Source organism: Bacillus sp. RHFS10 (assembly GCF_016757475.1).
GTDB lineage: Bacteria > Bacillota > Bacilli > Bacillales > Bacillaceae > Bacillus > Bacillus subtilis_G.
In genome coordinates this window covers 1,264,539-1,322,209 of record NZ_JAESPO010000001.1, presented here as the reverse complement: position 1 = coordinate 1,322,209, position 57,671 = coordinate 1,264,539, and the positions used below count along the sequence as shown (strand labels likewise).

57 protein-coding genes, 1 riboswitch and 1 other annotated feature (2 of these 59 cut by a window edge) are annotated in these 57,671 nt (G+C 45.6%); of the genes, 55 read left to right on the top strand and 2 right to left on the bottom strand.

The features are described 5' to 3' along the window. From JMN17_RS06310 to sirC, 29 genes are all read left to right on the top strand, one after another. Positions 1 to 1,256, top strand: partial view of an acetylornithine deacetylase gene (locus JMN17_RS06310; protein ID WP_087992131.1) — the 3' portion only. 25 nt of this gene lie to the left of the window's left edge; 1,256 of the gene's 1,281 nt are visible here — the last part of the coding sequence; the start codon falls outside the window, past its left edge; it ends in the stop codon at positions 1,254 to 1,256. Between the two features lie 82 nt (positions 1,257 to 1,338). Further along, a complete protein-coding gene (locus tag JMN17_RS06305; protein WP_003232153.1) occupies positions 1,339 to 1,584 on the top strand; it encodes a YlmC/YmxH family sporulation protein in 246 nt (81 codons plus the stop codon). 162 nt (positions 1,585 to 1,746) lie between these two features. Then, entirely contained in the window at positions 1,747 to 2,583 is an 837-nt protein-coding gene (gene pgeF, locus JMN17_RS06300; protein ID WP_087992130.1) for a peptidoglycan editing factor PgeF, read from the top strand. A gap of 6 nt (positions 2,584 to 2,589) precedes the next feature. Then, positions 2,590 to 3,282, top strand: coding sequence for a YggS family pyridoxal phosphate-dependent enzyme (locus JMN17_RS06295; protein WP_087992129.1), 693 nt, complete (start codon positions 2,590 to 2,592; stop codon positions 3,280 to 3,282). Then, on the top strand, positions 3,279 to 3,737 hold the full coding sequence (gene sepF / locus JMN17_RS06290; protein ID WP_141113407.1) for a cell division protein SepF: 459 nt from the start codon (positions 3,279 to 3,281) through the stop codon (positions 3,735 to 3,737). The genes JMN17_RS06295 and sepF overlap by 4 nt, the downstream gene beginning before the upstream one ends. 6 nt (positions 3,738 to 3,743) lie before the next feature. After that, positions 3,744 to 4,016 carry a YggT family protein gene (locus JMN17_RS06285; protein WP_087992128.1) on the top strand — a complete coding sequence of 91 codons (273 nt, stop codon included), beginning with the start codon at positions 3,744 to 3,746 and terminating at the stop codon, positions 4,014 to 4,016. Between the two features lie 61 nt (positions 4,017 to 4,077). After that, positions 4,078 to 4,851 (top strand): YlmH family RNA-binding protein, encoded by a 774-nt coding sequence (locus JMN17_RS06280; RefSeq protein ID WP_087992127.1) that lies wholly within the window; start codon positions 4,078 to 4,080, stop codon positions 4,849 to 4,851. 93 nt (positions 4,852 to 4,944) lie between these two features. Beyond that, on the top strand, positions 4,945 to 5,439 hold the full coding sequence (divIVA, locus tag JMN17_RS06275) for a septum site-determining protein DivIVA (protein ID WP_003221468.1): 495 nt from the start codon (positions 4,945 to 4,947) through the stop codon (positions 5,437 to 5,439). A gap of 62 nt (positions 5,440 to 5,501) precedes the next feature. Next, positions 5,502 to 5,734: a binding site (T-box leader), on the top strand. A gap of 52 nt (positions 5,735 to 5,786) precedes the next feature. After that, entirely contained in the window at positions 5,787 to 8,552 is a 2,766-nt protein-coding gene (ileS, locus tag JMN17_RS06270) for an isoleucine--tRNA ligase (protein ID WP_202327699.1), read from the top strand. Positions 8,553 to 8,695: 143 nt separating this feature from the next. Continuing rightward, complete coding sequence (gene ylyA / locus JMN17_RS06265; RefSeq protein WP_087992125.1) at positions 8,696 to 9,070, top strand: sporulation-related RNA polymerase-binding protein YlyA; 375 nt, start codon at positions 8,696 to 8,698, stop codon at positions 9,068 to 9,070. Between the two features lie 102 nt (positions 9,071 to 9,172). Next, positions 9,173 to 9,637, top strand: coding sequence for a signal peptidase II (gene lspA / locus JMN17_RS06260; RefSeq protein WP_087992124.1), 465 nt, complete (start codon positions 9,173 to 9,175; stop codon positions 9,635 to 9,637). A gap of 1 nt (position 9,638) precedes the next feature. Further along, complete coding sequence (locus JMN17_RS06255; RefSeq protein WP_087992123.1) at positions 9,639 to 10,550, top strand: RluA family pseudouridine synthase; 912 nt, start codon at positions 9,639 to 9,641, stop codon at positions 10,548 to 10,550. A 180-nt stretch (positions 10,551 to 10,730) separates the two neighbouring features. Continuing rightward, entirely contained in the window at positions 10,731 to 11,276 is a 546-nt protein-coding gene (gene pyrR, locus JMN17_RS06250; RefSeq protein WP_087992122.1) for a bifunctional pyrimidine operon transcriptional regulator/uracil phosphoribosyltransferase, read from the top strand. Between the two features lie 179 nt (positions 11,277 to 11,455). Next, a complete protein-coding gene (gene pyrP / locus JMN17_RS06245) occupies positions 11,456 to 12,763 on the top strand; it encodes a uracil permease PyrP (RefSeq protein ID WP_202327698.1) in 1,308 nt (435 codons plus the stop codon). A gap of 145 nt (positions 12,764 to 12,908) precedes the next feature. Next, complete coding sequence (locus JMN17_RS06240) at positions 12,909 to 13,823, top strand: aspartate carbamoyltransferase catalytic subunit (RefSeq protein WP_087992120.1); 915 nt, start codon at positions 12,909 to 12,911, stop codon at positions 13,821 to 13,823. Next, a complete protein-coding gene (locus tag JMN17_RS06235) occupies positions 13,807 to 15,093 on the top strand; it encodes a dihydroorotase (protein ID WP_202327697.1) in 1,287 nt (428 codons plus the stop codon). Before JMN17_RS06240 ends, JMN17_RS06235 begins: the two co-directional genes overlap by 17 nt. Then, positions 15,090 to 16,184, top strand: coding sequence for a carbamoyl phosphate synthase small subunit (locus JMN17_RS06230; protein WP_087992118.1), 1,095 nt, complete (start codon positions 15,090 to 15,092; stop codon positions 16,182 to 16,184). Before JMN17_RS06235 ends, JMN17_RS06230 begins: the two co-directional genes overlap by 4 nt. Further along, entirely contained in the window at positions 16,169 to 19,384 is a 3,216-nt protein-coding gene (gene carB, locus JMN17_RS06225; RefSeq protein ID WP_202327696.1) for a carbamoyl-phosphate synthase (glutamine-hydrolyzing) large subunit, read from the top strand. Before JMN17_RS06230 ends, carB begins: the two co-directional genes overlap by 16 nt. Continuing rightward, positions 19,381 to 20,151, top strand: coding sequence for a dihydroorotate oxidase B electron transfer subunit (gene pyrK, locus JMN17_RS06220; protein ID WP_087992116.1), 771 nt, complete (start codon positions 19,381 to 19,383; stop codon positions 20,149 to 20,151). The genes carB and pyrK overlap by 4 nt, the downstream gene beginning before the upstream one ends. Continuing rightward, positions 20,151 to 21,086 (top strand): dihydroorotate dehydrogenase, encoded by a 936-nt coding sequence (locus tag JMN17_RS06215; protein ID WP_087992115.1) that lies wholly within the window; start codon positions 20,151 to 20,153, stop codon positions 21,084 to 21,086. Before pyrK ends, JMN17_RS06215 begins: the two co-directional genes overlap by 1 nt. Further along, positions 21,055 to 21,774, top strand: coding sequence for an orotidine-5'-phosphate decarboxylase (gene pyrF, locus JMN17_RS06210; RefSeq protein WP_202327695.1), 720 nt, complete (start codon positions 21,055 to 21,057; stop codon positions 21,772 to 21,774). The genes JMN17_RS06215 and pyrF overlap by 32 nt, the downstream gene beginning before the upstream one ends. Continuing rightward, positions 21,771 to 22,403 (top strand): orotate phosphoribosyltransferase, encoded by a 633-nt coding sequence (gene pyrE / locus JMN17_RS06205; protein ID WP_284690394.1) that lies wholly within the window; start codon positions 21,771 to 21,773, stop codon positions 22,401 to 22,403. The genes pyrF and pyrE overlap by 4 nt, the downstream gene beginning before the upstream one ends. A 144-nt stretch (positions 22,404 to 22,547) precedes the next feature. Further along, positions 22,548 to 22,653: riboswitch (SAM riboswitch) on the top strand. Positions 22,654 to 22,807: 154 nt separating this feature from the next. Continuing rightward, complete coding sequence (locus tag JMN17_RS06200; protein WP_148961866.1) at positions 22,808 to 23,509, top strand: phosphoadenylyl-sulfate reductase; 702 nt, start codon at positions 22,808 to 22,810, stop codon at positions 23,507 to 23,509. Between the two features lie 11 nt (positions 23,510 to 23,520). Beyond that, on the top strand, positions 23,521 to 24,585 hold the full coding sequence (gene cysP / locus JMN17_RS06195; RefSeq protein WP_087992111.1) for a sulfate permease: 1,065 nt from the start codon (positions 23,521 to 23,523) through the stop codon (positions 24,583 to 24,585). A 48-nt stretch (positions 24,586 to 24,633) separates the two neighbouring features. Then, positions 24,634 to 25,782, top strand: a complete 1,149-nt coding sequence (sat, locus tag JMN17_RS06190) for a sulfate adenylyltransferase (protein WP_087992110.1) — start codon at positions 24,634 to 24,636, stop codon at positions 25,780 to 25,782. A 12-nt stretch (positions 25,783 to 25,794) separates the two neighbouring features. Further along, positions 25,795 to 26,382 (top strand): adenylyl-sulfate kinase, encoded by a 588-nt coding sequence (cysC, locus tag JMN17_RS06185; protein ID WP_202327694.1) that lies wholly within the window; start codon positions 25,795 to 25,797, stop codon positions 26,380 to 26,382. A gap of 102 nt (positions 26,383 to 26,484) precedes the next feature. Beyond that, complete coding sequence (cobA, locus tag JMN17_RS06180; RefSeq protein ID WP_087992108.1) at positions 26,485 to 27,258, top strand: uroporphyrinogen-III C-methyltransferase; 774 nt, start codon at positions 26,485 to 26,487, stop codon at positions 27,256 to 27,258. 2 nt (positions 27,259 to 27,260) lie between these two features. After that, on the top strand, positions 27,261 to 28,046 hold the full coding sequence (gene sirB, locus JMN17_RS06175) for a sirohydrochlorin chelatase (protein ID WP_087992107.1): 786 nt from the start codon (positions 27,261 to 27,263) through the stop codon (positions 28,044 to 28,046). Beyond that, positions 28,027 to 28,515, top strand: coding sequence for a precorrin-2 dehydrogenase (sirC, locus tag JMN17_RS06170; RefSeq protein WP_202327693.1), 489 nt, complete (start codon positions 28,027 to 28,029; stop codon positions 28,513 to 28,515). The genes sirB and sirC overlap by 20 nt, the downstream gene beginning before the upstream one ends. A gap of 244 nt (positions 28,516 to 28,759) precedes the next feature. Here sirC and rqcH read toward each other — a convergent pair whose 3' ends face one another. After that, on the bottom strand, positions 28,760 to 30,472 hold the full coding sequence (rqcH, locus tag JMN17_RS06165; RefSeq protein WP_202327692.1) for a tRNA modification protein RqcH: 1,713 nt from the start codon (positions 30,470 to 30,472) through the stop codon (positions 28,760 to 28,762). Between the two features lie 119 nt (positions 30,473 to 30,591). Between rqcH and JMN17_RS06160 the strand changes: the two genes are divergently transcribed. The 17 genes from JMN17_RS06160 (at position 30,592) to spoVM (ending at position 48,153) form a co-directional block, all read left to right on the top strand. Beyond that, positions 30,592 to 33,264 carry a calcium-translocating P-type ATPase, SERCA-type gene (locus JMN17_RS06160; protein ID WP_202327691.1) on the top strand — a complete coding sequence of 891 codons (2,673 nt, stop codon included), beginning with the start codon at positions 30,592 to 30,594 and terminating at the stop codon, positions 33,262 to 33,264. An 81-nt stretch (positions 33,265 to 33,345) separates the two neighbouring features. Continuing rightward, a complete protein-coding gene (locus JMN17_RS06155) occupies positions 33,346 to 34,221 on the top strand; it encodes a YicC/YloC family endoribonuclease (protein WP_202327690.1) in 876 nt (291 codons plus the stop codon). Between the two features lie 76 nt (positions 34,222 to 34,297). Further along, on the top strand, positions 34,298 to 34,567 hold the full coding sequence (remA, locus tag JMN17_RS06150) for an extracellular matrix/biofilm regulator RemA (protein ID WP_003154355.1): 270 nt from the start codon (positions 34,298 to 34,300) through the stop codon (positions 34,565 to 34,567). Between the two features lie 7 nt (positions 34,568 to 34,574). Then, positions 34,575 to 35,189, top strand: a complete 615-nt coding sequence (gene gmk / locus JMN17_RS06145; RefSeq protein WP_010327898.1) for a guanylate kinase — start codon at positions 34,575 to 34,577, stop codon at positions 35,187 to 35,189. 3 nt (positions 35,190 to 35,192) lie between these two features. Continuing rightward, positions 35,193 to 35,396 carry a DNA-directed RNA polymerase subunit omega gene (rpoZ, locus tag JMN17_RS06140; RefSeq protein WP_087992101.1) on the top strand — a complete coding sequence of 68 codons (204 nt, stop codon included), beginning with the start codon at positions 35,193 to 35,195 and terminating at the stop codon, positions 35,394 to 35,396. A gap of 81 nt (positions 35,397 to 35,477) precedes the next feature. Next, positions 35,478 to 36,698: a bifunctional phosphopantothenoylcysteine decarboxylase/phosphopantothenate--cysteine ligase CoaBC gene (gene coaBC / locus JMN17_RS06135; RefSeq protein ID WP_087992100.1), complete on the top strand. Its 1,221-nt coding sequence runs from the start codon at positions 35,478 to 35,480 to the stop codon at positions 36,696 to 36,698. Next, positions 36,695 to 39,112, top strand: a complete 2,418-nt coding sequence (priA, locus tag JMN17_RS06130) for a primosomal protein N' (RefSeq protein WP_087992099.1) — start codon at positions 36,695 to 36,697, stop codon at positions 39,110 to 39,112. Before coaBC ends, priA begins: the two co-directional genes overlap by 4 nt. Before the next feature lie 26 nt (positions 39,113 to 39,138). Next, complete coding sequence (gene def, locus JMN17_RS06125) at positions 39,139 to 39,621, top strand: peptide deformylase (protein ID WP_087992098.1); 483 nt, start codon at positions 39,139 to 39,141, stop codon at positions 39,619 to 39,621. 4 nt (positions 39,622 to 39,625) lie between these two features. Then, on the top strand, positions 39,626 to 40,579 hold the full coding sequence (gene fmt, locus JMN17_RS06120; RefSeq protein ID WP_087992097.1) for a methionyl-tRNA formyltransferase: 954 nt from the start codon (positions 39,626 to 39,628) through the stop codon (positions 40,577 to 40,579). Then, positions 40,566 to 41,909: a 16S rRNA (cytosine(967)-C(5))-methyltransferase RsmB gene (gene rsmB, locus JMN17_RS06115; protein ID WP_087992096.1), complete on the top strand. Its 1,344-nt coding sequence runs from the start codon at positions 40,566 to 40,568 to the stop codon at positions 41,907 to 41,909. The genes fmt and rsmB overlap by 14 nt, the downstream gene beginning before the upstream one ends. 2 nt (positions 41,910 to 41,911) lie before the next feature. After that, a complete protein-coding gene (gene rlmN / locus JMN17_RS06110; protein WP_087992095.1) occupies positions 41,912 to 43,003 on the top strand; it encodes a 23S rRNA (adenine(2503)-C(2))-methyltransferase RlmN in 1,092 nt (363 codons plus the stop codon). 6 nt (positions 43,004 to 43,009) lie between these two features. Next, on the top strand, positions 43,010 to 43,774 hold the full coding sequence (prpC, locus tag JMN17_RS06105) for a protein-serine/threonine phosphatase PrpC (RefSeq protein WP_087992094.1): 765 nt from the start codon (positions 43,010 to 43,012) through the stop codon (positions 43,772 to 43,774). After that, entirely contained in the window at positions 43,768 to 45,714 is a 1,947-nt protein-coding gene (gene prkC, locus JMN17_RS06100; RefSeq protein WP_087992093.1) for a serine/threonine protein kinase PrkC, read from the top strand. The genes prpC and prkC overlap by 7 nt, the downstream gene beginning before the upstream one ends. Positions 45,715 to 45,728: 14 nt before the next feature. Beyond that, positions 45,729 to 46,625 carry a ribosome small subunit-dependent GTPase A gene (gene rsgA, locus JMN17_RS06095; RefSeq protein ID WP_087992092.1) on the top strand — a complete coding sequence of 299 codons (897 nt, stop codon included), beginning with the start codon at positions 45,729 to 45,731 and terminating at the stop codon, positions 46,623 to 46,625. A 4-nt stretch (positions 46,626 to 46,629) separates the two neighbouring features. Beyond that, the gene (gene rpe, locus JMN17_RS06090) at positions 46,630 to 47,283 is read left to right on the top strand and encodes a ribulose-phosphate 3-epimerase (protein WP_202327689.1); all 654 of its coding nucleotides are present in this window, start codon (positions 46,630 to 46,632) and stop codon (positions 47,281 to 47,283) included. A gap of 68 nt (positions 47,284 to 47,351) precedes the next feature. Then, positions 47,352 to 48,002, top strand: a complete 651-nt coding sequence (locus tag JMN17_RS06085; RefSeq protein WP_087992090.1) for a thiamine diphosphokinase — start codon at positions 47,352 to 47,354, stop codon at positions 48,000 to 48,002. Between the two features lie 70 nt (positions 48,003 to 48,072). Continuing rightward, the gene (spoVM, locus tag JMN17_RS06080) at positions 48,073 to 48,153 is read left to right on the top strand and encodes a stage V sporulation protein SpoVM (protein WP_003221545.1); all 81 of its coding nucleotides are present in this window, start codon (positions 48,073 to 48,075) and stop codon (positions 48,151 to 48,153) included. 72 nt (positions 48,154 to 48,225) lie between these two features. On the opposite strand, the gene rpmB is transcribed toward spoVM, so the two are convergent. Next, entirely contained in the window at positions 48,226 to 48,414 is a 189-nt protein-coding gene (rpmB, locus tag JMN17_RS06075) for a 50S ribosomal protein L28 (RefSeq protein ID WP_003221548.1), read from the bottom strand. 279 nt (positions 48,415 to 48,693) lie between these two features. Between rpmB and JMN17_RS06070 the strand changes: the two genes are divergently transcribed. The 9 genes from JMN17_RS06070 to fabG form a co-directional block, all read left to right on the top strand. After that, positions 48,694 to 49,056: an Asp23/Gls24 family envelope stress response protein gene (locus JMN17_RS06070; protein ID WP_087992089.1), complete on the top strand. Its 363-nt coding sequence runs from the start codon at positions 48,694 to 48,696 to the stop codon at positions 49,054 to 49,056. Between the two features lie 15 nt (positions 49,057 to 49,071). Then, entirely contained in the window at positions 49,072 to 50,733 is a 1,662-nt protein-coding gene (locus JMN17_RS06065) for a DAK2 domain-containing protein (protein ID WP_087992088.1), read from the top strand. 138 nt (positions 50,734 to 50,871) lie between these two features. After that, entirely contained in the window at positions 50,872 to 51,534 is a 663-nt protein-coding gene (sdaAB, locus tag JMN17_RS06060) for an L-serine ammonia-lyase, iron-sulfur-dependent subunit beta (RefSeq protein WP_087992087.1), read from the top strand. 23 nt (positions 51,535 to 51,557) lie between these two features. Then, positions 51,558 to 52,460: an L-serine ammonia-lyase, iron-sulfur-dependent, subunit alpha gene (sdaAA, locus tag JMN17_RS06055; protein ID WP_202327688.1), complete on the top strand. Its 903-nt coding sequence runs from the start codon at positions 51,558 to 51,560 to the stop codon at positions 52,458 to 52,460. Continuing rightward, on the top strand, positions 52,438 to 54,486 hold the full coding sequence (gene recG / locus JMN17_RS06050; RefSeq protein ID WP_087992085.1) for an ATP-dependent DNA helicase RecG: 2,049 nt from the start codon (positions 52,438 to 52,440) through the stop codon (positions 54,484 to 54,486). Before sdaAA ends, recG begins: the two co-directional genes overlap by 23 nt. Positions 54,487 to 54,594: 108 nt before the next feature. Further along, positions 54,595 to 55,161, top strand: a complete 567-nt coding sequence (gene fapR / locus JMN17_RS06045; RefSeq protein ID WP_087992084.1) for a transcription factor FapR — start codon at positions 54,595 to 54,597, stop codon at positions 55,159 to 55,161. 13 nt (positions 55,162 to 55,174) lie between these two features. Beyond that, entirely contained in the window at positions 55,175 to 56,176 is a 1,002-nt protein-coding gene (plsX, locus tag JMN17_RS06040; protein ID WP_087992083.1) for a phosphate acyltransferase PlsX, read from the top strand. Between the two features lie 18 nt (positions 56,177 to 56,194). Beyond that, positions 56,195 to 57,148, top strand: coding sequence for an ACP S-malonyltransferase (fabD, locus tag JMN17_RS06035; protein WP_202327687.1), 954 nt, complete (start codon positions 56,195 to 56,197; stop codon positions 57,146 to 57,148). Further along, a protein-coding gene (fabG, locus tag JMN17_RS06030; protein WP_087992081.1) for a 3-oxoacyl-[acyl-carrier-protein] reductase crosses the window boundary here: on the top strand, positions 57,141 to 57,671 show its 5' portion. It continues 210 nt past the right edge of the window; the window shows 531 of its 741 coding nt (coding positions 1-531); its start codon is at positions 57,141 to 57,143; its stop codon lies beyond the right edge, outside the window. The genes fabD and fabG overlap by 8 nt, the downstream gene beginning before the upstream one ends.

Here is a 57,671-nt window from a genome sequence, read left to right as displayed (position 1 = left end):
TCAAAAAGGCGGAAGATCAAAAGGGGGACCTGATTGAGCTTGCAAAAACGCTGATTTCTTATCAGACACCTGCTCCGCCTGCAAGGAATACAGACGGCGTCCAGTCATGGATTGCAGGGTTTTTACATGACATGGGATTCTCGATCGATAAATGGGACGTGTACCCGGGAGATCCTAATGTAGTGGGTCTTCTTAGAGGAATGGATTCAGCCGGTTATCATAGCCTGATCATCAATGGCCATGTAGATGTTGCAGAGGTAAAAGAGAATGAGGATTGGGAGCATAATCCGTTTCACCCAATTGAAAAAAACGGTTTCTTAATCGGACGAGGCGCTTCAGATATGAAAGGCGGGTTGGCGTGTGTGCTGTTTGCGGTCAAATTGATTCGTGAAGCCGGCATTGAACTTCCCGGTGATTTGATTTTGCAATCGGTGATTGGGGAGGAAGTCGGAGAAGCCGGCACGCTTGAATGCTGCAAGAGGGGCTATCATGCTGATTTTGCAGTTGTCGCGGATACGAGCGATATGCATATTCAAGGCCAAGGAGGTGTCATTACAGGCTGGATCGAAATCAAAAGCAGTCAAACGTTTCATGATGGGACGAGGCGGAATATGATTCACGCAGGAGGAGGCACATTCGGGGCAAGCGCAATTGAAAAAATGGCAAAAATCATTGCGGGACTCGGTGAACTTGAGCGCCACTGGTCCATTATGAAAAGTTACCATGGCTTTAAACCCGGCACAAATACCATTAATCCGGCTGTTATTGAAGGCGGCAGACATGCGGCTTTTATAGCGGACGAGTGCCGGCTGTGGATTACGGTCCATTTTTACCCGAATGAAACCCATGACCAAGTGGCAGCTGAAATAGAAGATTACATCAACCGGTTGAGCGACAGTGATATTTGGCTTAGGGAAAACCGTCCTGTTTTTAAGTGGGGAGGCTCATCTATGATTGAAGACAGAGGAGAAATTTTTCCGGCACTGGAAGTTGACCCCAGCCACCCAGGCGTCTTAGCGCTTACAGCGTCTCATGAGGAAGTGAAACGGGAGCATCCGGTTATTGACGTTTCTCAATCCGTTACAGACGGGGGATGGCTGTTTAATGCCGGGATTCCAAGCGTGATCTACGGTCCTGGCGATCTGCACAATGCACACTCTGTGAACGAGGAGGTATCGATTGAGCAGCTGGTGGATTACACAAAAATCATGCTCGATTTTATCATTAGATGGTGCAGCGGTAAAAAAGAACAGTAACCATGAAAATTTTTTCTTGCTGACAAGGTTCAGCCCGCCCATTCATATACTTGAAAAAAGGACGGAAAAAGGACGTGATGGAATGATCAGCATCTCAGAATTTCAGGTGAAGGATGTTGTCAATGTCTCAAACGGGAAAAAGCTGGGGAGCATTGGCGATATCGATATCAATGTGACTACTGGTAAAATTCAGGCGATCATATTAGGGGGGAATGGGAAGGTTCTCGGATTTTTTGGAAAAGAAGAGGAATTAGTCATTCCATGGCGAAATATAGTAAAAATCGGGGAAGATGTGATCTTGGTCCGATTAAGTGAACCGCATGCATAAACCTGCTTGTCTGTTGCTGATTGGAAAATGCCGGAAGTCTCGTTTCTTCCGGCACATTTCATTTAGAAATATGCAAATCGGCGCTCAACGAATGCAGAAAGATGTGGTAAAATAAGTGGGAAATTCCGCTTTTTTAAATGTTTGTCGAAAGGTTGGATCATCATGAATACATATCACCCATTCAGTCTTACCACACCCTCGACACTCATGATACAAGACTGGACACAAACGAATCAAAACAACAGAGAAGTCATTGCCGGATTTACTACGAAAAACGGCGGTGTCAGCCAAAAGCCTTTTGAATCGTTAAATACAGGATTGCACGTTCATGACAAAGATGCAGATGTAGTTAAAAATCGCGAATATATTGCCGATATGTTTAATATTGATTTGCAGTCTTGGGTATTTGCTGATCAGACACACGATAATCGCGTTCAAAAAGTGACGCAGAGAGATAGGGGAAAAGGCGCCCGTGAGTATCACACGGCTCTGAAAGCAACGGACGGGCTCTACACAAAGGACAAGAATGTGTTTTTGGCATTATGCTTTGCTGATTGTGTGCCTCTTTTCTTCTATGATCCGGTTAAATCGCTTGTCGGGGTCGCCCATGCCGGGTGGAAAGGCACTGTCAAACAGATTGGGAGAGAAATGGTGAAGCGATGGACCGAGCAGGAAGGGTCAAATTTATCGGATATCTATGCTGTTATTGGACCGTCTATCAGCGGAGCATGCTATACGGTAGACGACCGTGTCATGGATGCTGTCCGGGCATTGCCGGTTTCGGCAGGACGTGCCGTTAATCAGACGGAAAAGGCACAATATCAGCTTGATCTGAAAGAGCTGAACCGCCTTATACTGATCGACAGCGGTTTGGCAACTGAACAGATCTCTGTCAGCGGTTTATGCACGGAAAGTGAGCCGTCTCTTTTCTATTCTCACCGCCGTGATCAGGGGAAAACTGGACGGATGATGTCCTTTATCGGAATGAAGGAGGCATAAAAGATCTTGCGTGTTGTTGATCATTTACGACATATAAACGAACGAATAAACGAAGCATGTAACAGATCGGGCCGCAGCTCCGATAAAGTTACGGTTATTGCAGTCACAAAATATGTATCGCCTGAAAGAGCACAGGAGGCAGTGGATGCGGGCATCACCTGCCTCGGAGAGAATCGGGATGCGGAACTGCTCCGCAAACAGGAAATCATAAAAGGGAATCCGGAATGGCATTTTATCGGCAGTCTGCAATCAAGAAAAGCAAAAGCCGTTGTCAATGCGGTTTCCTATATCCATTCCTTAGACCGGCTCTCATTAGCGAAAGAAATTGAAAAACGGGCTGAAGGTACTGTCAAGTGCTTTGTGCAGGTCAATACCTCTCTTGAGCCTTCTAAACACGGCATGAAAAAAGAAGAAGTCATACCATTCATACAGGAGCTTTCCGGTTTCGAACATATCGTTGTGGCCGGACTGATGACAATGGCTCCGCTGACTGATGAGCAAGATCAGGTCAGAAGCTGTTTCCGATCGCTGAGAGAACTCCGTCATCAGGTTCAGGAGCTGAAACAGCCGAACGCTCCGTGTACAGAACTGTCGATGGGCATGTCAAATGATTTTGAAATTGCAATTGAAGAAGGGGCTACTTATATTAGAATCGGCTCATCGTTAGTCGGAAATGAAACAGGGGGTGTACAGCAATGAGTATGAAAAATAAACTGAAAAACTTTTTCTCAATGGAAGATGAAGAATACGAATATGAATATATTGAGACAGAGCGGGAATCTGACGAAGAGCAGCAGGAGCAAAAAGAAAAGCCGGCTTACGCTGCTCATAAACCTGCGGGCAAACAGAATGTAGTGAGCTTGCAAAGTGTTCAGAAATCCTCTAAAGTGGTGTTGAGTGAGCCGCGCGTTTATGCGGAGGCACAGGAAATAGCCGACCATTTGAAGAACCGGCGGGCAGTGGTCGTCAATCTTCAGCGGATCCAGCATGACCAGGCTAAGCGGATTGTTGACTTTTTAAGCGGAACCGTTTATGCCATCGGCGGCGACATTCAAAGAATCGGCTCGGATATTTTCCTCTGCACGCCTGACAACGTAGATGTATCAGGCACAATTTCTGAGCTCATATCTGAAGACGAACATCAGAGGTGGTAAAGCCAGATGATCCTTTATCAAGTTTTTTCGGTTTTAAGCTTATTAATCACAATATACTCATTTGCCCTGATCATATATATTTTTATGTCATGGGTGCCGAGTACGAGGGAAACAGCTGTCGGGCGTTTTTTAGCTTCGATTTGTGAACCATATCTCGAGCCATTCAGAAAAATCATCCCACCAATCGGAATGCTGGATATTTCTCCGATCGTGGCTATTCTTGTGCTTCGGTTTGCGACAACTGGCTTGTGGGGGCTTTATCGCATGATTGCGTTTTAAAGTGACAGTTTGATAGGGGGCTTGGCAGCAGCCAAGCCTCTTTACATAGAAGGGAAAGACGATGAGCGATATATATCAGCACTTCAGAAAAGACGAGCGGGCCTTTATTGATCAGGCGCTCGAATGGAAAAGCATTGTCCAGGAACAGTACAGGATGAAGCTGACCGACTTTTTAGACCCCCGAGAGCAGGTCATCCTCTCTGCTGTTACGGGACAGGCAGACGTCGGGCTTGCTTTTTCCGGCGGCTATGGCAGAGCTGAGCGAAAACGGGCGATTCTGTATCCAGAGTACATCACGCCGGAAGAATCGGATTTTGAACTGCAGGCGTTTAACGTCCGTTATGCTGAAAAATTTGTCTCAGTAGATCACCGTTCTCTGCTTGGTGCATTAATGGGCATAGGCTTAAAGCGGCAAAAGTTTGGTGACATCGTGTTTTCTGAGACATCAGTGCAATTGATTGTCTCAGCCGATACCGCAGATTTTGTGGCTGCACAGCTGACCCAAGCAGGCAAAGCGGCGGTCAGCTTAGAGAAAATTGACTTGTCAGACCTTAACATTCCCGCAGTTGATGTCGAAATAAGAGATGACACGGTTTCTTCTTTAAGGCTTGATGCCGTCTGCGCCTCTATGAGCAGGCAATCCCGCCAGAAATCACAGACGCTTGTGAAAAACGGCCTCGTGAAAGTGAACTGGAAGGTAGTTGAAGATCCTTCATACATGGTGGCAGAAGGGGACATGCTGTCTATCAGAGGCTTTGGCCGGTGCAGCTTGACAAAAATCGAAGGAAAAACCAAAAAAGACAAATGGAGAGTTACGTTTGAACGACAAAAATAGTCGGTTTTTCAGTTTTTTTCTCCATCTGTGCGAAATTTGTTTTATAATGTGAACTAGATAACCGTACTGAAATGTAAAAATGGAGGTGGCATCATGCCATTAACGCCAAATGATATTCACAACAAGACGTTTACAAAAAGTTTTCGCGGATATGATGAAGATGAAGTAAATGAATTCCTAGCGCAAGTCAGAAAAGATTACGAAATTGTTCTCCGTAAGAAAACTGAGCTTGAAGCGAAAGTCAATGAACTTGATGAAAGAATCGGACACTTTGCCAATATTGAAGAAACGCTGAATAAATCGATTTTAGTTGCTCAAGAAGCGGCTGAAGACGTAAAACGCAATTCTCAAAAAGAAGCAAAGCTGATCGTTCGGGAAGCGGAGAAAAATGCTGATCGCATTATCAACGAATCTTTATCAAAATCAAGAAAAATTGCAATGGAAATTGAAGAGCTGAAAAAGCAGTCTAAAGTTTTCAGAACACGTTTCCAAATGCTGATTGAAGCCCAGCTCGATCTTTTGAAAAATGACGATTGGGATCATCTGCTTGAGTATGAAGTCGACGCAGTATTTGAGGAAAAGGAATAAATTTTCTGATCATCTTGACATTTTCTTAGCTTGTCGAATATAATACGTTCATAAATTCAGATGAAAAGACGGTTGAAAGGGACAGTCATGTTTCCTTCAGGCCTTCATAGCGACCCGGAGATGGTGAGAGTCCGGGATGGCCGGAATCATGTAGATCAGCCCTTAAGTTTCCTTTCTGAACTCACAGTAGGTTAGGACGTTCATCACGTTACGATGCTCGAGAGGAAAAAGCGTATGCTGATGCTGGCTTTTTCTAAAAGGGTGGTACCGCGAGATAAGCTTTCTCGTCCCTTATGGGATGAGAAGGCTTTTTTTATTTTCTGAAAAAATGCAGTGGAGGAATGAAAATGGATTTTAAAGATACGCTCTTAATGCCGAAAACAGATTTCCCGATGCGAGGAAATTTGCCAAACCGTGAGCCTGACATTCAAAAGGAATGGGAAGAAGAGGATATTTACCATCTTGTGCAGGAACGGACGAAAGACCGCCCGAAATTTGTTTTACATGACGGACCTCCGTATGCAAATGGAGACATCCATATGGGGCATGCGCTTAACAAAATTTTGAAGGACTTCATTGTCCGCTATAAATCAATGAGCGGCTTCAACGCGCCGTATGTACCTGGCTGGGATACACACGGGTTGCCGATTGAAACGGCTCTCACAAAAAACAAAAAAGTCAACCGCAAAGAAATGTCAGTAGCGGAATTCCGCAAACTGTGTGAAGAGTACGCTTGGAAGCAAATCGAGGGACAGCGTGAGCAGTTCAAACGCCTTGGTGTCCGCGGTGACTGGGAAAACCCATATGTGACATTAAAACCGGAATACGAAGCGCAGCAAATCCGCGTATTTGGTGAGATGGCAAAACGAGGCTACATTTATAAAGGTCTGAAACCGGTTAACTGGTCACCTTCAAGTGAGTCTGCGTTGGCTGAAGCTGAGATCGAATATCAAGATAAACGTTCAGCATCTATTTACGTGGCTTTTGGTGTAAAAGACGGCAAAGGCGTTCTTGAAAACGGCGAGCGTATTATTATCTGGACAACAACGCCTTGGACAATTCCGGCGAACCTCGGAATTTCAGTGCATCCTGATCTTGAGTACAGCGTGATTGCAGTAGGTGAAGACCGCTTTGTCGCAGCAAGTGCTTTAGTCGAAAATGTTGCGTCTGCATGCGGGTTTGAGCAATATGAAGTGACAAGAACGATCAAAGGGAAAGACCTTGAGAACATTATCGCTGAACATCCGCTATATGGCAGAGACTCTCTTGTTATGCTTGGCGAACACGTGACAACTGATGCCGGAACAGGCTGTGTTCATACAGCGCCGGGACACGGGGAAGATGACTTTATCATCGGCCAAAAATACGGTTTAGATGTGCTATGCCCGGTTGATGCAAAAGGTGTAATGACAAGCGAAGCTCCAGGCTTTGAAGGCATGTTCTACGATGATGCGAACAAAGTGATCACACAGCAGCTTGATGAAAAAGGCGCGCTTGTGAAGCTTGAATTTATTACTCACTCTTATCCGCACGATTGGAGAACAAAAAAACCAACCATTTTTAGAGCGACAGCGCAATGGTTTGCTTCAATTAAAGATTTCAGATCAGACCTGCTGGATGCCGTTAAAGAAACCAAATGGGTTCCTGAATGGGGCGAACAGCGTTTGCATAACATGGTTCGTGACCGCGGAGACTGGTGTATTTCCAGACAGCGTGCGTGGGGTGTGCCGATTCCGGTATTTTATGCTGAAAACGGAGAACCGATTATTACAGATGAAACCATCGAACATGTTTCTGAATTGTTCAGGCAGCACGGATCAAACATTTGGTTTGAAAAAGAAGCGAAGGATCTTCTTCCGGAAGGTTTTGCGCATCCTGGCAGCCCAAATGGCACATTTACAAAAGAACAGGACATCATGGATGTTTGGTTTGATTCAGGCTCTTCCCATCAAGCGGTGCTTGAAGAGCGTGAAGACCTCGTTCGCCCGGCTGATTTATATCTAGAAGGATCTGACCAATATCGCGGCTGGTTTAACTCGTCTCTTTCTACAGCGGTAGCCGTAACAGGAAAAGCGCCATATAAAGGTGTGCTCAGCCATGGGTTTGCACTGGATGGAGAAGGACGTAAGATGAGTAAATCAATCGGTAACGTCGTTGTTCCAGCCAAAGTCATGAAACAGCTTGGTGCTGATATTTTGAGATTATGGGTGTCTTCAGTTGATTATCAGGCGGATGTTCGCGTGTCTGACGCCATTTTGAAGCAGGTTGCTGAAGTGTACCGTAAAATCCGCAATACGTTCCGTTTTCTTCACGGAAACCTATTCGATTTTGATCCAAAAACGAATGCGGTGGCTGTCGAAAATCTTCGCGAAGTGGATCAGTATATGCTGATTAAGCTGAATAAACTGATTGATAAAGTGAAAAAAGCGTATGACGAATACGAATTTGCGGTTGTGTATCACAGTATCCATAATTTCTGCACAATCGAATTGAGCTCATTCTATCTTGATTTCGCAAAAGATATTGTGTACATCGAGCATGCGGATCATCCGGACAGACGCAGCATGCAGACAGTATTCTATGAGACGCTGCTTGCATTAGTGAAGCTTTCAGCTCCTATCCTTCCTCATACGGCTGACGAATTATGGTCTCATTTGGCATTTGTTGAGGAGCAGAGCGTTCAGCTGACAGATATGCCGGAAACAATTACGGTTCCAAACAGCGAAGCGACAGAAAATAAATTTGACCGCTTTTTGGCTCTTCGTGACGATGTGCTAAAAGCGTTAGAAACTGCCCGAAATGAAAAAATTATCGGTAAATCATTGGAAGCAAATCTGAAATTGTATCCAAACAAAGAAAACCAAGAGCTATTAGCTTCCATTAAAGAAAATCTTTCTCAGCTGTTTATTGTTTCTGAACTGACAATCAGCGAAGAAAATGAAGCGCCGAACGATGCCCAAAGCTTTGCGACAGGTAAAATCGCTGTCGAGAAAGCTGAAGGCGACATGTGTGAGAGATCACGTGTGATTTCAAAAGACGTGGGGGCAAATCCGAAATACCCTACACTTTCATTGCGAAACGCTGAAATCGTTGAAAAATACTATCAAAAATAATGGAAAAGAGCCCGGCGTAAAAGCCGGGCTTTTTTGTGCCAAGAGTGACATCGATTAGAACAGCAGGAAAAATCTTATGGGCTTTAGATCATCATTCACAGGCAACAATATAGGTACTACGTTAAGAGCAGGAGTTGTGATGAATGAATGATCAACTGACCGCAATTTATACGGAACTTCTTCTGATGAAAGAAGAACTACAGTCGAGATTATTTGAGTATTCTTGCTTTCAGGCTTCAACAAGTCCGCAAGCAGCAATCAATCATAAACAAAAAGCAACTCTGATCTATCACATTAAAGAAGAACTTCAAGACGTTCTCCTCGCATTGTCCAAAGTCGAAAACGGCACATTCGGATACTGTGAAGAAACCGGGGCTCCCATTCCTCTTTCAAAGCTTGCTGTGCTGCCGACAGCCCGTACAGCAAACGATTTTCTTTATTCTGTCCAATTTGAAAAAAAAACGCTTCCGTTGTGGAAATCAACGGATATTGAATATGGACAGGCACTGTATGAATAACAGTGCCTGTCTGGTTTATATGCCTGATATTTCTTTACTCCAGTGCTTTTTATTGATAAAATGCATAATGGACTAAAGTAACCGTAAACTGGAGGAACGTTTGTGCTGTATTATATCATTGCACTTCTTATTATTGCAGCCGATCAATTGACAAAATGGCTTGTCGTTAAGAATATGGAACTTGGACAAAGTATTCCGGTCATTGATCAGGTATTCTATATCACCTCCCATCGCAATACGGGTGCTGCATGGGGGATATTGGCCGGTCAGATGTGGTTTTTCTACCTCATTACAACCGCGGTTATTATTGGCATTGTTTATTACATACAGCGTTATACTAAAGGACAAAGGCTTCTTGGCGTAGCTCTCGGACTTATGCTCGGCGGTGCCATCGGCAACTTCATCGACAGGGCTTTCAGACAGGAAGTTGTGGATTTTATCCATGTTATTATTGTGGATTACAATTACCCGATTTTTAATATCGCGGACTCTTCACTATGTGTCGGCGTCATGCTTTTATTTATACAAATGATGTTGGACAGCGGGAAAAAGAAAAAGGAGCAATAGCATGAATCAAATTGATATAACCGCCTCAGAAGAACAAAAAAGTGAGCGGATTGATAAATTTCTGGCATCGACTGAGAATGATTGGTCGAGGACCCAAGTACAGCAATGGGTGAAAGACGGACAAATTGTCGTAAACGGAAGCCCCGTAAAATCAAATTACAAAATTCAGCCAGGTGATCAGGTGACCGTCACTGTACCTGAGCCGGAAGCGCTCGACGTGCTGGCAGAACCTATGGACCTGGATATTTACTATGAAGATCAGGATGTGCTGGTCGTCAATAAACCGCGCGGAATGGTTGTTCACCCAGCTCCTGGGCATCTTACGGGCACACTTGTAAACGGCCTTATGGCTCATTGCACGGATCTTTCCGGAATCAATGGCGTGATGCGTCCGGGGATTGTTCACAGAATCGATAAGGATACGTCAGGCCTGTTAATGGTGGCGAAAAATGATATGGCGCATGAGTCACTCGTGAACCAATTGGTCAACAAAACGGTCACGCGCAAATATACGGCGGTTGTCCACGGGCTTATTTCTCACGATGACGGCACTATTGACGCGCCGATCGGACGGGACAAGAAAGACCGTCAAAGCATGACTGTGGCGCGTGAAGGCAAAAACGCAGTCACTCATTTTCATGTGCTTGAGCGTTTTCAGGATTTTACGTTGGTGGAATGCCAGCTTGAAACTGGGAGAACGCATCAAATTCGTGTTCATATGAAATATATTGGATTTCCATTGGCGGGCGATCCAAAGTACGGGCCGAGAAAAACGATCGATTTTAACGGCCAGGCCCTTCACGCCGGTATTTTAGGTTTTGATCATCCTCGCACCGGCGAATATGTCGAATTTGAAGCGCCGCTTCCGGAGGATATGGTCCAATTAATCGAAAACCTCAGAAAAAACGGTTGACAGACTGTTTCTTTTCTGAAATAATAAACGAAGCTGAATAGATTCTTTAAAACAGTCCAGAGAGGCTGAGAAGGATAACGGATAGACGGGATGCGTATATTATGCGCACCTTGTCCTAAAACCCCTCTATGCTCTGGCAGGAGGGGTTTTTCTTCTATATGAACTGTGAGGTGTCACACATTGAATCAAAAAGCTGTCATTCTCGACGAACAAGCAATCAGACGGGCGCTGACCAGAATTGCTCACGAAATGATCGAACGCAATAAAGGTATGAATAACTGCATCCTTGTCGGCATTAAGACAAGAGGGATTTACTTGGCGAAACGCCTTGCGGAGCGAATCGAGCAGATTGAAGGAAGTCCTGTAACAGTCGGTGAGATTGATATTACCCTTTACAGAGACGATCTTTCCAAAAAAACGAGCAACGAAGAACCGCTAGTGAAAGGTGCAGATATTCCGGTAGACATCAACGATCAAAAAGTCATTCTTGTTGACGATGTCCTGTACACCGGAAGAACGGTCAGAGCCGGTATGGATGCGCTTGTTGATGTAGGTAGACCTTCCTCCATTCAGCTTGCTGTGCTTGTTGACAGAGGACACAGGGAGCTGCCGATCCGAGCGGATTATATCGGGAAAAACATCCCGACATCAAAGGCTGAAAAGGTTATGGTTCAGCTTCATGAGGTAGATCAAAACGATCTCGTGGCCATTTATCAAAATGAATGAATAATAGATCACCTTTTTAAAGGCAATCCAGAGAGGTTGCAAAGAGGTGCACAACAAAGCCCCCGAAAGAATACGGCGGATCTTTGTATGCCTCTTTGCGTGAAAAATAGCAAAGAGGTTTTTTTTACAGTCATTGAGTCATCCTAAAATGAAAGTCAACGATCAGGGGGAAAATCATCATGAGTAAGAAAAAAGTAAATTTAGGAGTCAGGGATGTCCCGACACCTTTCTCGTGGGTTTCATTCAGTCTGCAGCATTTATTTGCCATGTTTGGCGCAACAATTTTGGTTCCGAAGCTAGTTGGAATGAGTCCTGCTGTGGCATTGGTGACAAGCGGCATCGGGACACTCGCTTATCTGCTTATTACGAAAGGGCAAATTCCGGCGTATCTCGGTTCATCCTTCGCCTTTATTTCTCCGATCATACTGGTCAAAGCGACCGGCGGCCCGGGAGCGGCAATGGTCGGAGCGTTTCTTGCAGGGGTAGTGTACGGGCTGATTGCCTTATTGATCAGACAGCTTGGAACAGGATGGCTGATGAAGGTTCTTCCTCCTGTGGTCGTAGGACCTGTTATTATCGTCATTGGGCTCGGACTGGCCAGCACTGCGGTAAACATGGCGATGTACGCTGATCCGAACGCGAGTGAATTGGTTTACAGCTTAAAGCACTTCAGTGTAGCAGGCGTTACGTTGGCGATTACGATTATTTGCGCGACTTTCTTACGAGGGTTTTTAAGCCTGATTCCGGTTCTGATCGGCATTATCGGCGGATACTTGTTTGCCCTTACTCAAGGGATTGTCAACTTCCAGCCTGTGCTTGACGCGAAATGGTTTGCGGTGCCTGAGTTTATCATCCCGTTCAAAGACTATTCACCGTCAGTCACACTTGGCATCGCAGCGGCAATGGTTCCCGTCGCGTTTGTGACAATGTCAGAGCATATCGGCCACCAAATGGTGCTGAGCAAAGTTGTCGGACAAGATTTCATTAAAAAGCCGGGGCTTCATCGCTCTATTATGGGTGACAGCGTGGCGACAATCCTTGCTTCCCTGATCGGCGGTCCGCCGACAACGACTTACGGGGAAAACATTGGCGTGCTGGCCATCACAAGAGTATTCAGCGTCTTTGTCATCGGCGGCGCGGCAGTGATTGCCTTATGCTTCGGTTTTATCGGCAAAATCTCAGCGCTGATCAGTTCAGTGCCGTCAGCGGTAATGGGAGGCGTCTCCTTCCTGCTGTTCGGAATCATCGCTTCGAGCGGTCTGAGAATGCTGATTGATAACAAAATTGATTATGAAAACAACAGAAACCTCATTATCACATCGGTGATCCTTGTGATCGGTGTAGGAGGCGCGTTTATCCAAGTGTCTCAAGGAGGATTCCAAGTGTCGGGAATGGCGCTTGCAGCAATTGTCGGTGTCATCTTAAACCTGATTCTTCCGCAGGCGAAGGAAGAGCAGGTTGACACATCTGAACAACATCATATCTAAAACCTTTTAATGAAAGTCCAGAGAGGCTTGGAAGGGTTATAAAGAGAAGGAAGCTTCAATGCTGCCCTCTATTTAACCTTACCCCGAGTCTATCTTAGACCGGGGTTTTTTCAGCCTTAAAGTTGAAATGAGAGGGGAAAAAAACATGAAGCATTTAACGACGATGAGTGAACTCAGCACTGAGGAAATCAAAGATTTGCTTCAAACAGCACGCGACCTCAAAAGCGGAAACACAGACAATGGGCTTGCGGGGAAATTTGCAGCGAACCTGTTTTTTGAACCGAGCACGAGGACGCGGTTCAGCTTTGAAGTCGCGGAAAAAAAGCTGGGCATGAATGTCCTGAATCTTGATGGAACAAGCACAAGCGTGCAAAAAGGCGAAACCCTGTATGACACCATACGGACGCTCGAATCAATCGGTGTAGACGTGTGCGTCATCAGGCACAGTGAGGATGAGTACTATAAAGAGCTTGTCAGCCAGGTGAATATCCCGATTCTGAATGCGGGTGACGGATGCGGCCAGCATCCGACACAATCACTGCTTGATGTCATGACGATTTACGAAGAGTTCAATACGTTCAAAGGGCTTACCGTCTCCATTCACGGCGATATTAAGCACAGCAGAGTGGCAAGATCGAATGCGGAGGTTTTGACAAGACTGGGTGCCCGCGTCCTATTTTCCGGTCCTTCGGAATGGCAGGATGAAGAAAACACATTCGGTACGTTTGCTTCAATGGATGAAGCAGTTGAGTCTTCCGATGTTGTGATGCTGCTCCGCATTCAAAATGAAAGACATCAGTCCGCTGTCAGCCAGAAAGGTTATTTAAACCAATACGGCTTGACCATAGAACGGGCTGAGCGTATGAAGCAGCATGCGATCATTATGCATCCCGCTCCGGTAAACAGGGGAGTGGAGATTGATGACAGCTTAGTAGAAAGTAATAAATCAAGAATATTCAAGCAAATGCAAAATGGTGTATTTATCAGAATGGCAGTGATACAGCGTGCCTTACAAACCAATGTGAAAAGAGGAGAAGCAGCGTATGTCATATCTCATTAAAAACGGCTGGATACTTAACGAAAATGGTGAAAAAACAGAAGCGGATATTCGAGTGACAGGAGAAACCATCACCGAAATCGGAAAGCTTGATGCAGCGGATAAAGAAACGGTAATTGATGCAAAAGGATTGCTCGTTTCACCTGGGTTTGTTGATCTCCACGTACACTTCAGAGAGCCAGGCGGTGAGAAGAAAGAAACCATTGAAACCGGAGCAAAAGCAGCGGCGCGCGGCGGTTATACAACAGTGGCAACAATGCCGAATACGCGGCCGGTTCCTGATACGAAGGAGCAGATGGAATGGGTGCAAAACAGAATTAAAGAAACCTCATGCGTCAGAGTTCTTCCATATGCGTCCATTACGATCAGACAAATCGGTGATGAGATGACAAACTTTGAAGCTTTAAAAGAAGCCGGAGCATTTGCTTTTACAGATGACGGCGTCGGTATACAGACAGCAGGAATGATGTATGAAGCGATGAAGCGGGCAGCCGCAATTGACAAAGCGATTGTTGCACATTGTGAAGACAACTCCTTAATTTACGGAGGAAGTGTGCATGAGGGGACATTCTCAAAAGCAAACGGGCTCAACGGCATTCCTTCTGTGTGTGAATCGGTTCATATTGCCCGCGATGTATTGCTGGCTGAGGCGGCAGGCTGCCATTACCATGTATGCCATATCAGCACAAAAGAGTCTGTCAGGGTCGTACGTGATGCGAAAAAAGCAGGAATCAGAGTGACGGCAGAAGTGTCACCACACCATTTGCTGCTTTGTGATGAGGACATTCCGGGGCTGGACACAAATTATAAAATGAATCCTCCGCTTCGCAGCGCAGAAGACAGAGCTGCTTTAATCGAAGGTCTTTTAGACGGAACGATTGATTTTATCGCAACAGACCATGCGCCGCATACAGAAGAAGAGAAAAATACAGAAATGAAGCTTGCGCCATTCGGAATTGTCGGCTTAGAAACAGCGTTCCCGCTTCTATACACACACTTTGTCAAAAATGGCAGCTGGTCGCTGAAACAGCTGATTGACTATATGACAATTAAACCATGCGAAGCGTTCGGTCTCCCATATGGAACATTACAAACGGGGCAAGTTGCTGATATTACGTTAATTGATTTGGAAAAAGAAGCAGTGATAGAGAAAGAGACATTTTTGTCAAAAGGAAAAAATACACCATTCAACGGCATCAGCTGCATCGGCTGGCCGGTCGCTACAATTGCGGCGGGGAAGCTTGCTTATGAAGAAGGGAGACTTGTCAAATGAAGAGACGATTAGTACTGGAAAACGGAGCGGTATTCGAGGGAAAAGCCTTCGGAAGCTTAGAAAACAGCATGGGAGAAGTCGTTTTTAACACTGGGATGACAGGCTATCAGGAAATTTTATCTGATCCTTCTTACTGCGGGCAGATCGTAACATTAACGTATCCGCTTATCGGAAATTACGGCATTAACCGTGATGATTTTGAATCCATTACCCCTTTTGTAAAAGGGCTGATCGTCAAAGAATTATGTGAATTGCCTTCCAACTGGCGTTCAGCATACACCTTAGACGAATATTTAAAAATGAAAAACATTCCCGGACTGCAGGGAATTGATACAAGAAAGCTAACAAGAATGATCCGCACGGCAGGCGCGCTAAAAGGAACATTCGCTTCACCTGATGAAGATATCGAAGCAGTGCTGAAAAGGCTTGATGAAACTGAACTGCCGAGAAATCAAGTATCTCAAGTATCAGCCAAAACAGCATATCCGAGCCCGGGAAGAGGCAAACGCATCGTCTTGGTTGACTTCGGCATGAAGCACGGGATTCTAAGAGAGCTGAACAAACGGAAATGTGACGTCATCGTTGTGCCTTACAACATTACAGCGGAAGAAGTGCTTCAGCTGAAACCGGACGGCATCATGCTTTCTAACGGACCTGGAGATCCGAAAGATGTGCCTGAAGCGATTGAGATGATCAAAGGTATTCTTGGTAAAGTGCCATTATTCGGAATATGTCTCGGCCACCAATTATTCGCGCTGGCGTGCGGAGCGAATACTGAAAAAATGAAATTCGGCCACAGGGGTTCAAACCACCCGGTAAAAGAGCTGGCAACCGGAAAAGTCGCCTTAACATCTCAAAACCATGGCTATACAGTGTCATCCATCAGCGAAACGGAACTTGAAGTGACACATATCGCAATTAACGACGATACGATTGAAGGGCTGAAGCATAAAACACAGCCGGCATTTACGGTTCAATATCATCCCGAAGCTTCACCTGGTCCTGAGGATGCCAACCATCTATTTGACAGATTCATCGAAATGATCGACACAACAGAGAAAGAAGGGGAAGCGGTATGCCAAAACGCGTAGACATTAACAAAATTTTAGTAATCGGGTCTGGACCGATCATCATCGGCCAAGCAGCAGAATTTGATTATGCGGGAACGCAAGCCTGCCTTGCTTTGAAAGAAGAAGGCTATGAAGTCATTCTTGTCAACTCAAACCCCGCCACAATCATGACAGATACTGAAATGGCTGACCGGGTTTACATCGAACCGCTCACTCCTGAATTCCTGACTCGAATCATCAGAAAAGAGCGCCCGGATGCCATTCTTCCTACTCTTGGAGGCCAAACCGGTTTGAATCTTGCGGTTGAGCTTTCTGAAAGAGGCGTGCTGGAAGAGTGCGGCGTCGAAGTGCTTGGCACGAAGCTGTCTGCGATTCAGCAGGCTGAAGATCGCGACTTGTTCAGAACATTAATGAACGAACTGAATGAACCGGTGCCTGAAAGTGAGATCATCCACTCCTTAGAAGAAGCAGAAACCTTCGTCAGCCAAATTGGATTCCCTGTCATTGTCCGCCCGGCATATACATTAGGCGGAACAGGCGGAGGCATCTGCTCGAATGAAACCGAGCTGAAAGAAATTGTTGAGAACGGCTTAAAATTAAGTCCGGTTCACCAGTGTCTGCTTGAAAAAAGCATCGCCGGTTATAAAGAAATCGAGTATGAAGTCATGAGAGACAGCCGGGATCACGCCATCGTTGTTTGTAACATGGAGAACATTGATCCAGTCGGAATCCACACTGGAGACAGCATTGTAGTAGCGCCGAGCCAAACGCTCAGCGACCGCGAATATCAGCTCTTGCGGAATGTATCGTTAAAACTGATCCGCGCGCTTGGAATTGAAGGCGGATGTAACGTCCAGCTCGCTTTAGATCCAGACAGCTTCCAATACTACATTATTGAAGTAAACCCGCGTGTCAGCCGTTCATCTGCCCTTGCGTCAAAAGCGACAGGATATCCGATTGCAAAGCTCGCTGCTAAAATTGCAGTCGGCCTTTCATTAGATGAAATGATGAACCCAGTGACAGGAAAAACATATGCAGCATTTGAACCGGCTCTTGACTATGTCGTATCCAAAATTCCGCGCTGGCCGTTTGATAAGTTTGAATCAGCAAACAGAAAGCTCGGCACGCAAATGAAAGCGACAGGAGAGGTCATGGCGATCGGCCGCACGCTTGAAGAGTCATTACTGAAAGCTGTGCGTTCACTGGAAGCGGATGTGTATCACTTGGAATTGAAAGACGCTGCCGACATTTCAGATGAGCTTCTTGAAAAGCGAATTAAAAAGGCCGGTGATGAACGTTTATTCTACTTAGCTGAAGCGTACAGAAGAGGCTACACGGTAGAAGCCCTCCATGACTTTTCCGCTATCGATGTCTTCTTCTTGCATAAGCTTTTGGGAATCGTACAGTTTGAAAAAGAACTGAAGGCAAATGTGGGCGATACGGATGTGCTGAGACGGGCGAAAGAACTCGGATTCTCTGATAAGTACATCAGCCGTGAGTGGAAAATGAAAGAATCGGAGCTTTACAGCTTGAGAAAACAAGCGGCAATTGCGCCCGTATTCAAAATGGTAGATACGTGCGCGGCGGAGTTTGAATCGGAAACGCCATACTTCTACAGCGCATATGAAGAAGAAAATGAGTCAGTCGTTACGGATAAGAAAAGTGTGATCGTGCTTGGTTCCGGTCCGATTCGAATCGGTCAGGGTGTTGAGTTCGACTACGCAACTGTTCACTCTGTGTGGGCGATTAAACAGGCAGGCTATGAAGCCATTATTGTCAATAACAATCCGGAAACCGTTTCAACAGATTTCAGTATCTCAGACAAGCTGTACTTTGAACCGCTTACGATTGAAGATGTGATGCACATCATTGACCTCGAACAGCCAATGGGCGTTGTCGTACAGTTTGGAGGACAAACTGCCATTAACCTTGCTGATGAGCTTTCTGCACGAGGAGTTAAAATCCTTGGGACTTCATTAGAGGATTTAGACCGTGCGGAAGACCGGGATAAATTTGAACAAGCGCTTGGAGCACTTGGTGTTCCGCAGCCGCTTGGCAAAACAGCGACATCAGTAGATCAGGCGGTAAGCATCGCGAGTGATATCGGCTATCCGGTACTGGTGCGCCCGTCCTATGTTCTTGGCGGCCGGGCGATGGAGATTGTGTATCATGAGGAAGAACTGCTTCATTACATGAAAAACGCAGTCAAAATCAATCCGCAGCACCCAGTATTAATTGACAGATATTTAACAGGGAAAGAAATTGAAGTGGATGCAGTATCTGACGGTGAAACAGTTGTAATCCCGGGGATTATGGAGCACATTGAACGGGCGGGCGTTCACTCCGGAGACTCAATCGCTGTTTATCCGCCTCAGTCACTCACAGAAGACATTAAGAAAAAAATTGAACAATATACGATCGCATTAGCCAAAGGGCTGAACATTGTCGGTTTGCTCAACATTCAATTCGTACTGTCACAAGGCGAAGTGTACGTGCTCGAAGTGAATCCGAGATCAAGCAGAACCGTACCGTTCTTAAGCAAAATTACGGGTATCCCAATGGCGAACCTAGCCACAAAAGTCATTCTCGGGCAAAAGCTGGAAGCGTTTGGCTATACAGAGGGCCTTCAGCCTGAACAGCAGGGTGTATTTGTAAAAGCGCCGGTCTTCTCCTTCGCTAAGTTGAGAAGAGTGGACATTACGTTAGGGCCTGAAATGAAATCAACAGGTGAGGTCATGGGGAAAGATTCAACCCTTGAAAAGGCGCTCTATAAAGCCTTGATCGCTTCAGGCATTCAAATCCCTAACTACGGTTCCGTGCTTTTAACAGTGGCTGATAAGGACAAAGAAGAAGGGCTTGCCATCGCTAAGCGGTTCCATGCGATCGGCTACAACATTTTAGCGACGGAAGGAACGGCGGGTTACCTGAAAGAAGCTTCAATTCCTGCGAAGGTGGTCGGGAAAATCGGCCAGGACGGCCCGAACTTGCTTGACGTGATCAGAAACGGAGAAGCGCAGTTTGTCATCAATACGCTGACAAAAGGAAAGCAGCCAGCAAGAGACGGATTTAGAATCAGACGTGAATCAGTAGAAAACGGTGTTGCCTGTTTAACATCTTTAGATACGGCAGAAGCGATATTGCGAGTGCTGGAAAGCATGACATTCCGTGCTGATCAAATGCCGGCAGTCAACACAAATCAGGAGGCGGCAATCACTATATGAAAAAAGCGTATTTGACAGTATGTTCTAACCAGCAAATTGCAGACCGGGTGTATCAAATGGTTTTGAAGGGGGAGCTTGTCCAAGGGTTTACAACCCCGGGACAGTTCCTTCATCTTAAAGTGAGCGAAGCGGTTACGCCTCTATTGAGGAGGCCAATCAGCATCGCAGACGTCAACTTTGAAAAAAATGAAGTCACCATCATTTATCGAGTAGATGGGGAAGGAACAAGACTCTTGTCGCTAAAGCAGCAGGGAGAGCTTGTGGATGTCCTCGGGCCTTTGGGAAATGGCTTTCCTGTCAATGAAGTCAAACCCGGAAAGACGGCTTTGCTGGTGGGAGGCGGTGTTGGTGTGCCCCCTCTTCAAGAGCTGTCGAAACGCTTGAACGAAAAAGGGGTTAAGGTCATACACGTTTTAGGATTCCAATCGGCAAAGGATGTTTTTTACGAAGAAGCGTGCCGGCAGTACGGAGACACGTATGTGGCAACAGCCGACGGAAGCTATGGGGAAACCGGATTTGTCACAGATGTGATAAAACAGAAAAACCTAGAGTTTGACATTCTTCTCAGCTGCGGGCCGACACCAATGCTGAAGGCGTTAAAACAGGAATATGCCCATAAAGAAGTTTACCTGTCGATGGAGGAACGAATGGGCTGCGGAATCGGCGCATGCTTCGCGTGTGTGTGCCATACAAACGAAAGTGAGACATCCTACGTAAAAGTATGTCTCGACGGGCCTGTATTTAAAGCTCAGGAGGTGGCGCTGTAATGCTAGAGGTGAAATTGCCTGGACTAGATTTGAAAAATCCGATCATTCCTGCATCAGGCTGCTTCGGTTTTGGAAAAGAGTTTGCGCGTTTTTATGATTTATCTTGTCTCGGAGCCATCATGATCAAAGCTACGACGAAGGAGCCTCGCTTCGGGAACCCGACGCCTAGAGTAGCTGAGACTGGCGCTGGAATGCTCAATGCGATCGGTCTGCAAAACCCGGGGCTGGAAAGCGTCTTGCAAAATGAGCTGCCGTGGCTTGAGCAGTTTGCAACACCGATCATTGCCAATGTCGCAGGTTCTCAGATCGAGGATTATGTAGAAGTCGCAGAGCATATCAGTAAAGCGCCCAACGTTCATGCACTTGAATTGAACATTTCCTGCCCGAATGTAAAAACAGGCGGAATCGCTTTTGGCACGAACCCTAAAATGGCTGCTGATTTGACGAAAGCGGTTAAAGAGGTTTCAGATGTACCCGTTTATGTGAAGCTTTCCCCGAACGTGGCAAATATCACAGAAATTGCATCAGCGATCGAGGAGGCGGGAGCGGACGGTCTTACGATGATCAACACATTAATCGGGATGAGACTCGATTTAAAATCAGGAAAGCCGATATTAGCGAATAAAACAGGGGGGCTTTCTGGTCCTGCTGTGAAGCCGGTTGCTATTCGCATGGTGTATGAAGTCAGCCAGGCGGTCAACATCCCGATTATCGGAATGGGAGGCGTGCAGACGGCCGAAGATGCACTGGAATTTCTTCTTGCGGGAGCAAGCGCGGTCGCTGTCGGTACAGCAAACTTTGTAAATCCTTTTGCATGCCCAGATATTATAGACCAGCTCCCAGCTGTTTTGCGCCAATACGGCTATCAATCAATTGAAGAATGCATCGGAAGGAGCTGGAACCATGAAAAACAACCTGCCCATCATCGCGCTTGATTTTGCAACAGCTGAAGAAACACTTGCATTCTTAGCGCCTTTTCAGCAAGGACCGTTATTTGTAAAAGTTGGGATGGAGCTTTTTTATCAAGAAGGGCCATCTATCGTCAAACAACTAAAAGAAAGAAATTGCGAGCTGTTTTTAGATTTAAAGCTTCATGACATCCCGACCACTGTAAACAAAGCGATGAAGCGCCTTGCCGGTCTCGGAGTAGACCTCGTCAATGTTCATGCGGCCGGGGGCAAAAAAATGATGCAGGCAGCTCTGGAAGGCTTAGAAGAAGGGACGCCGGCCGGACAAAAACGCCCGTCCCTTATCGCGGTAACCCAGCTGACAAGCACATCTGAACAAATGATGAAAGATGAACTGCTGATCGAAAAGCCTCTGATCGACACGGTCGTCCACTACAGCAAACTGGCGGAAGAAAGCGGGCTGGATGGAGTGGTCTGCTCTGTTCATGAAGCAAAAGCCATTTACGAAGCGGTATCGCCTACATTTTTGACTGTTACTCCGGGGATCAGGCTGTCAGAGGACGCTGCGAATGACCAAATCCGTGTAGCGACACCTGCAATTGCAAGAGAGAAAGGTTCATCAGCGATTGTGGTGGGACGCTCGATTACAAAAGCGAAAGACCCGGTAAAAGCCTATGAAGCTGTCAGACTCGAATGGGAGGGGATCAAATCATGAAACAAGTCATCGCAAAACATCTATTAAACATCCAAGCTGTATTTTTACGCCCGAACGAGCCATTTACATGGGCAAGCGGCATTTTATCGCCCATCTACTGTGACAATCGTCTCACGCTATCATTCCCGGAGGTCAGAAATGATGTCGCTTCAGGCATCAGCAAGCTTGTCGAAGAGCATTTTCCTGAAGCTGAAATGATTGCGGGAACAGCAACAGCCGGTATTCCTCATGCTGCTCTGGCGGCTGACCGTTTGAATCTTCCGATGTGTTATGTGAGAAGCAAGCCGAAAGCGCACGGAAAAGGCAATCAGATTGAGGGAACTGTTCAAAAAGGCCAAAAAACGGTCTTGATCGAAGACTTAATTTCCACAGGAGGCAGTGTGCTTGAAGCTGCGGCGGCTTTACAAGCGGCTGGCTGTGAAGTGCTTGGTGTCGTCTCAATCTTTACGTACGGACTGCCTAAAGCGCAGGAAGCGTTTGCGAAGGCAGAACTGCCATACTACTCTTTAACTGATTATGATACGCTCACACAGGTCGCGCTTGAAAACGGCAATATTCATTCAGACGATTTAGAAAAGCTGAAAACGTGGAAACAAAATCCCGAGTCAAAAGATTGGTTTAAAAAATAACAAATAAATTTTGGTGATGTACAAGGGCTCCAAAGCCTTTCTGTACTTGAAAACAGGCCTTGCAGCCTGTTTTTTTATTAATCCTATAAAAAAAGTCGGGTTGACTTATGTTAGAATTGTGCTAAAATTTACTACAAATCTAAAAACTTATCAAGAGCGGCTGAGGGACTGGACCTATGAAGCCCGGCAACCTGCACAGTTTGTAAGGTGCTACTTCCAGCAAAATGAATTCCATTTTGAAAGATAAGGGCTACATGCTGTTCCTGTCTTTCTTTCCGCCGGATTGAAAGTTTTTTATTTTAAGAGGAAAAAAGGCTGACTGCAATAACCGCAGCCGCGCATTACAATTGGTAAAAGACAACCAGCAGAAAGCTACTGTTGTCTCCGAAAGGAGGAAAGAAGAAATGTTAACGTACGATAATTGGGAAGAACCAACGATTACGTTTCCGGAAGACGATCCTTATAAAGGAGCGCTGTCAGTTTTAAAGTGGGCATACGGCCATTACGGCAATCAGCTTGTTTATGCATGCAGTTTCGGAATTGAAGGAATCGTTCTGATTGACTTAATTTATAAAGTGAAAAAAGACGCAGAGATTGTGTTTCTTGATACAGGGCTTCATTTTAAAGAAACATATGAAACGATTGAACGAGTGAAAGAGCGTTATCCTGGTCTTCATATCATCCTGAAAAAACCAGACCTTACCCTTGAACAGCAAGCCGGTGAATATGGTGACAAACTGTGGGAAAGAGAACCGAATCAATGCTGCTATCTCAGAAAGATCGTTCCTTTAAGAGAGGCGCTTTCGGGACATCCGGCCTGGCTTTCCGGTCTGCGCCGCGATCAAGGGCCAAGCCGTGCCAATACGAATTTCTTAAACAAAGATGAAAAATTCAAATCAGTAAAAGTATGCCCGCTTATCCATTGGACTTGGAAAGATATTTGGAGATACACATCCCGGAATGAGCTGGACTACAATCCGCTTCATGACCAAGGTTATCCAAGTATTGGATGCGCGCCTTGTACGGCTCCTGCTTTTACTGCAGAGGATTTACGCTCAGGCAGATGGAATGGCATGGCGAAAACAGAATGCGGACTGCATGAATAAGGAGCTGCAAAATGGAACTAGCCGCTATTTTATTTAGCTTGTTTTTCGCGATGAATATTGGTGCAAGCGGCGCTGCAGCTTCGATGGGAGTTGCTTACGGCTCTGGAGCCATCAGAAAGAAAACCTACGCTTTGATCCTATGCGCAGTCGGTGTGCTAGCTGGGGCGGTCATTGGCGGGGGGGAGGTTGTAAAAACCATCAGTTCCGGAATTATCCCCGAGCAGACGATTACACTGACGATTGTTTGCATTATTATTGGAGCCGCTGCGCTGTCGCTCTTTACGGCTAATCTGCTCGGCATTCCTTTGTCGACAAGTGAAGTAACAGTCGGTGCTGTTGTCGGCGTGGGAGTCGCTTACAAAGTATTGTTTGTGAACAGCCTTCTGGTCATTGTGTCGTTTTGGGTTTTTGTCCCGCTGTTCGCTTTCGGCTTCACATATTTCGTATTTAAGCTGTTTCGTTATTTTAAGATTGAAATTAAATCTTCTAAAAAGCAAAAATTCCTTGGCATTGCATTGTTAGGTGCCGGATTTTTCGAAGCGTTCTCTGCCGGCATGAACAACGTGGCGAATGCCGTTGGCCCGTTAGTGGCGGCCGGTGTGCTGGATGTCGCGAAAGGAACTTTGTACGGAGGAGCGTTTGTTGCTCTTGGCGCGCTGTTATTAGGCCGGCGTGTGTTAGAAACAAACGGGAAGAAAATTACGAGATTCTCAAAAGGAGAAGGCATTCTCTTATCCGGTACGGGAGCGGGACTGGTGATCATCAGTTCGGTATTTGGGATGCCGGTGCCTTTGGCGCAAGTCACTTCATCGTCTATTATCGGAATAGGCATGGCAAAAAACGGTCCGAATGTGTTCCATAAACAAGTTGTTCAAACGATGCTGAAGGTATGGATTGTATCGCCGTTTTTATCTTTATCGATTTCTTATATGCTTGTATCCTTGTTTTTAAAAGCGGATTATTATTCAATCTTTATTATGGTAAGCGTGCTCTTAGCGACGGTCGGTGCCGTCAGCCTGATGAAGGCCATACGTAAAGAGAGACGCTCTGTCCACGAACAAGGCGGGGGAATCTGATCATTAATCTGAGTTTTTTTATATGTTAACTAGGAGGAAATAGATATTATGAGTTTAGCACCTCACGGAGGAACATTAGTAAACAGAGTAGATGAATCATTTGATGTAAGCAGCATTCAAAAAGAAATTGAACTTGATTTAATTTCTTTTGCCGATTTAGAGTTGATTGGAATCGGCGGCTACAGCCCGATCGAAGGCTTCTTTAATGAAAAGGATTACGTATCTGTTGTGGAAAACATGCGTCTTTCTTCCGGTGTTGTCTGGTCTCTGCCGATCACGCTCCCGGTAGGCGCGCAAAAAGCAGCTGAACTGTCAGTCGGTGAAACGGTAAAGTTAACGTATGAAGGAGACACATACGGCGTTATCCAAATTGAAGACCTGTACGTGCCAGACAAACAAAAAGAAGCGGTCAATGTGTACAAAACCGATGATCAGGAACACCCGGGTGTTAAAAAGCTGTTCAGCCGCGGCGATACATATGTCGGCGGACCGATCACATTGATTAAAAAAGCTTCAAAACAGTTCCCTGAATTTACGTTTGAACCGGCAGAAACAAGACGCCAGTTTGCGGAAAATGGCTGGGAAACAATTGTCGGTTTCCAAACAAGAAATCCTGTTCACAGAGCACATGAATACATTCAAAAAACGGCTCTTGAAACAGTAGACGGTTTGTTCTTAAACCCGCTGGTAGGTGAAACAAAATCTGATGACATCCCAGCTGATGTGCGGATGGAAAGCTACCAAGTGCTTCTTGACAATTATTATCCGAAAGACCGCGTGTTCCTCGGCGTCTTCTTAGCGGCGATGCGTTATGCAGGACCGAGAGAAGCGATTTTCCACGCGCTTGTCAGAAAGAACTACGGCTGCACGCATTTCATCGTCGGCCGCGATCACGCGGGTGTAGGTGACTATTACGGAACATACGAAGCACAGGAGCTGTTTGACACATTTAAACCTGAAGAGCTCGGGATTACACCGCTGAAATTCGAGCACAGCTTCTTCTGTGAAAAATGCGGGAATATGGGAACCGCGAAAACTTGCCCTCACGGCAGAGAGCATCACGTGATTTTATCAGGCACTAAGGTAAGAGGCATGCTGAGAGACGGTGTGCTGCCGCCTGCTGAATTCAGCCGCGCAGAAGTCGTAGAAGTGTTAATCAAAGGGATGAAGAAAAAAGAAGAAGCAGGCGTATTTTAAGGAGGACTGGCAGTGACAAATCGCGATATCGTATGGCATGAAGCCTCTATTACAAAAGAGGAGTACCAGCAAAAAAACAAGCATAAAAGCTCTATTCTCTGGCTGACAGGGTTAAGCGGTTCAGGCAAATCAACCATTGCCAATGCCGCTGCGAGAGAATTGTTTGAGCTGGGCTACCAAGTCATTGTGCTGGACGGGGATAATATCCGTCACGGCTTAAATAAGGATCTTGGTTTTTCAGATGAAGACCGTAAAGAAAACATCCGCCGAATCGGAGAGGTGGCAAAGTTGTTTGTTCAGCAGGGCACCATTGTGATCACTGCTTTTATCTCTCCTTTCCGCGAGGACAGAGAACAGGTTCGCCAGCTTGTAGAAGCAGGCGAATTCAATGAGGTATACATTAAATGCGACCTCGATATTTGTGAACAAAGAGATCCGAAAGGGCTCTACAAAAAAGCAAGAAACGGGGAAATTCCCTTCTTCACAGGAATTGATTCTCCTTATGAAGAGCCGGAAGCACCGGAGCTTGTTCTTGATTCAGGACAGCATGACCGTGAAACGTGTAAAAACCAGCTGATCGAGTTTGTCAAAAAAAATTGAGCTAGTATGATCTGCTGTGTTCTTCTCAGGTGCCGGAATGCAAGCGAGAACAACATTACAGCGAATGTTCTGGAAGAACTCGAATAGATCGGGGGAAATACGATGGGGAAAGTATATATTGTAGGAGCGGGTCCCGGAGACCCTGATCTGCTGACAATTAAAGCGCTGAAAGCCATTGAAAAAGCTGATGTCATCTTATATGACAGATTAGTAAATAAAGAGATTTTACAATATGCCAAAGAGCAAGCAGACCTGATCTACTGCGGGAAGCTTCCAGATTTTCATACGATGAAGCAAGAAACCATCAATCGATTTCTTGTGAAGTATGCGCAAAAAGGAAAAACCGTTGTCAGACTGAAAGGCGGAGACCCTTTTGTGTTCGGCAGAGGGGGAGAAGAAGCGGAATGCCTCTCAGAAAACGGAATTCCGTTTGAAATCATCCCCGGCATTACGTCAGGAATTGCGGCAGCTGCCTATGCCGGGATTCCTGTTACTCATCGTGATGCGGGCTCTAACGTCGCTTTTGTAACGGGTCATTATAAAAAAGAAGAGGATTTTGAGGAAAAGTGGAAAGCGCTGGCTACAGGAATTGATACACTTGTTATCTATATGGGTATCAAAAACATACAGCAGATTGAAAGAAAGCTCCTTGAAAACGGCCGGGACGGATCTACGCCGGCAGCCTTTATTCACTGGGGAACAACGGACAAGCAAAAAACTGTTTTTTGTACAGTTGATACCCTTTCAGAAACGGTGATAAAAGAGGACATTAAAAATCCGAGTTTAATTGTCGTTGGAAATGTTGTAAATTATCACTATAAGCTGGAATGGTTTGAGTCTGAACTGAAAAAACAAGATTTAAGCGAGGCGTTGTAAAAATGAAACAAGCAATTTTATATGTCGGCCACGGCAGCCGGGTGAAAAAGGCGCAGCAAGAAGCCGCGGCCTTTTTGGAAGGATGCAAGGCGCACGTCTCTGCGCCTGTACAGGAAATCAGCTTTTTAGAGCTTCAGGAGCCGACAATTGAGACAGGGTTTGAAGCATGTGTGAAACAAGGCGCCACTCATATCGCAGTGGTGCCTCTGCTTCTTTTAACAGCTGCGCATGCAAAACATGATATTCCGGAAGAAATTGCGCGTGCCGCATCTCGGTATCCTTCGGTCCGCGTTTCATATGGAAGGCCGATCGGAATTGACGAAGAAGTAGTCAAAGCCGTATACCACCGAATGAAAGACATAGGTGTTCCGTATGAAAATGCCAGAGTCGTGCTCATCGGAAGGGGAAGTTCAGATCCCGAAGTCAAAAGAGATGTAACCGGTATTGCCAACCTTCTCCAAAATATGATTCCGGTCAAGGAGGTCATCCCGTGCTTTTTGACAGCATGCGGCCCGAATTACAAAGAGATTTTTTCGAAACTTAAAGAAGATGACGGCATAACAACCTTTATCGTTCCCTATTTGCTTTTTACGGGCATGCTGATGAATGAAATCGAACGAGAGTTTCAGGAATTAAAAGCTGTTAATCCGAATGTTTATCTCTCCTCCTATATCGGTTTCCACCCTCACGTGAAAAACGCATTTTTGAATCGTGTGAGCGAAACCGCTGCAAACCCTAAAGGACAATTTGATTTTGACGGAGGTTCATATGCTCCCGCTGCATATTAGCCTGGAGAAGAAAAAGGTTGTCATTGCAGGAGGCGGCGGCATCGCTCTCAGAAGACTGGAAACGGTGCTCTCAGAGGGAGCTGATATTACGCTTGTCAGTCCGGATGTTGAACCGGAAATCAAGCAGATGGCAGACAATCGCCGCATCAGATGGGTCAGACGTACGATTGAAAAAGAAGATTATCTCGATGCGTTTTTGATTATAGCCGCAACGGATAATGCGGCAGTCAACAAAGAGATTGCTCAAACCGCTTCGCCATTTCAGCTTGTCAATTGTGTCAGTGATGCTGAGCTTGGCGATGTGTACATACCGAAAATCGTAAAAAGAGGGCATGTTACGGTATCTGTTTCTACAAACGGAGCCAGCCCAAAGCACACAAAGGAGCTGGCTGAAAAAGTGGGTGAGCTGATTGACGGCGGTTTTGTCGCTGAAGTTGACAGACTTTATCAGACGAGAAGAAAGAAATAAGCCAGAGCATACAAATGCTCTGGCTTCAGATTGTTGACAAAACCCTAAAACGGTTTTCGTTTTAGGGTTTTGTCGTTTTTTCAGCGTGATTGAAAACCCTTGAAGTCTAGGAAGGACGAGCATCGGAGCGTAGCGAATGTCGGAATTCGTGAGCACCGACGCGCAGGCCTGACAACGAATGCGAGGGTTTGTCGACACGCTGGCCAGAGCATACAAAGCTCTGGCTTTTCTTTATCCATGCGGTTCAGCTTTTTTTCAGCTTGATGACAGTATCAGCATCAGGTGTAACAAAGACGGTATGCTGGCTATCATAGGTGACGAAGCCGGGCTTCGCGCCGTTCGGTTTTTTAACATGCCTGATTTTTGTATAGTCTACAGGCACTGAACTTGAATCTTTAGCTTTTGAAAAATAAGCAGCAATCGTCGCGGCTTCCATGATTGTTTGCTCATCCGGCTCGCTGCTTCTGATCACAACGTGGGAGCCTGGAATATCCTTCGTGTGAAGCCAAATATCGTCTCTGGCTGCGACTCTTGTCGTTAAATACTCATTTTGGCGGTTGTTTTTACCAACTAAAATTGTCAGGCCCGAAGAGGATTCATATGTTTCCAAAACCGGGTTGTGCGGTTTTTGTTTTTTCTGTCCTTTTTGCTGCTTAGGGCGTAAATATTTGCCTTCTACAAGCTCCTCCCTGATTTCGCTAATATCTCGAGGAGAAGCGGATGAAAGCTGCTGAATCAGCTGATCAAAGTATTCAATCTCTTCCTGTGCCAGCCTGATTTGCTCCTCGACAACTGCGACCGAATTTTTTGCTTTCTGATACTTCGTGAAGTAGGCCTGTGCGTTTTCAGAAGGCGATTTGTTAGGATTTAAAGGAATCGTGATTGTCGGGCTTTTTTCATCGTAATAATTAATGACCTCAGCCTGTTTATCACCTTTTTTCAGCCTATATAAATGAGCAGTTAAAAGCTCCCCGTATAGCTGAAATTCCTTCGCGTTTTCCGAATACTCCAGTGTTTTTTCTAATTTTTTGATTTTGTTGGCATTTTTCTTCCGTTCATTGACTACAAACCGTTCAAGGTCCTGTGCCTGCTGTTTAACGCGGTCTCGTTCAGCTTTTCCGAAATAAAAACGGTCGAGCAGCTCGCTTAATGAATCAAACCGGCGCGCTTCACCTTTTAAATGAGTCAGCTCCAGCAGATAAAAATATTCCTTTCCATTTACAGTCGTAATGTTTGGAATGAATCGGTGTTCTTTTACTTTCGCAAACAGCTCCAGCAGCGCTTTTGGCAGTGTGACTTTGTTGGCCAGAGCCGCTCTGTGGACCGTTTCTTTGGCAAAGAGCGGAGACACACCTGAAAAGTGGTCGACAATTTGTTTATCAAGCCGACCTTCTTGAAAACTGAGATGACGCAAAATGTGATCTTCTGTCGCCTCGAACGGCGAGATTTTGTCCTGTGCCGGCGGAAGCTTATAATCGTGGCCGGGCAGTACTGTACGGTAGCTGTTCATTGACGGAGATAAATGCTTAAGTCCGTCGATGATCAGATTTTCAGTTCCATCTGTCAAAATGATATTGCTGTGGCGTCCCATAATTTCCACATAAAGCTTCCGAACTGTTTCATCGCCTATTTCGTTCCGGCTTTTAATATGAAAAATCATAATGCGGTCTAAGCCCGCTTGTTCAATTTTCTCGATAAATCCGCCTTCGATATGCTTTCTCAGCAGCATGCAAAACATTGGTGGTTCGCTTGGGTTTTCATAAGCTTGCGTCGTGATGTGCACCCGTGAATAGCTCGGGTGTGCCGATAATAATAGTTTTTGGTTTTTTCCATTCGCGCGAATGTGAAAAATCACATCATGCTTATATGGCTGATGGACTTTCGTAATTCGCCCGCCCATGATTTTCTCGTTAAGTTCGTGTGTCATTCCGTATGTAAACATGCCATCAAACGACATATGCAATACACCCTCTCATTCTTCCTGCATTCGATAATTATAGCATGAAATGGGACGAGTCAGAATAAGCATGCTTATAGAGTGATATCTCTATAAGAGCAGGGGAGTGGACGAGCGGAATGAAGTTTCATGAAATGGGGCAAACAGATTTACTAGAGGCAACCAATACGTCCATGAAACAAGGATTAACAGAAAAAGAGGTGAAAAAACGCCTCGACAAGCATGGGCCAAACGAGCTAGCAGAAGGGAAAAAAACATCAGCGCTTCTCTTGTTTTTCGCGCAGTTCAAAGATTTTATGGTGCTTGTGCTTCTGGCGGCAACGTTAATCTCAGGATTTCTTGGTGAATACGTAGACGCGGTTGCGATTATTGCGATTGTGTTTGTGAATGGCATACTCGGTTTCTTTCAAGAAAGGCGTGCTGAGCAATCTCTTCAGGCTTTAAAAGAGCTTTCAACACCACATGTCATGGCGCTCAGGGGAGGAAGCTGGATAAAGATTCCTTCTAAAGAACTTGTGCCGGGGGATATTGTGAAATTTACAAGTGGTGACAGAATTGGCGCGGACGTTCGAATTGTTGAAGCGAAAAGCCTTGAAATAGAAGAATCAGCGCTGACCGGGGAATCAATCCCGGTTGTGAAGCATGCCGACAAATTAAAAAAACCGGATGTTTCGCTCGGTGATATTACGAATATGGCATTTATGGGAACGATTGTGACCCGCGGCAGCGGTATCGGGGTCGTCGTCGGAACAGGAATGAATACGGCAATGGGGAAAATTGCCGATATGCTTGAATCGGCGGGGACACTGTCAACACCGCTGCAAAGACGACTGGAGCAGCTCGGGAAGATTTTAATTGTTGTTGCGTTGCTGCTGACGGTACTTGTCGTTGCTGTCGGTGTCATTCAGGGCCATGATCTGTACAGTATGTTTTTAGCGGGTGTGTCGCTGGCTGTAGCTGCTATTCCGGAGGGGCTCCCGGCGATTGTGACAGTGGCGCTGTCACTTGGCGTACAGCGGATGATTAAGCAAAAATCAATCGTAAGAAAGCTCCCTGCGGTTGAAACGCTTGGATGTGCATCTATCATTTGTTCAGATAAAACAGGGACAATGACGCAAAACAAAATGACGGTGACACATGTCTGGTCCGGAGGAAAAACATGGAGAGTAACAGGGGCCGGCTATGAACCGAATGGAAGCTTCACACTGAACGAAAAAGAGATCAGTGTCAATGAGCATATGCCGCTTCAGCAGATGCTGCTGTTCGGAGCGCTTTGTAACAACTCCAATATTGAGAAAAGAGACGGCGTATATGTGCTTGACGGAGATCCGACAGAGGGGGCGCTGCTTACCGCGGCGAGAAAAGGCGGTTTTTCTAAGGAGTTTGTTGAATCTCATTATCGGGTGATTGATGAGTTTCCGTTTGATTCTGTACGCAAAATGATGACTGTCATTGTAGAGGATCAGGACAGAAAACGGTATATCATTACAAAAGGTGCACCGGATGTGCTGATGCAGCGTTCTTCCCGTATTTATTATGACGGCTCAGCGGCTCTTTTCTCTAATGAGAGAAAAGCAGAAACAGAGTCGGTATTAAGACATTTGGCATCCCAGGCGCTCAGAACGATAGCAGTTGCCTACAAGCCGATTAAAGCAGGTGAAACACCGTCTATGGAGCAGGCGGAAAAAGATTTGACGATGCTCGGCCTTTCAGGCATTATTGATCCGCCGCGGCCGGAAGTCAGACAGGCGATTAAAGAATGCCGTGAAGCGGGAATCAAGACTGTCATGATTACAGGCGATCATCTGGAGACCGCTAAAGCGATAGCGAAAGACTTGCGCCTCCTTCCGAAAAGCGGCAAAATCATGGACGGCCAGATGCTGAATGAACTTTCTCAAGAAGAGCTTTCTCATGTGGTGGAGGATGTGTATGTATTTGCACGCGTTTCTCCTGAACATAAACTGAAAATCGTGAAAGCTTACCAGGAAAACGGGCATATTGTGGCGATGACGGGAGACGGCGTCAATGACGCCCCTGCCATTAAACAAGCTGACATCGGAGTCGCTATGGGCATTACCGGGACAGATGTGGCCAAAGAAGCGTCATCCCTCGTTCTCGCGGATGATAATTTTGCGACGATCAAGTCAGCGATAAAAGAGGGCAGAAACATCTATGAGAATATCAGAAAGTTCATCAGATACCTGTTGGCTTCTAACGTCGGAGAAATCCTTGTCATGCTGTTTGCGATGCTGCTTGCCCTTCCTTTGCCGCTCGTGCCGATTCAGATTTTGTGGGTCAACTTGGTGACGGACGGATTGCCGGCAATGGCGCTCGGCATGGATCAGCCGGAAGGAGACGTGATGAAGCGGAAGCCTCGTCATCCGAAAGAAGGGGTATTTGCCCGCAAGCTTGGATGGAAGGTCGTCTCCAGAGGATTTTTAATCGGAGCTGCCACTATTTTAGCGTTTATCATTGTATATCACCGGAATCCGGAGAATTTGGCTTACGCCCAGACGATTGCGTTTGCAACATTGGTGCTGGCTCAGCTGATTCACGTTTTTGACTGTCGCAGCGAGACCTCTGTTTTTTCCAGAAATCCGTTTGAAAACCTGTACTTAATAGGCGCAGTATTGTCATCTATGTTGCTGATGCTTGTCGTCATCTACTATCCGCCGCTTCAGCCGATTTTTCATACGGTAGCCATCACACCGGGAGACTGGATGCTCGTCATCGGCATGTCCGCCATTCCTACTTTTTTGCTAGCTGGGTCACTTTTGACAAGAAAAAAATAAATTCATATGATATAATCTTAGGGGTAATAGCATGTCTATTGCCCTTTTATTATAGAACAGGGAAGAATTGGGTGTTTTAAAATGATACGAAGTATGACAGGCTTCGGCAGTGCAAGCAAAACACAAGATGATCTCTCTGTAAGCGTTGAACTTAAATCTGTGAACTATAGATTTAAAGAAGTGAACGCTCGTTTGCCAAGGCCTTTGCTATATTTTGAAGATAAACTGAAACAGACCATTCTGCAGCATATCCAGCGCGGAAGAATTGAACTTTTTGTGTCCATTGACAGCGATATGCTTGTTGAGAAAAGGCTTGAAATTGATTGGCCGCTGCTCGATGAATATGTCGCAGCCGCGGGAGATATGAAGAAGCGGTATCAATTGGCTGCAGAGCCTGAAGTAATGGATTTCTTTAAGCTTGACCATGTCGTCCAGATTCATGAAGAACAGATGCAAAATGACAAGCTGGAGGCGTTAATCACCGCTGCTGCAGAGGAAGCGGTAAAAGGGCTCTGTGAAATGCGTGAAAAAGAGGGATTGCTTTTAGCAAAAGACTGCCTGATGCATATTGATCAGCTTGAAGAGCTGGTGAATGAAACTGAATTGCTGGCAGCCGATGTCGTATCTCGCTACCGGGAACGGCTGTACGCCAGAATAAAAGAATGGACTGAAGACGTGTTAGACGAGAGCCGGCTTGTAACAGAATGCGCTATTTTTGCAGACCGCTCTGATATCTCTGAAGAGATTACCAGGCTGAAGAGCCACTTCGCCCAATTTCGTGATATATTAGCTGGTGGAGGAGCTGTCGGGCGCAAACTCGATTTTCTCGTTCAGGAGCTGAACCGGGAAGCAAATACAATCGGCTCAAAAGCAAATGATCATCAGATCACAAAGCTTGTCGTCGAAATGAAAAGTTCTATTGAAAAAATAAAAGAACAAGTGCAAAATATAGAATAGTGACTGTGCGTATTGTTTACAGACGGTCTTACTAGGCTAAACTAGAGACGTCTACTTTACAGGGGGAACGTAGAAGATGACGATTAAACTGATTAATATCGGATTTGGCAATATTATCTCCGCCAATCGGATGATTTCGATTGTCAGCCCGGAGTCTGCGCCAATCAAACGGATGATCCAGGATGCAAGAGACCGCGGAATGCTAATTGACGCTACATACGGGCGAAGAACCCGTGCAGTTGTCGTCATGGATAGTGATCACATTATCTTATCTGCCGTCCAGCCTGAGACAGTTGCACACAGACTTTCTGTTAAAGAAGAAATTATGGATGAAGGGCAGGGATAGTTGCCGCATGAAAGAAAGAGGGTTATTAATCGTTCTCTCAGGTCCCTCAGGAGTTGGTAAAGGAACGGTTCGGCAAGCGATCTTTTCGCAGGAAGACACAAAATTTGAATATTCGATCTCGGTAACCACAAGAAGTCCGCGAGAGGGCGAAGTGAACGGAGTCGATTATTTTTTCAAAACGAGAGAAGAATTCGAACAAATGATTGCAGACAACAAGCTGCTTGAATGGGCGGAGTATGTCGGCAATTATTACGGCACTCCTGTCGATTATGTTGAACAGACGCTTCAAGATGGAAAAGATGTCTTTTTAGAAATCGAAGTTCAAGGCGCTCTTCAAGTGAGAAATGCTTTCCCGGAAGGCCTGTTTATTTTCCTTGCGCCTCCAAGCCTTTCTGAACTGAAGAACAGAATCGTGACACGGGGAACGGAAACAGACGCTCTGATTGAAAATCGAATGAAAGCCGCAAAAGCTGAGATCGAAATGATGGATGCTTATGATTATGTCGTTGAAAACGATAATGTCGAAAAGGCTTGCGACAAAATCAAAGCAATCGTTCTCGCTGAACATTTGAAGCGGGAGCGCGTTGCACCGAGATATAAGAAAATGCTGGAGGTTGAATAACAGATGTTAGATCCGTCGATTGACTCATTAATGAATAAATTAGATTCCAAATACACGCTCGTGACTGTTTCTGCGAGACGTGCGCGTGAAATGCAAATCAAAAAAGATCAATTGATTGAACATACGATTTCACACAAATATGTAGGCAAAGCTTTAGAAGAAATTGATGCAGGCCTGCTTTCGTTTGAAAAGGAAGACCGCGAATAGTAGCACAAGTAGCAACCTATATCATGTAGGTTGTTATTTTTTTCCGTGCGGTTTTTGTAAAGTGCAGAGGGGGAGAAGTCATTGCTTAACAATCGGAATGTGTTACTTTGCGTGAGCGGAGGCATCGCTGTTTATAAAGCCTGTGCGTTAACGAGCAAGCTGGTTCAGGCAGGAGCAAATGTCAAAGTGATTATGACTGAATCAGCATGCCGATTCGTCTCACCGCTGACATTTCAGGCATTGAGCCGCCATGAAGTATATACAGATACATTTAAAGAACAGAATCCAAGTGTCATATCTCATATTGATGCTGCAGACTGGGCCGACTTGATTATCGTGGCACCCGCTACGGCTAATGTGATTGGAAAATTGGCAAACGGCATCGCTGATGATATGCTGACGACCACGTTGTTAGCGGCAACGGCTCCCGTATGGATCGCGCCGGCGATGAACGTTCACATGTATGACCATCCGGCAGTCAAACGAAATATCTCTGTTCTGTATAAGGATGGTTATCGTTTTATTGAGCCGAGTGAGGGCTATTTAGCGTGCGGTTATGTAGGGAAAGGCAGATTGGAAGAGCCAGAAAATATCGTGGAGCTAGCCGAAAAGCATTTTGCTGAAGAAAAGATTGCTCCTTTGGAGGGCAAACATGTGGTCATTACAGCTGGCCCGACACGGGAAGCGATTGATCCTGTTCGATTTTTCACCAATAAATCAACGGGTAAAATGGGATACGCATTAGCGGGGGCTGCTGTTCAGCTCGGCGCACAGGTAACCTTAATCTCTGGCCCTGTTTCACTTGATCAGCCTAAAGGTCTGGCTCAGTTCATTCCTGTTCAATCTGCTGCGGATATGCGCGATGCGGTGCTCTCTGTGTATGACTCAAGTGATATTGTCATTAAAACAGCTGCGGTAGCCGATTTTACGCCGAAAACCGTATTTGACCATAAAATGAAAAAACAAGACGGCGATATGACCTTTGAATTGACAAGAACGGTTGATATTTTAAGAGAATTGGGCGAGAAAAAGCAGTCCCAGCTTTTAGTTGGTTTCGCCGCTGAAACACAAGACGTTGAACACTATGCGCGCAAAAAGCTCGCCGCTAAAAATCTTGATATGATTGTGGCAAATGATGTGAAAGCAAATGGGGCCGGTTTTGGTGCTGATACGAATATCGTGACAATCTTTTTCGAAGACGGGCGCAAACGCGAGCTTCCGATGATGTCTAAGCTCGATGTTTCTTTTGAAATCCTTCAGGAAATCGCAGTCCTCTCAAAACAAACTGGAGAGCAATCATGAATTTTGCCGAGGTCATCGTTGATGTCAGCACTAAAAATATTGACAGGCCTTTTGATTATAAAATCCCGGACCATCTCAAAGGCATGATTAAAACGGGCATGCGGGTCATTGTTCCATTTGGCCCCCGTAAAATTCAAGGGTTTGTGACAGCTGTGAAAGAAGCATCTGATCTCTCGGGGAAATCTGTCAAGGAAGTAGAGGATTTATTAGATCTTACACCTGTTTTGACAGAGGAGCTGATGAATTTGTCATCATGGCTGTCCGACAAAACGCTGTCTTTTAAAATAACGGCGCTTCAAGTGATGCTGCCTGCCGCATTAAAGGCAAAATATGAAAAAGAACTAAAAATCACACAGGGCGCCGATCTTCCGCCGCAAGTGGATCGGCTGTTTTCTGAAACAAAGACTCTGCTGTATTCAGATATACCCGATCACGATACGCTGAAACTGATTCAAAAGCATGTTCAAAAAGGCAGCATTGACGTGACATATAAAGTCGCGCAAAAAACGAATAAAAAAGTGGTCAGGCATATTCAGGCAAATGCGAATTTAGAAGAGCTTGCCAAGCAAGCAGAGGAATTATCCCGCCAAGCAGCCAAGCAGCAGGCGATTCTTCACTTTTTCATCGCTGAGCCGGAAGGTGTAAAAATTCCTGCGGCGGATTTGTGCAAAAAAACGGGTGCAAGCTCTGCGACCATCAAAACCCTTATCCAAAAGGGGCTTTTGAAGGAAAGCTATGAAGAGGTTTACAGAGATCCCTATCAGGACAAAATGTTCAAAAAAACAGAGCCGCTCCCGCTGACAGACGAACAGAGCGCTGCCTTTCAGCCAATACGCCAGACATTGGAAAACGATGAACATAAAGTGTTCCTCCTTCACGGCGTGACAGGAAGCGGAAAAACGGAAATTTATTTGCAATCGATTGAAAAAGTACTGGCGAAAGGAAAAGAAGCCATCGTCCTCGTACCGGAAATATCGCTGACTCCGCAGATGGTCAATCGCTTTAAGGGCCGTTTCGGCTCTCAGGTGGCAGTCATGCACAGCGGATTATCCACAGGAGAAAAATATGACGAGTGGCGCAAAATCCACCGGAAGGAAGTGCGGCTTGTCGTCGGCGCCAGATCGGCTATTTTTGCTCCGTTTGAAAATCTCGGAATGATTATCATCGATGAAGAGCATGAGTCCTCTTATAAACAAGAAGAAATGCCGCGCTATCATGCGAAAGAGGTTGCGATCAAGCGGGCTGAGCATCACAGCTGTCCCGTTGTGTTAGGCAGTGCTACGCCGACATTAGAGTCATATGCACGGGCCCAAAAGGGCGTGTATGAACTTCTTTCGCTGAAGCATCGCGTTAACCAACAGGTGATGCCTGAGGTTTCGCTTGTCGATATGAGAGAGGAGCTAAGAAACGGCAATCGCTCAATGTTTTCAGTTGAATTAATGGAACAGCTTGAAGAAACGATTGCCAAGGGTGAGCAGGCGGTGCTGTTTTTAAATAAAAGAGGCTATTCTTCCTTTGTGATGTGCAGGGATTGCGGATATGTCCCGCAATGCCCGCACTGCGACATTTCCATGACGTATCATCGTTACGGCCAAAGGCTGAAATGCCATTATTGCGGACATGAAGAGCCTGTCCCGCATACTTGTCCCGAATGTGCAAGCGAGCATATCCGCTTTTTCGGGACGGGGACACAGCGAGTGGAGGAAGAACTGACAAAAGTTCTGCCAAATGCGAGAGTGATTCGGATGGATGTTGATACGACTTCAAGGAAGGGCGCCCATGAAAAATTATTGTCAGCTTTCGGAGAAGGAAAAGCGGATATTCTTCTCGGAACGCAAATGATCGCGAAAGGGCTTGATTTTCCCAATGTCACACTTGTCGGAGTGTTAAGTGCTGATACAACACTCCATATTCCTGATTTCAGATCGGCCGAAAAAACATTTCAGCTGTTAACGCAAGTGAGCGGCCGGGCAGGAAGGCATGAGAAACCCGGCCGTGTCATCATTCAAACGTACACACCGTCCCATTACAGCATCCAGCTGACGAAGTCGCACGATTATGAAACATTCTATCAGCATGAAATGGCGCACAGGAGAGAACAATCCTATCCGCCTTATTACTATTTGGCTCTTGTGACGGTTTCTCATGAGGAAGTGGCGAAAGCAGCTGTTACGGCTGAAAAAATCGCTCACTTTTTGAAAGCAAACTGCGGAGCTGACACGAAAATTCTCGGGCCTAGCGCGTCGCCGATAGCCCGGATCAAAGATAGATATCGCTATCAATGCGTGATAAAATACAAACAGGAAACCCAGTTATCCGCTTTATTGAAGAAGATACTGGAACATTATAAACGCGAAATTGAACAAAAGCATGTAATGATTTCAATTGATATGAATCCTTATATGATGATGTAAGATCTCACGTCTTGGAGGGTAACAAATTGGCTGTGAAAAAGGTCGTCACACATCCTGCGGAGGTTTTGGAAACCCCGACGGAAACCGTGACTGTTTTTGATAAAAAGCTAAAAAAACTGCTTGATGATATGTACGACACCATGCTTGAAATGGATGGGGTCGGACTGGCAGCGCCGCAGATCGGCATTTTAAAAAGAGCGGCTGTCGTAGACATCGGGGATGACAGCGGCAGAATGGATCTCGTTAATCCCGAGATTTTAGAAAAAAGCGGTGGGCAAACCGGAATTGAAGGATGCCTGAGCTTTCCCGGCGTCTATGGTGATGTCACACGTGCCGATTACGTCAAAGTGCGTGCATTTAACCGTCAGGGAAAACCGTTCATCCTGGAAGCGCGAGGCTTTTTAGCGAGGGCTGTGCAGCACGAAATGGACCATTTAGACGGTGTGCTGTTTACATCTAAAATAAGCAAATACTATACAGAAGATGAACTAGCGGATATGGAAGGATGATTTGATGACAAGAATCGTATTTATGGGAACGCCTGATTTTTCAGTTCCTGTTTTAAGAAACATGATAGAGGACGGATATGAAGTAGTGGGGGTCGTCACACAGCCGGACCGTCCGAAGGGCAGAAAAAAAGTGCTGACACCTCCTCCGGTCAAGGAAGAGGCATTGCGTCACGGCATCCCGGTTCTTCAGCCTGAAAAAGTCAGATTGACAGAAGAAATCGAGAAAGTGCTGGCATTTAAGCCTGACCTTATTGTAACCGCAGCATTCGGACAAATTTTGCCGAAGGAGCTTCTCGACAGCCCAAAATACGGCTGCATTAACGTTCACGCGTCTCTTTTGCCGGAACTGCGCGGCGGAGCTCCGATCCATTACTCCATTCTGCAGGGAAAGAAAAAAACAGGTGTTACCATTATGTATATGGTAGAAAAATTAGATGCGGGCGATATGATTTCAAAAGTGGAAGTGGACATTGAAGAAACCGACAATGTCGGAACGCTGCATGATAAATTAAGCGCGGCTGGCGCGAAGCTATTGTCTGAAACCGTTCCAAACGTCATTGCCGGCAGCATATCACCTGAAAAGCAGGATGAAGAGAAAGCGACATACGCGCCTAACATCAAAAGAGAGCAAGAGCTGATCAATTGGTCTAGAACAGGTGAAGAGCTTTACAACCAAGTCCGCGGCTTAAATCCTTGGCCTGTGGCCTATACGACCCTTAATGGACAAAACTTGAAAGTGTGGACGTCGAAAAAAACACCCGCACCAACAAAAGCCGAGCCCGGCACAGTCGTTGCGATTGAAAAGGAAGGGATTATAGTAGCCACAGGTAACGGCACGGCCTTGTTATTAACCGAACTTCAGCCGGCCGGCAAAAAACGCATGAAAGGCGAGGACTTTGTGCGCGGCGCTCATGTTGAAGCAGGCGATATGTTAGGAGTAAACAATGAAAAAAAATAGTGTTCGTGATATCGCCCTTGAGGCGCTGATCAAACTAGAACAAAACCAGGCTTACAGTAATCTGCTCCTGAAGTCGGTCATTAAATCAAATGAACTGAGCGATCAGGACAGAGGTCTTTTGACTGAACTTGTCTACGGTACATTGCAAAACAAGATCGCGCTCGATTATATGCTCAAACCGTTTGTTAATAAGCCTCAAAAAGTAAAGCCGTGGGTGATTCAGCTTCTTCGTCTATCCTTATATCAAATGGAGTATTTGGAGAAGATACCAGACAGGGCTGCTATTCATGAAGCGGTCGAAATTGCTAAAATCCGAGGACACAAAGGCATTGCTTCATTCGTCAACGGCGTACTTCGTTCCATTCAGCGCGAAGGTGTTCCAGCCTTTGACACCATTGAAGACCCTGTCCGCCGGCTGGCGACAGAGACAAGCCATCCGGAATGGCTCGTGAAAGAATGGGCCGGTGCGTATGGATTTGAAGCAGCTGAAAAGATTTGCCGCATCCACCTCATTCCGCCGAAGCAGACATTGCGTGTCAACCAAATGAAAGCGGACAGAACGGATTTGCTTGATCAAATGGCAGCTGAGGGAATCGACGTTGAAAAAGGCGACCTCGCTGAAGACGCTGTGAAGCTCCTAAAGGGAACAATTGTTGGAACTCATTTCTTCCAAAACGGTGAAGTGTCCATCCAGGATGAGAGCTCCATGCTCGTCGCCCGCGCCCTTGATCCTAAGCCCGGTGAAACGGTGCTTGACGCATGTGCGGCGCCTGGCGGAAAGTCGGCTCATATCGGAGAATTGATGGAGAACAAGGGAAACGTTACGTCGCTTGATCTTCACAAACATAAAGTGAAGCTGATCAAAGAAGCGGCAGACCGGCTTGGCCTTACGATCATTCATGCGGAAACAATGGATGCGAGAAAAGCAGGAGAAACGTTTGAAAACGAACAGTTTGACCGGATATTGGTAGACGCCCCGTGCTCAGGTTTTGGTGTCATCCGAAGAAAGCCGGACATGAAATACACGAAAAAGCCTGATGACAGCGCACGGCTTGCTGAAATCCAACTGTCGATCTTGGCGGAAATCGCACCATTAGTAAAAAAAGGTGGCACTCTTGTCTACAGTACGTGTACAATGGACCGGACAGAAAATGAAGAAGTCATACATGCGTTTATACAAGAACATCCTGATTTTGAACCCGATTTGTCTCTTGAAAAGCGGCTGCCCGAAAAGGCGAGACCCTTTGTTCGGGAAGGAAGGGTGCAAATCCTTCCTCATTATTTCGGAACAGATGGTTTCTTTATTTGCAGCATGAGAAAGAAGGGATAACAATGGCAGAAATGAAAAAAACGAAAGATAGAAAAGAATTGCGGACAGAGCGTCCGTCTATTTATTCTTTAGAATTAGATGAAATCAAACAATGGCTGACAGACAACGGAGAGAAACCGTTCCGCGCGGCACAGATTTTTGAATGGCTATATGAAAAACGGATATCTTCTTTTGAGGAAATGACAAACCTGTCAAAGGATCTGCGTGAGAAATTAAGCACTCATTTTGTGTTAACAACGCTGAAAACGGCCGTTAAACAAACCTCTGAAGATGGTACAATGAAGTTTTTATTCGAACTTCATGACGGTTATACAATCGAAACCGTTTTAATGAGACATGAGTATGGTAATTCTGTATGTGTAACGACACAGGTTGGCTGCCGCATTGGCTGTACATTCTGCGCTTCGACGCTTGGAGGCTTGAAACGAAACCTTGAAGCGGGTGAAATTGTCGCTCAAGTCGTCAAAGTCCAAAAAGCTCTTGATGAGACGGATGAACGAGTGAGCTCTGTCGTGATCATGGGGATCGGTGAACCTTTTGATAACTTTGATGAAATGCTCGCTTTCTTGAAAATCATTAACCATGATAAGGGCCTCAATATTGGCGCGCGCCACATTACAGTTTCTACAAGCGGGATCATCCCGAAAATTTACGAATTCGCTGATCAGAAAATGCAGATTAACTTTGCGATTTCTCTGCATGCGCCGAATACAGAAATCAGAAGCCGTTTGATGCCGATTAACAGAGCGTATAAGCTGCCTGAATTAATGGAAGCTGTTAAATATTATATTAACAAAACGGGACGCCGTATCAGCTTTGAATACGGGCTGTTCGGGGGCGTAAACGACCAGGTCGAGCACGCTGAAGAACTTGCCGACTTGCTGGAAGGAATTAAATGCCACGTGAACTTGATTCCGGTAAACTACGTGCCTGAACGGGACTATGTGCGTACACCGCGTGACCAGATTTTCGATTTTGAAAAAACGCTGAAATCCCGCGGAGTTAATGTCACAATCAGAAGAGAGCAAGGCCATGACATTGACGCAGCCTGCGGTCAGCTTCGCGCGAAGGAGCGTCAAGACGAGACGAGGTGATGAGGGTTGTTAACAGCCTTAAAAACAGATACAGGAAAAATCCGCCAGCATAACGAAGATGATGCGGGGATATTCAAAGGGAAAGACGAATTTGTATTAGCGGTTGTCGCTGATGGCATGGGCGGCCATCTTGCTGGAGATGTTGCGAGCAAGATGGCTGTGAAAGCCATGGGTGAGAAATGGAATGAAGCGGAGGCGATTCCAGTTGCGCCCGCAGAATGTGAAAAATGGCTCATTGAACAGATTCTGGCGGTAAACAGCAAAATATACGATCATGCCCAAGCCCACGAAGAATGCCAAGGCATGGGGACGACGATTGTATGTGCGCTTTTTACGGGGAAAACGGTTTCTGTTGCTCATATAGGTGACAGCAGATGCTATTTGCTTCAGGAGGACCATTTTTTTCAAGTGACAGAAGATCATTCGCTTGTAAATGAGCTGGTACGCACTGGAGAGATTTCAAGAGAAGACGCTGAACATCATCCGCGAAAAAATGTGCTGACGAAGGCACTCGGAACAGACCTGTCAGTAAGTATTGACACACGTTCTTTTGATATCGAACCCGGGGACAAACTGCTTCTATGTTCTGACGGACTGACGAATAAAGTGGAAGGCACTGAATTAAAAGACATCCTGCAAAGCGATTCAGCTCCTCAGGAAAAAGTAAACCTGCTTGTGGACAAAGCCAATCAGAATGGCGGGGAAGACAACATTACAGCAGTTTTGCTTGAGCTTGCTTTACATGTTGAAGAGGGTGAAGATCAGTGCTAATCGGCAAGCGGATCAGCGGACGTTACCAAATTCTCCGCGTCATAGGCGGCGGGGGAATGGCCAACGTGTATTTAGCTGAGGATATGATTCTAGACCGTGAAGTCGCAATCAAAATCCTGCGGTTTGACTATGTGAATGACAATGAGTTTATCAGGCGTTTCCGGAGAGAAGCCCAATCCGCATCAAGCCTCGATCACCCGAATATCGTCAGCATTTACGATTTGGGTGAAGAAGATGATATTTATTATATTGTCATGGAGTACGTTGAGGGCATGACGCTTAAAGAATACATAACAGCAAACGGGCCGCTTCACCCTAAAGAAGCGCTGAACATCATGGAGCAAATTGTCTCAGCCATCGCTCATGCCCATCAAAATCAGATTGTTCACAGAGACATTAAGCCGCATAACATTTTGATTGACCACATGGGAAATATCAAAGTGACGGATTTCGGAATTGCGACGGCACTAAGTTCGACCACAATCACCCATACCAATTCTGTGCTGGGCTCAGTGCATTACTTATCACCTGAACAGGCGCGGGGCGGTTTGGCAACAAAAAAATCGGATATTTATGCGCTTGGAATCGTTCTTTTCGAGCTTTTAACCGGCCGTATCCCGTTTGATGGAGAATCGGCAGTCAGCATCGCCTTAAAGCATCTTCAGGCGGAAACTCCTTCGGCGAGAAGGTGGAATCCGTCAGTACCCCAAAGCGTAGAAAACATGATCCTAAAGGCAACTGCCAAAGATCCTTTTCATCGCTATGAAACGGCTGAAGACATGGAAGCTGATATCAAAACAGCTTTTGATGCCGACAGACTCAATGAAAAGAAATTTATGATTCAAGAAGATGAAGAAATGACAAAAGCGATTCCTATCATTAAAGATGAAGAGCTCGCTAAAGCTGCTGGCGAAAAAGAAGCCGAATTGACACCCAGCAACGAAAATAAAACAAAGAAAAACGGCAAAAGAAAAAAGTGGCCGTGGGTTTTGCTCACGGTTTGCATCGTATTCATCACGGCGGGAATTCTTGCTGTCACTGTTTTTCCGTCGCTTTTTATGCCTGAAGATGTCAAAATACCTGATGTCTCCGGAATGGAATACGAAAAGGCGGCAGACATCTTGGAAAAAGACGGTTTGCAGGTTGATTCTGAGGTTTTGGAAATCTCAGATGAGAAAATTGAAGAAGGCCTGATGGTAAAAACGGATCCTAAAGCGGATTCTACAGTCAAAGAAGGCGCAACGGTCACGCTTTATAAAAGCACCGGAAAAGCTAAAACGGAGATCGGTGATGTTACAGGCCAAACGGTCGATCAGGCAAAAAAAGCGTTGAAAGACCAAGGTTTTAAACATGTCACAGTGAATGAAGTGAATGATGAGAAAGACGCGGGCACTGTCATTGAACAGAATCCGTCAGCAGGGACTGAGCTTGTGCCGAGTGATGATCAAGTCAAACTCACAGTCAGTATCGGGCCTGAAGACATTACGCTTAGAGACTTGAAAACTTACAGTAAAGAAGCAGCGTCTGGATATCTGGAAGACAACGGACTGAAGCTGAAAGAAAAAGAAGCATACTCAGATGACGTTCCAGAAGGGCAGGTTGTCAAACAAAAACCAGCAGCAGGAACGGCAGTAAAGCCGGGAAACGAAGTGGAAGTGACATTCTCTCTCGGACCTGAGAAAAAACCTGCGAAAACAGTGAAAGAAAAGGTCGAGATCCCCTACGAGCCAGAAAATGAAGGGGACGAGCTTGAAGTACAAATCGCTATTGACGATGCGGATCACAGTATCTCTGACACTTACGAAGAATTTAAGATAAAAGAGCCGACTGAACGAACGATCGAACTGAAGATTGAATCCGGCCAGAAAGGGTACTATCAAGTGATGGTAAACAATAAAGTCGTCAGCTACAAAACCATTGAGTATCCGAAAGATGAATAACAAGGAGGGAAAATATGCCTGAGGGCAAAATTATTAAGGCGCTTAGCGGCTTTTACTATGTACTGGATGAATCAGAGGATTCAGATAAAGTGGTACAATGCAGAGGAAGAGGCATTTTCAGAAAGAACAAAATTACCCCTCTCGTCGGCGATTACGTTGTGTATCAGGCTGAAAATGACAAAGAGGGATATTTGTTAGAAATTAAAGAAAGAACCAATGAGCTGATCAGGCCGCCAATTTGCAACGTTGATCAAGCGGTCCTTGTTTTCTCAGCGGTTCAGCCTTCTTTCAGCACGGCATTGCTCGACCGCTTCCTGGTTCTCGTTGAGGCTAATGATATTCAGCCAATTATATGCGTTACAAAAATGGATCTGATTGAAGATCAAGATACAAAAGATACGATACAAGCCTATGCAGAAGACTATCGGAATATTGGTTATGACGTGTATCTCACCTCCTCTAAGGACCAAGACACTTTGGTGGATATCATCCCGCATTTTAAGGACAAAACAACGGTGTTTGCGGGTCAGTCCGGTGTTGGAAAATCCTCGCTCCTCAACGCAATCAGTCCGGAGCTCGGTTTAAGAACAAACGAGATTTCCGAACATTTGGGCCGCGGGAAACACACTACCCGCCACGTAGAGCTGATTCATACGTCCGGAGGCTTGGTTGCGGATACGCCGGGATTCAGCTCGCTTGAATTTACAGACATTGAGGAAGAAGAGCTGGGCTATACCTTCCCTGATATCAGAGAAAAAAGCTCTTCATGCAAATTTAGAGGCTGCTTACATCTAAAAGAACCGAAATGTGCAGTGAAACAAGCTGTTGAAGACGGGGAATTAAAGCAGTACCGCTACGACCATTATGTTGAATTTATGACGGAGATTAAAGACAGAAAGCCGAGGTATTAGCATAATGATAAAGGTTGCACCATCTATTCTTTCCGCTGATTTTGCCGCTTTAGGCAATGAGATTAAAGATGTAGAAAAGGGCGGAGCCGATTGTATTCACATTGATGTCATGGACGGGCATTTTGTCCCCAATATCACGATAGGTCCGCTGATTGTAGAAGCTGTACGGCCGGTAACAGATTTGCCGCTTGATGTTCATTTAATGATAGAGGAGCCGGATCGTTACATCCCTGCTTTCGCTAAAGCGGGCGCAGATATCCTGTCTGTACATGTTGAGGCATGTCCGCATCTGCACCGTACCATCCAGCTTATTAAAGAGCAAGGCACAAAGGCCGGTGTTGTTCTGAACCCGCATACACCTGTACAGGTCATCGAGCATGTTTTCGACGACCTCGATCTTGTTCTTTTAATGACGGTGAACCCGGGATTTGGCGGGCAGAAATTTATTCATTCCGTCCTTTCTAAAATAAAAGAAGTTAAGCGAATGGCGGATGAAAGAGGAAAAAAAGATCTGTTGATTGAAGTAGACGGCGGCGTCAACAAAGAAACCGCTCCGCTAGTTATTGAAGCGGGCGCAAATTTACTCGTTGCCGGTTCAGCTGTTTACGGCCAGCCTGACCGTAAAAAAGCGATTTCTGAAATCAGAGGAAGTAAATAAAAAGCAAAAAAAGAGCTGGGCATACAACGCCTAAGCTCTTTTTCCTGTATCAGAGAAAGGAATCAAAGATGAAGACAATCAATATCGTTGCGGGAGGCCCTAAAGATCTCATTCCCGATCTAACTGGCTATACGGCTACGGCTGAGGACGTACTTTGGATCGGTGTTGACAAAGGCACCGTCAATCTTTTGGATGCCGGTATCATTCCTGATGAAGCTTTTGGAGATTTTGACAGCATAACAGAGCAAGAACGCCGCCGAATTGAAAAAGCGGCTCCCGCACTCCATGTGTATCAATCAGAAAAAGATCAGACAGATTTGGACCTCGCCCTTGATTGGGCGCTGGAAAAGCAGCCTGATATGATTCAGATTTTCGGCATTACAGGCGGCAGAGCTGATCATTTTTTAGGAAATATTCAGCTTCTGTACAGAGGTGTAAAAACGAATATAAAAATTAGGCTGATAGACAAACAAAATCATATTCAAATGTTCCCTCCTGGTGAATATGATATGGAGAAGGATGAAAACAAGCGATATATCTCCTTCATACCGTTTTCCGAAGAAATACATGAGCTGACACTGAACGGTTTTAAATATCCGCTAAATAAATGTCATATTACGCTCGGTTCAACACTATGTATTAGTAACGAACTCATTCATTCACGAGGTACTTTTTCGTTTGCAAAAGGCATATTAATAATGATAAGAAGCACGGATTAGCATGTGCTTTCATTCATTTGCTAAAATCAATGAACAGGCGGTTACGGTACGTTATAGGAGGGGACAAAAAATGAAATTTTACACCATTAAATTGCCGAAGTTTTTAGGAGGAATTGTCCGGGCGATGCTGGGCTCATTCAGAAAAGATTAAAGCCCAGGGGTTCAAAGCCCTCTTTCACCACATAAAAACGCCTGCCACATATCGGGGCAGGCGTTCATTTTGTTATACACGCTCAACTTTACCTGATTTTAAAGCTCGAGCAGATACATATACTTTTTTAGGTTTTCCGTTCACAAGGATACGAACCTTTTGAAGATTCGCGCCCCAAGTGCGCTTAGAAGCGTTCATTGCGTGAGAACGGTTATTCCCAGCTGTTGTTTTTTTACCTGTGATAACGCATTTACGTGCCATTTGTTTCCCTCCTCACTTGCACAAAACATCTACTTTTTAACATTTCATATAATCTTAGATGCTTTCGATATGGATACTTTAAATAATTTACCACAGCTAAAAAACGTTTGCAACTATTGTTTCAACATCTTTCAAGAAAATTCACTTGACATCTTGCGGAAACAGCGGTGCTATAGTATATGTAGAGGGACAGGCAGCGACAGCCGGGTCTTTTCTTTTCATAATGGAAACCATATAGTAGAATAGCTGTAACTCTATGCATTCGAAGGAGGAACTAGTGTGTCCATTGAATTAAGAACGAAGTACGGGCAGATTGATATATCTAATGAAGTCATTGCGATGGTTGCAGGTGGCGCGGCGATTGACTGTTACGGCATTGTCGGTATGGCCTCTAAAAATCAGATTAAAGACGGACTGACTGAAATCCTTCGGAAAGAGAATTTCAGCAGAGGTGTCCAAGTTCGCCAAGAAGGAGAACAGATACATATTGATATGTATATCATTGTCAGCTATGGCACGAAAATTTCTGAAGTGGCACATAATATCCAAACAAAAGTAAAGTACACAGTAAATCAAACCATCGGACTGGCAGTGGACTCTGTTAATATTTATGTCCAAGGCGTCCGAGTGACGAACCCGTAGTTAGGAGGAGTAGGATTGTCTATTAGAACATTAGACGGCAGAACTTTTGCCGGGATGATTCTCGCGGGAGCGCAGAATCTGTCTCAAAACGCGAGTGCAGTTGATGCGCTGAACGTGTTTCCGGTGCCGGACGGCGATACGGGAACAAACATGAACCTGTCAATGACTTCCGGAGCAAGAGAAGTGGAGCAAATGGATACGGATGATATCGGTAAGGTAGGCTCTGCGTTATCTAAAGGACTGCTCATGGGAGCACGCGGAAATTCAGGAGTGATCCTGTCCCAATTGTTCCGTGGATTCAGTAAAAGCATTGAATCAAAAAAAGAAATAAATGCACAAGAGTTTGCCGCTGCGCTGCAAGCGGGTGTTGACATGGCTTATAAAGCTGTCATGAAACCTGTAGAGGGCACCATTTTAACAGTTGCAAAAGACGCTGCGAAAAAAGTGATGGCTCTGGCAGAAAAAGAAACCGATATCACAGCGCTGATGACTGCAGTGACTGAAGAAGCAGAAGCGTCTTTAAACCGGACCCCTGAATTGCTTCCTGTCCTGAAGGAAGTAGGAGTCGTCGACAGCGGCGGCAAAGGCCTGCTTTGTGTGTATGAAGGTTTCCTTGCTTCATTAAAAGGTGAGGCTGTGCCTCAAAAAGCTGTTCTTCCGTCACTTGACGACATGGTCAGCGCAGAGCATCATAAGAGCGCGCAAAGCGTGATGAATACCGAAGATATTGAATTTGGTTTTTGTACGGAAGTGATGGTTAGACTCGATCAGGCAAAACGAGAATTCGACGAAGGCACGTTCAGACAAGATCTCAGCCAGTTCGGTGATTCTCTGTTAGTCATTGCGGATGAATCGCTGGCGAAGGTTCATATTCATGCGGAAGAACCGGGAAACGTATTAAATTATGCCCAGCATTACGGTGAATTGATCAAAATTAAAATAGAAAATATGAGAGAGCAGCATACCTCCCTCATCAGCCAGGAAAGCAAACCTGCTGACAACGAAAAACCGCCGGCAAAACAGCCGTATGGCATTGTGACTGTGGCGATGGGAGAAGGTATTTCCGATTTATTCAAAAGCATCGGCGCTTCTGTTGTGATTGAAGGCGGGCAGACCATGAACCCGAGCACTGAGGATATTGTCGATGCCGTGAAATCTGTAAATGCGGAAACAGTGTTTATCTTACCGAATAACTCCAACATCATCATGGCGGCTAATCAAGCGGCTAGTGTAATGGGTGAACAGGTTTTTGTCATTCCTGCCAAAACGGTTCCGCAAGGGATGTCAGCCCTGCTGGCATTTAATCCGGATCAAGAAGCTGAAGCGAACGAAGCCAATATGCTCAGCGCCATTCAGCAAGTAAAAAGCGGGCAGGTGACGTACTCAGTCAGAGATACCCATATTGACGGCAAAGACATTAAAAAAGGCGACTTTATGGGAATTCTGAATGGCACGATTATCGGCACTGCTGAAGATCAGCTGTCAGCCGCGAAAATGCTGCTGTCAGAAATGATCGGAGAAGACGACGAAATTGTCACCATCCTATATGGTGAGGATGCGTCTCAGGAAGAAGCTGAGGAGCTTGAAGCGTTCCTAAGTGAAAAGTACGAGGAGATTGAAGTTGAGATCCACAACGGAAAACAGCCGCTGTATTCGTATATAGTTTCTGCAGAATAGAAGGGCGATTCGCCCTTCTATTCTTATGTCTGCTTTTAAGTGCGGCAGCGCTGTGACGCGCCCGCTTGCCATTTTATATATGATCAATTAGTCTAGAAGCAAAGCGCTTATAAGCTCTGGTTCATAAGGAGGAATAGCATGAAATACAGAAGCGTTTTTGATATTATCGGACCCGTTATGATTGGTCCGTCCAGCTCGCATACGGCGGGAGCGGCGAGAATCGGGAGAGTGGCCAGAAGTTTATTTGGCAGAGAGCCTGAGCGCATCATCGTATCCTTTTACGGCTCTTTTGCGGAAACGTATAAAGGCCACGGCACAGATGTCGCGATTATCGGCGGATTGCTGGATTTTGACACATTCGACGAACGAATTAAAACCGCTATACAAATTGCAGAAGATAAAGGAATTGATATAGAGTTTCGGGTTGAAGACGCTGTCCCCGTCCATCCGAATACAGCCAAAATCACCATATCTGATGAAAAGGGAGAGCTTGAGCTGACGGGTATTTCGATTGGCGGAGGAAAGATTGAAATCACAGAATTAAACGGTTTTGAACTACGGCTGTCAGGAAATCACCCGGCCATATTAGTTGTTCATAATGACAAGTTTGGCACGATTGCCGGTGTTGCCAATGTCCTGGCGAAATTTTCAATCAACGTAGGCCATATGGAAGTAGCCCGAAAGGATATCGGCCAGCTTGCGCTGATGACAATAGAGGTTGATCAAAATATCGATGAGCATGTTCTCGACGAACTGTCGAAGCTGCCGAATATTATTCAAGTGACAAAGATTGCTGACTAGCGAAAGGTCAGGAGGAGCCAGTTATGTTTCGTAATGTAAAGGAATTATTAGAGATTACAAAAGAAAAGCAAATATCCATCTCTGATGTGATGATCGCTCAAGAGATGGAAGTAACAGAAAAAACAAAAGAAGAGATTTTTCAGCAGATGGATCACAACCTGTCTGTTATGGAAGCAGCGGTTCAGAAAGGACTCGAGGGAGTTACGAGCCAAACAGGCTTAACAGGCGGGGATGCCGTTAAATTGCAGGCCTACATTCGGTCAGGCAAAAGCCTGTCTGGCCCGCTGATTTTAGATGCTGTATCGAAAGCTGTTGCAACAAATGAAGTAAATGCAGCCATGGGTACCATCTGTGCGACACCGACTGCTGGTTCTGCTGGTGTGGTGCCAGGCACATTATTTGCTGTAAAAGAAAAGCTGAACCCAACAAGAGAACAAATGATCCGCTTTTTGTTTACGTCCGGCGCTTTCGGATTTGTCGTGGCCAATAACGCAAGTATTTCCGGCGCCGCAGGAGGGTGTCAGGCAGAAGTTGGATCAGCCTCAGGCATGGCGGCTGCGGCTATTGTTGAAATGGCAGGAGGAACACCCGAACAAAGCGCGGAGGCCATGGCCATTACATTAAAAAATATGCTCGGGCTCGTGTGCGATCCTGTAGCGGGGCTTGTTGAAGTGCCGTGTGTGAAACGGAATGCGATGGGCGCGTCAAATGCGATGATTGCTGCTGATATGGCATTGGCGGGCATTACAAGCCGCATTCCATGTGATGAGGTTATTGATGCCATGTATAAAATTGGCCAAACGATGCCCACTGCGCTTAGAGAAACAGGTCAGGGCGGTTTAGCAGCAACACCGACTGGCAGAGAATTAGAGAAAAAAATTTTCGGAGGAGCGCTAGGTTCACGTGAAACAACATCAGCAAACTAGTATAGCTAACATTAAGGGCATTGGGCCGGAAACAGAAAAAACATTACATGAACTCGGTATTTATGACACTTCTGATCTTCTGAATTATTTCCCTTATCGCTATGATGACTACGAGCTGAGGGATTTAGAAGAAGTGAAGCATGACGAGAGAGTCACAGTCGAAGGGAAGGTTCATTCAGAGCCTTCTCTTACCTATTACGGAAAAAAACGAAACAGGCTGACATTCAGGCTTCTTGTCGGCCGCTATTTAATCACTGCCGTATGTTTTAACCGGCCTTATTTGAAGAAAAAGCTTTCGCTGGGCTCTGTCGTGACGATTTCCGGTAAATGGGACAAGCACCGCCAAACCATCTCTGTTCAGGAGTTGAAAAACGGGCCGCACCAAGAGGATAAAAGCATTGAACCAGTGTATTCTGTGAAAGAAAATGTTACCGTCAAAATGATGAGACGCTTTATTCAGCAGGCGCTGACCCAGTATGCAGACTCGCTTCCGGATCCTCTTCCGGAAAAGCTAAAAACACGCTATAAGCTGCCGGACTATCAGCAGGCGTTAAAAATGATGCATCAGCCTGAAACAAGAGAAGCGTTAACGCTTGCAAGACGCCGGTTTGTTTATGAGGAATTTTTGTTGTTTCAGTTGAAAATGCAGGCGTTCCGAAAGGCGGAAAGAGAGCAGACTCAAGGGATACGGCAGCGTTTTTCAAACGAAGAACTCATGAGATTTATCAATAGCCTTCCGTTTCCTCTCACTAACGCCCAGTCGCGCGTGCTTCGCGAAATAACAGCAGACATGTCTTCTCCATACAGAATGAACCGTCTTCTTCAAGGAGACGTCGGATCAGGAAAAACGGCAGTCGCGGCCATTGGGTTGTATGCTGCGATCCTGTCCGGATACCAGGGGGCGCTCATGGTGCCGACAGAAATTCTGGCCGAGCAGCATGCTGATTCGCTCGTTTCACTATTTGAAAAGTGGAATGTCAGCGTCGCCCTTTTGACAAGCTCTGTCAAAGGGAAGCGGCGAAGAGAACTGCTTGAGCGTCTTGCCGCGGGAGAGATTGATATTCTTGTAGGAACCCACGCTTTAATTCAGGATGAGGTGGAGTTTAAGGCGTTGAGTCTCGTCATTACAGATGAACAGCACCGATTTGGAGTTGAGCAACGTAAAAAACTTCGGAACAAAGGGCAGGATCCCGATGTTCTTTTTATGACAGCCACTCCAATCCCAAGAACGTTAGCCATCACAGTGTTCGGTGAAATGGATGTATCTGTCATTGATGAAATGCCGGCGGGACGAAAACAGATCGAAACCTATTGGGTAAAACATGACATGCTGGATCGTATTTTGGCATTCGTCGAAAAAGAATTAAAACAGGGCAGACAGGCTTATATCATCTGCCCGCTGATTGAAGAATCAGACAAACTTGATGTGCAAAACGCTATTGATGTGTACAATATGCTTTCTGACATTTTCCAAGGGAAATGGAATGTCGGCCTGATGCACGGAAAGCTGCATTCCGATGAAAAAGATCAGGTCATGAGAGAGTTTAGTGCGAATCACTGTCAAATCCTCGTATCAACCACTGTTGTTGAGGTTGGCGTGAATGTTCCAAATGCAACCATTATGGTGATTTATGACGCCGACCGTTTCGGACTGTCACAGCTTCACCAGCTGCGCGGCCGTGTCGGACGGGGAGAGCATCAATCGTTTTGCATTCTGATGGCCGATCCTAAATCAGAAACAGGGAAAGAGCGGATGAGAATTATGTCCGAGACCAATGACGGCTTCGAGTTGTCTGAAAAGGACCTGGAACTGAGAGGCCCGGGAGATTTCTTCGGTAAAAAACAAAGCGGAATGCCTGAATTCAAGGTGGCGGACATGGTTCATGATTACAGAGCGCTTGAAACGGCAAGGCAGGATGCTGCGAATCTTGTGGCTTCTGACGCGTTCTGGAACGAGCCGGAATACGGTGTGCTGAGAGAGCGATTACTGACGAGCGGAGCAATGGACGGGGAAAAATTAAGCTAGTTACCAGAAGTTTTCGGTGTTCAGCAAGAAACAATCGTTGCATTCCAATCTATGAAATTATATACTACTATTAGTACCTAGTCTTAATTGTCCGGATGGTGTTTAGACATGAGAAGAAATAAGAGAGAACGCCAGGAATTACTTCAGCAGACGATACAAGCAACCCCCTTTATTACAGATGAAGAATTAGCGGGTAAATTCGGGGTGAGCATCCAGACAATTCGTTTGGACCGCTTAGAGCTATCGATACCGGAGCTGAGAGAAAGAATTAAGAACGTTGCAGAGAAAACGCTTGAAGATGAAGTGAAATCCCTGTCACTGGACGAAGTTATCGGAGAAATTATTGACCTTGAGCTGGATGATCAGGCGATATCCATTTTAGAAATCAAACAGGAGCATGTGTTCAGCCGGAATCAAATTGCGAGAGGACACCATTTGTTTGCACAGGCGAATTCTTTGGCTGTGGCCGTTATTGATGACGAGCTGGCACTGACTGCAAGCGCAGACATCCGCTTTACAAGACAGGTAAAGCAGGGAGAACGTGTTGTAGCGAAAGCGAAAGTGACGGCGGTCGAAAAAGAAAAAGGAAGAACAGTTGTCGAAGTGAACAGCTATGTTGGCGAAGAAATTGTTTTTTCTGGACATTTTGACATGTACCGTTCAAAACAATTATAAAGGTGGAGCATGCATGAGAATAGCTGTAGATGCAATGGGAGGAGACCACGCTCCCAAAGCTGTTATTGACGGAGTTTTAAAGGGTATAGAGGCATTTGATGATCTCCATATCACACTTGTCGGTGACAAAACAACGATAGAATCACATTTAACAACAACACCAGATCGCATCACGGTGCTGCACGCAGATGAAGTGATTGAGCCTACGGATGAACCGGTCCGCGCTGTGCGAAGAAAAAAGAACTCATCTATGGTCCTTATGGCGCAGGAAGTTGCGGAAAACAGAGCTGACGCCTGCATATCAGCAGGAAATACCGGCGCGTTAATGACAGCCGGTCTGTTTATTGTCGGCAGAATTAAAGGGATTGACCGTCCGGCGCTTGCCCCGACGCTTCCGACCATTTCAGGAGATGGATTTCTTCTCCTTGATGTCGGCGCCAATGTCGATGCCAAGCCGGAGCACCTCGCCCAATATGCCATCATGGGTTCTGTTTATTCTCAGCAAGTACGCGGTGTCACTTCACCGAGAGTCGGGCTTTTAAATGTCGGAACAGAAGATAAAAAAGGAAACGAACTGACGAAGCAGACGTTTCAATTATTAAAAGAAACAGCTAATATACATTTTATCGGAAACGTGGAAGCGCGAGACCTTTTAGATGATGTGGCGGATGTTGTAGTAACAGACGGCTTTACCGGGAATGTTACACTCAAAACGCTGGAAGGTTCTGCGTTGTCTATTTTTAAAATGATGAAGGAAGTCATGACGTCTAATTTAACATCAAAGCTCGCGGCAGCTGTGCTGAAGCCGAAGATGAAAGACATGAAAATGAAAATGGAGTATTCGAATTATGGCGGAGCAAGTCTATTTGGCTTAAAAGCCCCTGTGATCAAGGCGCACGGCTCTTCAGATTCTAATGCTGTATTTCACGCGATTCGTCAAGCAAGAGAGATGGTCAGCCAAAATGTGGCTGCGCTCATTCAGGAAGAAGTAAAAGAAGAAAAAACAGATGAGTAGTCTGGAGGTTTTTACATCATGAGTAAGATTGCATTTTTATTCCCGGGTCAGGGATCACAATTTATCGGCATGGGGAAAGAGCTTTATGAGCAGGTCCCTGCTGCAAAGCGTCTCTTTGATGAAGCGGATGAAACATTGGAAACAAAACTCAGTTCGCTGATTTTTGAAGGTGATACTGAAGAATTAACACTTACATATAATGCACAGCCTGCTTTGCTGACGACAAGCATTGCTGTTCTTGAAAAATTTAAAGAATCAGGCATTACACCTGATTTTACAGCAGGACACAGCCTTGGTGAATATTCCGCACTGGTTGCGTCTGGCGCACTGTCTTTCAAAGATGCTGTTTATACCGTCAGAAAACGCGGAGAGTTTATGAATGAAGCAGTGCCGGCTGGCGAAGGAGCCATGGCTGCGATTCTCGGCATGGATGCTGAAACATTAAAGCAAGTAACCGATAAAGTGACGGAGGAAGGTCGCCTTGTCCAGCTTGCGAATCTCAACTGCCCCGGACAAATCGTCATTTCCGGAACAGCTAAAGGGGTAGAGCTTGCATCTGAACGGGCAAAAGAGAACGGTGCAAAACGTGCGATTCCGCTTGAAGTAAGCGGCCCGTTCCATTCTGAACTAATGAAGCCAGCAGCTGAAAAGCTGAAAGAAGTATTGGACTCCTGTGACATAAATGACGCTGACGTTCCGGTCATCTCAAACGTTTCTGCTAATGTCATGACTGATAAAGCAGAAATCAAAGAGAAGCTCATTGAGCAGCTCTACTCTCCGGTTCGTTTTGAGGAAAGCATTAACAAGCTGATTGCAGAGGGTGTTACGACTTTTATTGAAATCGGCCCCGGAAAAGTGCTTTCAGGCCTTGTGAAAAAAGTAAACAGACGCTTAAAAACAATTGCTGTATCAGATCCGGAAACGATCGAGCTGGCAATTCAAACGCTTAAGGAGGAGAATGAAAATGCTTAATGACAAAACAGCTATTGTCACTGGCGCATCCCGCGGAATCGGCCGCTCAATCGCCCTTGACTTGGCAAAAAGCGGCGCAAACGTTGTCGTGAACTACTCCGGCAATGAAGCGAAAGCTAATGAAGTAGTCGATGAAATCAAATCATTGGGCAGAAAAGCAATTGCTGTCAAAGCGGATGTATCAAATCCCGAAGATGTACAAAACATGATAAAAGAAACGCTGTCTGTTTTTTCTGCGATTGACATTTTAGTTAATAACGCCGGAATTACAAGAGACAATCTCATCATGAGAATGAAAGAAGATGAATGGGATGACGTCATTAACATTAACTTAAAGGGTGTTTTCAACTGCACGAAAGCTGTTACAAGACAAATGATGAAACAGCGTTCAGGCCGTATTATTAACGTGTCGTCTATCGTAGGTGTCAGTGGAAATCCTGGACAAGCAAACTACGTGGCCGCAAAAGCCGGCGTGATCGGTTTAACAAAATCTTCTGCCAAAGAGCTCGCAAGCCGCAATATT

What these genes read in the sequence shown, in the direction of transcription:
- JMN17_RS06280 (WP_087992127.1), top strand. Translation starts at nt 4,078, where the DNA reads ATGAGCGATATATATCAGCACTTCAGAAAAGACGAGCGGGCCTTTATT.
- pgeF (WP_087992130.1), top strand. Translation starts at nt 1,747, where the DNA reads ATGAATACATATCACCCATTCAGTCTTACCACACCCTCGACACTCATG.
- JMN17_RS06215 (WP_087992115.1), top strand. Translation starts at nt 20,151, where the DNA reads ATGCTAGAGGTGAAATTGCCTGGACTAGATTTGAAAAATCCGATCATT.
- remA (WP_003154355.1), top strand. Translation starts at nt 34,298, where the DNA reads ATGACGATTAAACTGATTAATATCGGATTTGGCAATATTATCTCCGCC.
- fmt (WP_087992097.1), top strand. Translation starts at nt 39,626, where the DNA reads ATGACAAGAATCGTATTTATGGGAACGCCTGATTTTTCAGTTCCTGTT.
- JMN17_RS06085 (WP_087992090.1), top strand. Translation starts at nt 47,352, where the DNA reads ATGAAGACAATCAATATCGTTGCGGGAGGCCCTAAAGATCTCATTCCC.
- divIVA (WP_003221468.1), top strand. Translation starts at nt 4,945, where the DNA reads ATGCCATTAACGCCAAATGATATTCACAACAAGACGTTTACAAAAAGT.
- JMN17_RS06305 (WP_003232153.1), top strand. Translation starts at nt 1,339, where the DNA reads ATGATCAGCATCTCAGAATTTCAGGTGAAGGATGTTGTCAATGTCTCA.
- ylyA (WP_087992125.1), top strand. Translation starts at nt 8,696, where the DNA reads ATGAATGATCAACTGACCGCAATTTATACGGAACTTCTTCTGATGAAA.
- fapR (WP_087992084.1), top strand. Translation starts at nt 54,595, where the DNA reads ATGAGAAGAAATAAGAGAGAACGCCAGGAATTACTTCAGCAGACGATA.
- ileS (WP_202327699.1), top strand. Translation starts at nt 5,787, where the DNA reads ATGGATTTTAAAGATACGCTCTTAATGCCGAAAACAGATTTCCCGATG.
- gmk (WP_010327898.1), top strand. Translation starts at nt 34,575, where the DNA reads ATGAAAGAAAGAGGGTTATTAATCGTTCTCTCAGGTCCCTCAGGAGTT.
- plsX (WP_087992083.1), top strand. Translation starts at nt 55,175, where the DNA reads ATGAGAATAGCTGTAGATGCAATGGGAGGAGACCACGCTCCCAAAGCT.
- spoVM (WP_003221545.1), top strand. Translation starts at nt 48,073, where the DNA reads ATGAAATTTTACACCATTAAATTGCCGAAGTTTTTAGGAGGAATTGTC.
- rpmB (WP_003221548.1), bottom strand. Translation starts at nt 48,414, where the DNA reads ATGGCACGTAAATGCGTTATCACAGGTAAAAAAACAACAGCTGGGAAT.
- JMN17_RS06230 (WP_087992118.1), top strand. Translation starts at nt 15,090, where the DNA reads ATGAAGAGACGATTAGTACTGGAAAACGGAGCGGTATTCGAGGGAAAA.
- rpoZ (WP_087992101.1), top strand. Translation starts at nt 35,193, where the DNA reads ATGTTAGATCCGTCGATTGACTCATTAATGAATAAATTAGATTCCAAA.
- sdaAB (WP_087992087.1), top strand. Translation starts at nt 50,872, where the DNA reads ATGAAATACAGAAGCGTTTTTGATATTATCGGACCCGTTATGATTGGT.
- pyrE (WP_284690394.1), top strand. Translation starts at nt 21,771, where the DNA reads ATGAAACAAGTCATCGCAAAACATCTATTAAACATCCAAGCTGTATTT.
- JMN17_RS06155 (WP_202327690.1), top strand. Translation starts at nt 33,346, where the DNA reads ATGATACGAAGTATGACAGGCTTCGGCAGTGCAAGCAAAACACAAGAT.
- JMN17_RS06235 (WP_202327697.1), top strand. Translation starts at nt 13,807, where the DNA reads ATGTCATATCTCATTAAAAACGGCTGGATACTTAACGAAAATGGTGAA.
- JMN17_RS06285 (WP_087992128.1), top strand. Translation starts at nt 3,744, where the DNA reads ATGATCCTTTATCAAGTTTTTTCGGTTTTAAGCTTATTAATCACAATA.
- pyrF (WP_202327695.1), top strand. Translation starts at nt 21,055, where the DNA reads ATGAAAAACAACCTGCCCATCATCGCGCTTGATTTTGCAACAGCTGAA.
- rpe (WP_202327689.1), top strand. Translation starts at nt 46,630, where the DNA reads ATGATAAAGGTTGCACCATCTATTCTTTCCGCTGATTTTGCCGCTTTA.
- sepF (WP_141113407.1), top strand. Translation starts at nt 3,279, where the DNA reads ATGAGTATGAAAAATAAACTGAAAAACTTTTTCTCAATGGAAGATGAA.
- priA (WP_087992099.1), top strand. Translation starts at nt 36,695, where the DNA reads ATGAATTTTGCCGAGGTCATCGTTGATGTCAGCACTAAAAATATTGAC.
- cobA (WP_087992108.1), top strand. Translation starts at nt 26,485, where the DNA reads ATGGGGAAAGTATATATTGTAGGAGCGGGTCCCGGAGACCCTGATCTG.
- rlmN (WP_087992095.1), top strand. Translation starts at nt 41,912, where the DNA reads ATGGCAGAAATGAAAAAAACGAAAGATAGAAAAGAATTGCGGACAGAG.
- JMN17_RS06160 (WP_202327691.1), top strand. Translation starts at nt 30,592, where the DNA reads ATGAAGTTTCATGAAATGGGGCAAACAGATTTACTAGAGGCAACCAAT.
- rqcH (WP_202327692.1), bottom strand. Translation starts at nt 30,472, where the DNA reads ATGTCGTTTGATGGCATGTTTACATACGGAATGACACACGAACTTAAC.
- sat (WP_087992110.1), top strand. Translation starts at nt 24,634, where the DNA reads ATGAGTTTAGCACCTCACGGAGGAACATTAGTAAACAGAGTAGATGAA.
- fabD (WP_202327687.1), top strand. Translation starts at nt 56,195, where the DNA reads ATGAGTAAGATTGCATTTTTATTCCCGGGTCAGGGATCACAATTTATC.
- JMN17_RS06200 (WP_148961866.1), top strand. Translation starts at nt 22,808, where the DNA reads ATGTTAACGTACGATAATTGGGAAGAACCAACGATTACGTTTCCGGAA.
- sirB (WP_087992107.1), top strand. Translation starts at nt 27,261, where the DNA reads ATGAAACAAGCAATTTTATATGTCGGCCACGGCAGCCGGGTGAAAAAG.
- JMN17_RS06240 (WP_087992120.1), top strand. Translation starts at nt 12,909, where the DNA reads ATGAAGCATTTAACGACGATGAGTGAACTCAGCACTGAGGAAATCAAA.
- pyrK (WP_087992116.1), top strand. Translation starts at nt 19,381, where the DNA reads ATGAAAAAAGCGTATTTGACAGTATGTTCTAACCAGCAAATTGCAGAC.
- JMN17_RS06255 (WP_087992123.1), top strand. Translation starts at nt 9,639, where the DNA reads ATGAATCAAATTGATATAACCGCCTCAGAAGAACAAAAAAGTGAGCGG.
- pyrP (WP_202327698.1), top strand. Translation starts at nt 11,456, where the DNA reads ATGAGTAAGAAAAAAGTAAATTTAGGAGTCAGGGATGTCCCGACACCT.
- sdaAA (WP_202327688.1), top strand. Translation starts at nt 51,558, where the DNA reads ATGTTTCGTAATGTAAAGGAATTATTAGAGATTACAAAAGAAAAGCAA.
- rsmB (WP_087992096.1), top strand. Translation starts at nt 40,566, where the DNA reads ATGAAAAAAAATAGTGTTCGTGATATCGCCCTTGAGGCGCTGATCAAA.
- cysP (WP_087992111.1), top strand. Translation starts at nt 23,521, where the DNA reads ATGGAACTAGCCGCTATTTTATTTAGCTTGTTTTTCGCGATGAATATT.
- rsgA (WP_087992092.1), top strand. Translation starts at nt 45,729, where the DNA reads ATGCCTGAGGGCAAAATTATTAAGGCGCTTAGCGGCTTTTACTATGTA.
- carB (WP_202327696.1), top strand. Translation starts at nt 16,169, where the DNA reads ATGCCAAAACGCGTAGACATTAACAAAATTTTAGTAATCGGGTCTGGA.
- sirC (WP_202327693.1), top strand. Translation starts at nt 28,027, where the DNA reads ATGCTCCCGCTGCATATTAGCCTGGAGAAGAAAAAGGTTGTCATTGCA.